Genomic DNA, 57,671 nt, shown 5'->3' with positions numbered 1-57,671 from the left:
AACGACCGTAGCCGGGATGCTGATCGTCATCGCAATTTCGAGGTTAGTCGCGCTCAGCTGCAGGGTATCCTCATAGGCGTCTAGGAGGACGTTTGTTAAGACTGGGAGGGTCGATTTCTTCGCAACAGCCCGACTAACTTGGCTCAATGCTTTTTGCAGTTCAACTTGGTCGCAGGTGAGCTGCACGATCGTCTCCCCTCTCGTGTACGGACACTCTTTGTCAGCATTATAGCATGACGTGCGTGACGCTCCAGTGCCTCGCCATTGGCGTCAATCGGTTGATATGCTACACTTGATCTGGAAATGATGTTCAACTCTGAGAGGAGTTTCTCTCATGGATCGACCTGAACGTCCAGCATTTGATCCTAGTAAGTACCTGACCAAGGTCGGCGGTGGCGACTACCTGGAAGTCAAGTGGCGTCTGCTCTGGTTCCGAACCGAGCATCCGGATGGGGAGATCGACACCGAGCTCGTCGAGCATCGCGATGGTGTTGCGGTCTTTCGCGCTCGCGTGAAGATCCCTGGCGGCGGTTCGGCGACTGGATGGGGCAGTGAAACTGCCGACGATTTCCAGGATTACCTGGAAAAGGCCGAGACGAAAGCGCTCGGCCGTGCACTCGCAGCCCTTGGCTACGGCACACAGTTCTGCCCTGACTTTGAGTTTGGCGCTGCCGAGCGTCGTGTGGTCGATTCCCCTGTCGGCCGGCGTGGCCAGGCCGCAACCGAGCGCCAGATGTCGTACCTGCGCACTATTGCTCGGGCTGCTGGCATCTCTGACGAAGATCTCGATGCGCGGGCACGTGAATTGTACGGCCGCTCTCTGGAAGAACTCGATCGGCGGATGGCTTCGGAATTGATCAACACATTGCAGCGGCAAGATCGCGAACTGCAGCGGCGCCCTGCGTAACGCGTGCGTGTTGACGACAGCACAGCGTTCAGAGCCGCCCAAGGAGTTCTTGGGCGGCTTTCCCATTGTGAAGGTGGCAGCAGTCATTGTGGGTCAGCAACTGAGCCGGTTGCCCAGGCTGCCAGCGAACACACGTGAGCGCACAATTCGCAAAGGGAAAGGCATCGGCTGCCCGAGCCGGGAGTGCAAGAAGGAGACAAAGAAGATAACGAAGTGATCCGCCATGGGCGACGATCAACATGATCTCGTCATTCGGAGCACTTGCGATCGTCTGCTGCAGATCATGCAGAAAGGACTGAAGACGAGCGATCACTGCCTGTTCTGATTCCCCGCCAGGTGGATTCGCTCGGATCGCAGCTGGTACCCGCGTTCGATCAGGCCAGCGGTCTTGACCAACAAGTTCCTGTGCCTCGGCAAATGTTCGCCCCTGTAAAATGCCATAGTGAATCTCGCGCAAGCGGCTATCTTGCTCGACCGGGATACGATGCGGGCGCGTAAGCAACGCAGCCGTTTCGACAGCGCGCGAGAGGTCGCTTGCAATACAGCGGTGAAGGGTAACAGCTGCGAGCCGCTCAGCTAACGCCATGGCCTGTGCCCGGCCAGTGGGGCTGAGCGGCTCATCGAGTTGCCCTTGGATGCGCCGTTCGCTGTTGGCGACCGTCTCACCGTGGCGAACAAGCAGCAGGACGACCATTGTGATTCATGCACCGAGAACAGGGCCCGCTGTGCTAATCTCAGGATCCACGGTCCCCGCAAATTGCCGGAAGTTTTCCTGAAACATGTGGGCAAGAGCTTGGGCTTGTCGGTCATAAGCCTCGGCTGCTTCCCACGTCGCCCGTGGATCGAGGAGGTGGGAAGGTACTCCAGGGCAGTGCTCTGGAACCAGGACACGAAAAACTGGATGTTCATGCTTTGGCACTGTGTCAAGCTCGCCTTGGAGAACGGCGTGGATCATCGCACGTGTATAGGCAATCGGGATGCGCTGCCCGATGCCATAGGGTCCGCCAGTCCATCCCGTATTGACAAGCCAGACTGTTGCACCATGCCGGCGAATGCGTTCGCCGAGTTGCTGCGCATACACCGCCGGGGGGAGGGCTAAGAATGGTGCGCCGAAACAGGTGCTAAACGTTGCCTGAGGAGCAGTTAAGCCAACTTCTGTTCCTGCAACTTTCGCTGTGTATCCAGAAAGGAAATAGTAGAGGGCTTGTTCTTCAGTAAGCTGGCTAATCGGCGGCAGCACCCCAAAGGCATCAGCCGTCAGGAAGAAAATCGTCCGGGGGTGTGGTGCTTGTCCGCCTGGTACATGCGGTTGGACAAACTCAATGGGATAGGCGGCGCGGGTATTCTCGGTAATTGCGTCACTATCGAAATCGACTTGGCGCGAGTCTGGATCAAGGACAACGTTCTCAAGCACTGTTCCAAAGCGTCGGGCGGCAGCATAGATGACTGGCTCGGATTCCTCCCGAATGCGAATCGTTTTCGCGTAGCAGCCACCTTCGAGATTGAAAATCCCGGAATCTGACCATCCGTGTTCGTCATCACCAACCATTGGTCGCTGCGGATCAGTTGAAAGCGAGGTTTTTCCTGTCCCTGAGAGGCCGAAGAAGAGGGCAGTATCGTTGCCGGTAGGCCCGACGTTCGCGGAACAGTGCATGCTGAGCACCCCCTGCTGGGGGAGGTAATAGTTCATGGCCGTAAAGACGGATTTCTTGATTTCGCCTGCGTACGCGGTGCCACCAATCAGAATGATTCCTTCACTGAGGTTGAGGAGGATGAACGCTTCTGAACGGGTACCGTCAATCGTTGGGTTGGCGCGGAAGTTTGGGACACAAATCACGGTAAGGTCTGGTGTGATTGGCTGCCTTCTTCGCCTTGCTGGCCGAATAAATAAGTTGTGGGCAAAAAGGTTATGCCATGCGAACTCTGTTACCACGCGTACGACTCGCCGGTAGTGTGGATCTGCTCCGACGACAAGGTCTTGAACGAACACGTCGCGTCCCTGGAGGTAAGCCGCGACACGCTGCAAAATCGCGTGGAATCGTTCGGGTTCAATCGCTTGGTTGCCGCCCCACCAAACCGTTTCTGCCGTCGTCGTGTCCGCGACGAGGAACTTGTCTTTGGGCGAACGACCTGTTCGTGTGCCTGTCAAGCAGACGAGAGTTCCATCGGTGGAAAGCTGGGCTTCGCCCCGATGGATAGCGTGCTCATAAAGCTGTGCTGGCGAAAGGTTACGGTGGGTTTGGCCAAGGTGGACAAGCGCTGGATGGACTCCTGCGGCATCAAGCACGGTTGACCGTGCCATTGATCTGCTCCTCTCCCTACTCCCTGCCCGACATCACATTCACCCTCAATATGGGGTGGTTGTCGCGTGAAACTTGCGATGCCGCGTCGTCTGCCTGCGCCTGCTCGGTACGATCTTACTCGATGCTGAGGCTTTAGAGAATGAGCATGGCATCGCCAAAGCTATAGAACCGATAACGTTCAGCAACCGCTTCCCGATAAGCTCGAAGGATGAGTTCTCTCCCAGCAAAACTGCTGACAAGCAACATCAACGTGCTGCGTGGCAAGTGGAAATTCGTAATGAGCGCGTCCACAACACGCCACTGATATCCCGGGTAAATATAAAGCGAGGCCCATCCGGCAATGTCTCTGGTTTCGCCGATCCGCTCTGCAATAGATTCGAGTGTTCGTGCCGATGTCGTACCGACAGCAACGACCCGGTGCCCACTCGCTTTCGCAGTGCGAATCGCTGCCAGTGTTTCACTTGGTACCCGATACCATTCTGCGTGCATCTCATGCTGCCGTGCATCTTCGACATGCACCGGCTTGAACGTGCCGAGTGCGACATGTAGCGTCACCCGTGCCAGTCCAACTCCCTGCGCTTGCAGTTGCTCTAGGAGTCGCGGTGTGAAGTGGAGGCCTGCAGTTGGTGCTGCAACGGAACCGGGATGCTGGGCGTACACCGTCTGGTATCGCTCTGGATCGCGGAGCGGTTGATGAATATATGGCGGCAATGGCACATGCCCGTACGCTTCGAGCCGATCAATAAGCGAGCGAGAAAACTCAACGCGAACGCGGCCGCCGCCGAGGTTTTCCAGAATACGGATTGGCTGCGGCTCAGCTGTACTCTCTTCACGTGGGAAGATGGTAATGATTTCGCCAGGGCGCAGACGCCGCGCCGGCCGTGCGAGTGCTTCCCATTCTTCGAGGCGTTCGCCGACATGGAGCAGCAGGATTTCGACTTTGCCACCGGTTGCTCGTTGACCGTAGAGCCGCGCAGGAAGCACTCGCGAATCATTCACGACAAGCAAATCACCAGCATTGAGAAATTGGCCAATTTCCCAAAATCGGCGATGCTGAATTGTTCCGGTTTTGCGCTCAATGACCATTAGTCGAGCTGCATCGCGTGGTTCGATGGGTTCCTGCGCGATGAGTTCAGGGGGAAGTTCGTAATCATAGTCTTCCATGCGAATTGGTTCATCAGCTCGTGGCTCAGTCATTGTTCAGGATCAGCTCCTTCACGCTCATTGTCAAGCGCGAACAACGCAGCTTGAACTGCCTCACGCTCGGCGGGATACGGTATCCCCAGATGGCTATAGGCTCGTCGCGTCGCAATACGCCCTCGCGGGGTACGTTGAATGAACCCAAGTTGCAGGAGATATGGTTCGTAGACATCCATAATCGTGTCAATTTCTTCACTTGTTGCAGCGGCAAGCGTCTGAATGCCAACTGGACCACCATCAAACTTTTCGATGATCGTGCGGAGGATGTGGCGATCGACTTCATCAAGCCCTTGGGCATCAATTGCGAGGAGGCGGAGTGCTTCTTGTGCAACGTGCTGCGTGATTTGTCCGTTTGCCCGGACTTGGGCGTAATCGCGAACCCGGCGAAGCAACCGGAGAGCAATGCGGGGTGTGCCTCGAGAACGCCGGGCAATTTCTCGTGCACCGTCTGGTGTAAGGTCGATATGAAAAATCTGCGCTGCGCGGTCAAGAATCTGAACGAGCGCTTCAACCGGGTAGAAGTCAAGGCGGTAGATAGCTCCAAAGCGATCGCGGAGCGGCGAGGTGAGCAGCGCCAGCCTCGTTGTCGCGCCAACCAGGGTAAAGCGCGGCAGCGTTAAGCGCATGCTGCGCGCACTTGGTCCTTTGCCAATCACGATATCAACAGCAAAATCCTCCATCGCTGGGTACAGGACTTCTTCAACAAGTCGATTGAGACGGTGAATTTCGTCGATAAACAACACGTCACCTGGGCGAAGATTGGTCAAGATTGAGACCAGATCCCCCGGACGTTCAATTGCCGGGCCAGTTGTAATCCGTAAGTTAACGCCCATTTCAGCTGCAATGATACCAGCGAGGGTTGTTTTGCCCAGTCCGGGTGGCCCGTAGAACAGCACATGGTCAAGTGGCTCTCCACGCTCTTGGGCTGCCCGAATAGCGATGCTTAAGCTCTCTTTAATTTGGTCTTGCCCAATGTACTCAGCAAGTCGCCGTGGCCGCACGCTCTGCTCAAGCGATTGCTCTTCATCGCGTTGGCGGCCTGAGACGATACGCGTTTCCATCGGTTCCTTCGCTTCGTGTGACATCACAGTTCGAACGATCACTACAAGGATAGTATTTGTCAACAGAAGTTCACGATGATGGTGCCATCGGCTGTGGCGGAAGCTCTGCCGCATCGATTAACAAAATAGGGATATCATCTTCGATCGGATAGCGCCGTCCACAGCGGGTGCAAACGATGCGGTTGCCTTCCTGGCGAACTGGTGCTTTACACGCAGGACAAGCAAGGATTTCGAGTAATTCAGCCGGAAGTGGTGTGCTTGCTTCTGACCTGTCCATCGCTGCTCCTTCCATACTGCCATGATACCAGCGTTATGGCGCTGGAGTCGGAGTCGCTTGCAAGGCCTTGAGACGTTCTTGGGCTAATCGCGCATAGGGACTCGATGGATCCCGGGCCACAGCCGTTGCATATGCTGCTTTGGCTTGAGCAATATTCGGTTCAGGTTCTTGCTCGGCTAATTGCCCGAGGAAATAGTATGGCGCTGGATCGTGCGGAGCGAGTGCTGCTGCGATTTGTAGCTCTGCTTGCGCGTCAGCGTATCGCCCAGCAAGGAGCAGCATTCGACCGAAGGCGAGGCGAATACGAGGGTCATTCGGTTGGAGTGTGATCGCTTTGGAGTAGAGTTCGGTTGCCTCCTCATAACGGCCACTGTTGGTGAGTACATCAGCGAGGGCAAGGATCGTTGCAAGATCATCCGGCTGAGCCGTCAGCTGGGCACGAAGTCGTGCCTCTTCTGCTCCCGGCGTCACTTCGGGTAGCGCAACTGTCTGATTCGTTTGCTCTCGAGACTGACATTCCAGCAGAAGCGCGCTACTCACGCTGACGAAGAGGAGCGCAAAGCCAATCATGGCACTAACAAGGAGACGAACCGGGCGATGATTCGTCGCCGATTTTCGCTGAGTGGGCCGCCGTGATGTGGACTGGGGTACAGGCGGCATGCGTGCTCCTCTTCGGCGGCTACGATAGTCCGTAAGGAACGAATTGGACGGCTGCTGCAAACACAGCCGTCCAATCGCGAGGGTGCCTCACGGGATTCGAACCCGTAACCACTGGTTCCACAGACCAGCGCTCTGCCGTTGAGCTAGAGGCACCACAACAATGAAAAGGGCGACGCTGAGCGAGTAAGCCGAGTTCTGTTCGTGGTGGTCATCTCTCTCGCCCACAGGGATTCTGCCATGTGGACGGCCGCCTCGTCACCTCAGCGGCTGCTCTCATCCTCGGGCCTCGGCGAGCCACCTCCAAGCGGCCCACTCGGAGATTGCTGCGGGGAGGATTGCCCTTTTCACCCCGGGCACAGCCCGGTCATCGTCTCTGTTGCTCTCACACAGCACAGGTGCTGTGTGCCAATCTGGACTGTCAGCGTCACCGGCCACCGCTGCCCCGGCTTACGCCGGGCACCCTGCTCTGCGCAGCTCGGACTTTCCTCTGGCCAAATCGGCCAGCGACCACCCTGCTCAGCGCCGCCCACGGGTGAAACCCGGGCCGGTGGTGCCGAAGGGGAGATTTGAACTCCCACGGGGTTGCCCCCACTACGCCCTGAACGTAGCGCGTCTGCCAGTTCCGCCACTTCGGCATAATCGCGCACCACGTGCGCTCGCATCAGATAGTATACCGAGCCAGATGCTTTGTGAGCAAGCGGCTATTGATCGGCTTGCGTGCTTTCTTCATAGTAGTCAATTCGCCGGGCTGAAAGTTGGGCTTGAATTTCTTGCATGCTTACCCCAAAGCGCCGAAGCGTATGGCGAACCATCTCGAGTCCAGCTTCGAAGCTTGGGTGGACTACTTCAGTTGCACCAGCTTCGGCAAATCGGCGGACATCGGCCCTCCGGTCGGCGCGAACGATAATGTCAAGAACGGGATTCATGCTGCGAGCTAGCCGAATGGCGCGTTCAGCTGCAAAGGCATCGGGAATCGCAAGCGCAAGCACGCGGGCCTGTTCAATATGAGCTGCGCGAAGAACTTCCGGATTCGCGATATCACCGTAAATAACCGGGAGATTTCGTTGCCGCAGTTGTCGTACAAGGTCGGCATCGCGATCAACAATAATGTAGCGAAAGTGCCGCCGTTCCAGTGCTCGGACAAGCTCGCGTCCAGTTCGACCAAATCCTGCGACAATCGTGTGGCCGCGTAACGGTGGCGCAGGTCGATCAGGAAGAAGCGACGGAGTTGGACGAGCAAGCGGAGCAAGGAGGCGCGAAAGAGAAGGCACCAGATGCGGTGCAAGCGTCGCAAGTGGTGAGGTAAGCAGTGTTGACACGATGACCACAGCAATCACTGTTTTGCCAGCAGTAGACGGCACCACTCCAAGCGCTTCAGCTTGAAGGACTAGCACAAACGAAAACTCACCAATTTGGAGAAGCGGAATCGTTGCTTGTACTGCGACCTCAGGAGGATAGCCCAGACGGGTAAGAAGTCCGCTTGTCACCGCCAATTTGCCGAGGATCGTCATTCCAAGCAAGGTAAGAAATAGTTGCCAGTCAGTGGTGATCGCGTGTGGATCGAAGAGCAGACCAAGCCCGGCGAAGAAGAGTACGCTGAAGACATCCCGTAATGGAGTGATCTCACCGAGCGCGTGAGCCGCAAATTCTGATTCGGAAATGGCAACGCCGGCCAGAAATGCGCCAAGTGCCAGGGACAGGCCTGCGCCTTGAGCCGCGAGCGCGATGGCAAACGCAAGGGCGATGAGAGTAATGAGAAAAAGCTCGCGTGAGCTAAGTCGGGCAACCTGATACAGCATCCTCGGGATGATGCGCGTACCAAGGACGAGCAGAACGACCAGCATAACCAGCGCAATGCTGAGTGAGCGCACAATGCCAAGAAATGCTGCTTGCCACGTTTCTCCGTGACTCAATGCGGAAAGCATGGCAAGGAGGGGAACGACAAGAAGGTCTTGGGCAAGACCAATGCCAAGCACGAGGCGGGCGTATGCCTCGCCAAGAGCCTGACGGTCCTCTAACACGCTTAACGCGACGATGGAACTTGATAACGCGACGACTTCGCCAAAAAAGATTGCCTGCTCAACTGGCCTGCCCAAGGCTATGATCACAAGACTTGTCAGAACAGCGGTGCCGATGACTTGGGGTATGCCCGCCCGGAGGACGATGCGACGAAGTTCGAAGAGTTCTTGCAATGAAAAATGTGCACCGAGCGAGAACATGAGGAATGTGACTCCAAGATCAGCGAAGGCCTGAACCGTTTCCGATTCCGCAACAAGGTGGAAGGTATGTTGTACGATGCCGAGGATGATGCCAGCCACAATATAGCCAGCAAGAACTGGCTGGCGGGCAAGGCGAGCGAGTGTGCCCCCAGCAAGCCCAAGGCTCAGCACAAGCAAGAGGGCAAAAAATGTCTGGGTTGCTTCTCCGCTGGTGTCCATCCCCTCCCATATCTCTTCCTATTGGGCCATTCGTGACCGAGAGCGCGCCCGGCTTCTTCCCCCAACCTTTCCGATCCTACAATCCCCATCCGCTCCGTGACAGCATTGACGTCACGCCAGGCTTCTGTCATACTGTGTACGTACACAAGGTGCTCTGGCTCGATAGCGAACAGCGTTGGCCGCCAGTAGAATTCGATGCTGTTGACAGGCGAGAGAAGAACGTGATCGCCAAGCGTTTTCCGTCCAAGAGCCAGAGCGAGGAGTAGTTGCACCGATGAAGAGCAGTGAGATCCGGAAGCACTTCATTGAATTTTTTGCCGAACGTGGACATGTGCACGTACCAAGCTCATCGCTAATCCCAAGTGACCCAACGGTCCTGCTGACCACAGCTGGCATGCAGCAGATGGTTCCCTATTTCCTAGGCCTTGAAAAGCCTCCCCATACTCGCTTAACGTCGATTCAGAAGTGCTTCCGTACCGTCGATATCGACGAAGTTGGCGATGAAAGTCATCTGACGTTCTTTGAAATGCTCGGTAACTTCTCCGTTGGCGATTACTTCAAGGCTGAGGCGATATCGTGGGCATGGGAATTCCTTACCGAGCGTTTAGGGATACCAGCTGACCGCTGGTATCCTACGGTGCATCCCGATGATGCATTTTCCTATGCCTATTGGCGAGACACGATCAAGGTCCCAGAGGAGCGTATCACCAAACTTGAAGATAACTGGTGGGGGCCCGTTGGGAATACGGGCCCCAATGGGCCAGATTCAGAAATCCATTACGACCGCGGTCCGGCATTTGGCTGTGGACGCCCAGATTGTCGCCCTGGTTGCTCCTGCGGGCGATTTCTCGAGACGTGGAACTTGGTCTTCATGGAGTTTTATAAGGAACCCGATGGATCACAACGCCCTCTGCCGAAAAAGAACATCGACACCGGCATGGGCCTTGAGCGCATTGCCATGATCTTACAAGGTGTGGGTTCCGTTTTTGAGACGGACCTCTTTTTCCCGATTCTTCAAGCAGCAGCTGAAAAAGCGGGCGTCCAGTACAAGCAAAATCCCCGGTATGACCGGTCATTGCGCGTTATTGCTGATCATGCCCGTGGCGTCACGTTTTTGATCGGTGACGGTGTCTTTCCTGGGAACGAGGGCCGCGGGTATGTTCTGCGCCGTGTCTTGCGCCGTGCAATTCGGCATGGCCGTTTGCTTGGACTTGAGGGGCCGTTCCTTGCCGATATTGCTGACGTCGTCATCGCGCACTTCTCTCCCTATTATCCTGAACTCGTTGAGCAACGCGAGCGAATTCATCGTGTCATTAGCCACGAAGAAGCCCTGTTCCAACGGACACTGGCAGCAGGGATTGCCCGCTTTGAAGCCCTTGTCGACCAGCTGCAGCGCTCTGGGGAAACGGTTATTCCCGGTGATGAAGCGTTTCGCCTCTACGATACCTTCGGCTTTCCGTTGGAATTGACTGCCGAACTTGCACGTGAAGCTGGTCTGACCGTTGATCGCGCTGGCTTTGATGCAGCACTTGAGCATCAGCGGGTGCAGAGCCGCGCAAGCGCTGGTCGCTTCGCTGACACTGTCCGTGAACGGGCTGCACTCTATGCACAGTTCAGCGCAGAACCGACCGTCTTCACCGGATATACCGAGCTTGAGAGCGAAGCGACGATTCGCGGCTTGCTATCGCTCAATGAGGCGTTGACAGAAGCCGAGGCAGGGCAAGAAATCGAGGTCATCCTCGATCGTACCCCGTTTTACGGCGAAGCCGGCGGTCAAGTTGGTGATACGGGTCGCATCGAGACGTCAACTGGCATCGCGGAGGTACTGGACACCCAGCGACCGACGCCCGAGCTAATTGTCCATCGTGCTGTGGTCCGCGAAGGATTCTTGCAGGTTGGACAACGGGCACGTGCGATTGTCGATGGTGAACGCCGCGCTGCCATTCGTCGGAACCATACGGCAACGCACTTGCTCCATGCGGCACTCAAGCAGGTGCTTGGTGAGCATGCGCAGCAGGCTGGTTCGCTCGTTGCCCCTGACCGGCTACGGTTCGACTTTACCCATCCGACGGCTCTGACCGAAGAACAACTCTATGCCATTACTCGTAGAGTGAATGAGGAAATTCTGCGCGATCTCCCCGTTGACATTGCCTACAAACCCTATCGCGAGGCCATCGCTGAGGGTGCTATTGCACTCTTTGGTGAGAAGTACGGTGACACAGTACGAGTAGTTTCCATTCCGGGATTTAGCAAAGAGCTTTGTGGCGGTACGCACGTTGCGCGTACCGGTGAAATCGGCCTGTTTTTGATTACCGATGAGTCAAGTGTTGCGAGCGGTGTTCGCCGCATTGAGGCAGTGACGGGGACGCGTAGTGTTGAGCTTGCCTGGCAACTGCGCCACGTTTCTTCGACACTTTCGCAGCAATTGCATGTTCCGGTTGAGCAGTTACCTCAGCACGTCGAAGAAATGCAGTCACGCTTGCGTGAGCTTGAACGGAGTATCCAGCGATTGCAGGCTGAGCTTGCGACTGAACGAGCAAGCCAGGCTCTCACCGATGCGGTCTCGGTCGACGGCATGAAGGTCGTGAGTCTTGAAGTAGAAGCGCCAAGTGTTGAGGTTCTGCGAACAATCGGTGATCGCTTGCGGGAGCGGATTGGCAGCGGGGTCGTGATTCTCGGGAGCGCGATTGAAGGTCGGCCAACGCTCCTTGCCATGGCGACCCGTGATGCGGTGCGGCGTGGAGCGAATGCTGGGGATGTGATTCGTGCGGCGGCTCCGCTCATTGGCGGTCGAGGTGGCGGTCGGCCGGAAATTGCGCAAGGTGGTGGCGTCGACGTCAACCAACTGCGTGCAGCATTGCGCGTCGCCCGTGACGAAGCGGTCCGGCAGCTCCAGCTGACACAAACGGGCTAAGCGAAGTGGAGGCAGGCATGGCGGCATCGGGGGTGCTCCGGCGAACAATTGCCTCTGGCCAGCAACTGCAGGAGTTGCTTGAGCACACAGCCGGTGCTGACAGCCGCCCCATCACCATTGAACTCCGGATTCCGCGAGGAAGCCAAGCGCTTCGCGATGCGACCGACTTCCGTCGACTCGCAGCCCAAGCGCGTGAACGGCAACTTGCCTGTGTGCTCGTTCTTGATCCTGAGGACGTTCGCCGTCGAAGCTTGGCTCAGCTCGTTGGCTTACCTTTTGCCCTTACAACCTACGAGGAAAATGGTGCGCTCGATCTTCCCGATGGTGAACGCGACCAAGAGACTGCATCACTTGCGACGTATCGTCCGGCTCGTCCACCGGAGCCGACAATGTTTGTTTCCCCAACTGGTACCGTTGTCCTTGCACCCGAAAGTCCGCAGCGTACAGCGGTAGCTTCGCCCAAGACTGTTCCTGTCCGGGAAGCAGAGCAAGCGCATACCGCTCGGCCGCGGCAACAACGCCTGGCGCTGCGACGCTGGACGCTGGTGGTTGGGTTGCTCGGGTTCCTGTTGATTGGCGGCGGCATCGCGGCAATGGTCGCCTTGCTCTTTGTCCCGCGTGCCACACTTGTTGTTACCCCGCAAATCATCGATTTAAATGCGACACTAACGTACGGTGTGCAGGGAAGCGCTTCCGGCCTTGATTATGCTGTCCAGCCGCGTCTGATCGAGCAGACATTAACTGCGACCGTGGCCCGGCAAGCGTCAGGAGAGCGTACTGTGCCTGACAAAGCTGCAGAGGGCACAGTCATGTTTGTCAATCCGTATCCGCAAGCGGTTACCATCCCTGCGGGTACTGTCCTGAAAGGACGAAACGGCAAATCTTATCGCCTCGTTGAAGGCGTTTCGATTGCGGCAGCCGATCCGTTTGGCTCGCTCTCCTTTGGCTCAGCACTCGGACACGTCGTGGCGACTACCGCCGGCCCAGATGGGAACGCCGATGCTGGCGTGGTTTCAGGTCAGCTTGACAACGGAATTTTCTACAACAATCAACGTCCAATTACGGGGGGAACGGTGCGAAAAGAGCCGGTTGTCACCCAAGCTGACCTTGATGCCCTGCGCGATCAAGCAACAGCCCAACTGCAAGCGCAAGTCGATGGCGCAATTGCACGAGCGCTCCAGCCGCATGAGCGCTTACTTGATGGCTCCCTGCAGCGCGGTGACGTCCAGCTTTCCTATGACCATAAAGTTGGCGATGTCAGCGATCGCGTGACACTTGTGGCACAAATGACGGTGAAAGCGGCGGCGGTTGACTTTGATGCGCTCCACCAACAAGCGCGCGAGGAGCTTGGAAAACGACTTGTCGCTAATGCGAAAACCGACGTTGTCCTGCTAGGGAGAACGGTCGCGTTTACTGATCCTGAACCGATGCCTGGCACACAGTTGGCTTGGAAGATCTCGGGGCATGCGCAGGCCCGCAAAGTTATTTCCGCCGCTGAGATCAACGAGATACGACAACGCGTACTCGGGAAATCTCTCGCTGAGGCTCAAACAGTTGTGCAAACATTACCAGGTGTTGCTGATGTGTCTGTGGCTGTATCACCGCGATGGGCTCCGCAGCGTATCCCCGATATCGCTTCCCACGTTTCGATTGTGGTCCGTGAAGACCTTGGTGGATCATGAGCGAACGATACCTCGGCCTTGATGTAGGGGAGCGGTATATCGGCGTTGCGATCAGCGATGAGTTGGGACTTGTCGCGAGTCCTTTGATGGTCATCGATGCTCGACGGAATGATCCGTTTGCTGCTCTTGCCCAGCTTGTCGACCAATACCAGGCGGTTGGGCTTGTTGTTGGTTTACCGCGTCAACTGCGGGGCGGCGAAGGAACCCAAGCGAAGACTGTCCGAGCATTCGTCTCCCAGTTACGCGAGCACATTGCTTGTCCAATTGTCTTATGGGATGAATGGCTCACAACTGCCCAGGCTGAGCGTGCACTCATTGCAAGTGGCCAGCGAAGAGAACGGCGACGTCAGGTCATTGACGCGGTTGCTGCCGCGCTCTTACTGCAAAACTATCTCGATGCCCGACGTGCGCAAGGAGATGGGGTGAAGTCCCGTCACCTTGACCAGTAATTGCGTGGCACACTATACTCGCCGGGGCGGGTTGAGCGGAGAAGGAACTGGAGTGGGGATGAAGCTCATTATTGTCGTGGTGCAGAATGAGGATGCTGATGCTGTCCTTGAAGCACTGCTTGCACAGGATTTTCGTGCCACACGGTTAGCAAGTACCGGCGGTTTCCTTCGCCGAGGTAACACGACTTTACTTATTGGAGTTGAGGATTCTCATGTTGACACCGTCATCGACGTTATTCGTCACCATGTTACAACCCCGCCGAAGCAAGAAGGACCGAAGGGAACTGTGCAACCCGCTGCTGCTACGGTCTTTGTCGTCCCGCTTGAAGATTACCAGCGACTGTAATCAATCGATCCAGCGTCCTGATCAGACGCTGGGCTGTGCCAGCGAGGAGGCATCCGTGTGGGATCTCCGCTGCACGCTCTGTGGCGCGCCCGTCTCCTCTCGCTCGTTGGTGCGATTTTCCCACTGTTACTCCTAACGGCAACGTGGGCACAGTGGCAGCATCGGCCAATTGGGCCAGCTGTCATCCTGACAAGTTGGGCCTGGCTTGTCAGTTTGCTTATCCATCGTTATGCACACATCTTGGTTGCTCGCGTTTTGCATATCGTTGCTCTCTCTGCGTGGCGGTGGAGTCCCATCGGGGAGATCGGGCATCTGGTCCGATATGATTACCGGCTTGGCACCATAGCTGAAGTGCTCGCTGGCCCATGCGGTTCACTGCTCGTTGCATCAGTTGCGACAATAACTCTCTGGGCTGGGATCCAGCCACTATCGCAAGGTATGACCTTTCTCGCGCTTGCAAGTGCGCTCGTTGGTCTCCTCAATTTCTTTCCTGCTTTAGGCACAGATGGCGATCGCCTCTTCGCCTTCGTCCTTGCCCTCCTCCGGGGGGAACTTCGTCCTCGGTGTTCGCCTCCATTTCCTGCTCGAGTTCGCACGCTCGCGATTGCGCTACTTTGGTTCACTGGTAGTCTCGTCCTTGTCCAACGGGGAGGAATGCTAGCTCTTGCCGGATGCTGGCTGGCCTGGGCGTCATTTGCACTCTGGCGAACGTTGCCACTGGCTGAACAACAAGCCGCGGTTTCGCTTATTGGCTGGGATACGCCGGCGATTGCAGTTGCTACACGGGCAGTGCAGGTTGCAAGCGACGAGAATCTTGATCAGCTTCTGCCACGCGGTGTGGGCTATGCAGTGATTGGTCAACCAGGGCAGCCCTCATTTCGACTGCTTCGTGTGCCTCCTGCCCTTCGTTCTTTTTATACCGTAACGCTTCGCTTGTGTGAACCGCTTTCGCCTTCCCAATGGATTGACGTATCGGATGAGGCGTCACTTGCTGAAGTTTGCGTTGCGTTATGGGATAGCCGCGCTGTTGCAGTGCTCGTGCGGAGCACCGAAGGCTGGGGAGTCGTTGATCACGACGTGCTTGCTCAGCTTGTCCAGCAGCCCGGCCAGCAGATAACCCAGGACCACGCCAATAACCCTGTCGATCATTCAGCGACGCGGACGCTGCAATGATTGCCAATAGCGGCGGAGACCAATGACAGAGAACGTCGCGAGGACAAAGCTGACGCCGACGATGGGTTCAACGGGCACTGGCTTAACATAACGAACAAGCAACATGGCGAGAAGCGTTGGATAGAAGAGTAAGCCGAAGAGCGCAAACAGCGTTGCCTCAATGATGGCCTGCTGGAATGAAGCGTGGGTCCGCAAGCTTACGAGGAACGGGCCGAGTGTACCAGCCGGCAACCAGAAAGCAAATGCCCGAATCAGTGAAGCAGTAAACTCATCCATCGCTTGTCTCTCTCGCTATTCATGCTGGTTGCTCGTCAGTGCTCCGTGGGCGTCCGGAGTCGCTACGGAATAAACCAGGCAAGACGATCATGCGTCGGCAGCGAACCAGTTCGCTGCCATGCAGCAAGCCGGAAGAAATTGTAAGCGAGCGCTACGGTCGTAAGCGGACCCGTCCCGCCAGGAACAGGGGTGAGAGCAGCTGCTCGTTGTGCAACTGCAGGGTCGACATCACCAACAACGTGACGACCATGTGGATGGATGCCGAAGTCAACGACGACTGCTCCATCTCGGATATGCTCAGGGGTAATCAGCTTAGGGACTCCAGCCGCAACGAGCAAAACGTCAGCTTGCTGCGTAATCTGTGAAAGATTAGATGTTTGTCGGTGGCAGACCGTGACGGTTGCGTCTTGGGTCAGCAGCAGCAAACTGAGTGGTCGTCCAACGGTGGTGCTTCGTCCAACGACAACTGCGTGTCGGCCGCGTAGTGGTATGTCATACGAACGAAGAAGGGCAAGCGCACCAAGAGGAGTGCTTGGGATAATGGTTGGTTCGCCAAGTGCCAGCTGTCCCTGGTGAAAGGGCGTGATCCCATCGACGTCTTTGTGGGGGGAAAGGATCTGCGAGGGTAATGCGCGCGGGAGGCGAGCCGGCAACGGCTGAAGAACGAGTACAGCCGTAATCGCAGGGTCATGGTTCAGTTGCTCAATGCATTGCATAAAGGTATCCGGTGAGCACTGTTCATCAACGGGCGTGCTGACGACAGCGATGGACAAGGCGGTAAAGGTCCGAGTAATTGCGCGGGCATAGGCAAGTGCTGAGGGATCACCAGCATGAACTAAAGCAATTGTCAATCCTTGCTTGATTAATTCAGAAAATTCCTCTCGCATCACTTGGATTATTTTGCGTGCAATTGGTCTCCCATCGAGTTGGCTTGCACTCATGCTTACCCTTTCACATCATGCCAACGCGTTCGCGTTACCTTCCGGTACTGACTGACGATCCCTGATTGCATCCCGCTGTTTGCCGAGTGCCTGCAAGCGCTCGCGTATCGCACCAGCCTCTTCGTCGCTCAAAAGGGCAAGATTTGCTTCAACCATCGCTTTAGCTGCTTCGAAAGCAGCATGGGCTAAAGCCAGAGCGGCCGTCACGTCACTGCGTGTAAACGGTGAGCTGTATTGCCGCAGTGCTTCTCCCAGTGTCAGGATCAGCACACTCGCTTCGGCAACAGCGAGCGGAGCAGCAACCGCTGCATGGGCTGCTTGAGCAATCGCGGGAGGGTGATCAGCCTGCTTACGGAGCACGCCGAGCAATACACGCAAGGACTGAGCATCTTGTTCCGCGTATCGTAATGCCTCAACTCTGATTGATGCGGCGGTACTCGCCAGATGCTCAAGTAATGCGGCGTTCAGTTGATTCCGACGTTGTTCAACATGTGCAACCTTTTCGACTAAGGCTGCTGCCAGACTTGCTGCAATGGCCGCTGCAACGCCTCCGCCGAGTGCTGTTTGGCGCTTTGCTATGTGGGCTGATAACTCGCCAATCGGCCATGCTGTCAGTGGTGGACCTTCAGCCATCTCCAATCCTTCCCGCCGGAGTATAACACTGTTTTCCCTCGCCTCTGCGATCCGGCAGCACAGCCGCACATGCCCGGGTGGAGTGGTGCATGTGATATGAAACATCGCAAATGGGGTAGCGATATCGGTGACCACGACTACTGCCTATTCTGGACTGCTGGCGTTCTTTCAACCTTCTCTGTTGCTTGTGTTTGTGCTTATCCCGTCTACTCCTTCCCGACGTTTTGTCCGCAGTGCTCACACCAGTGTTTCCGCACGTTTCTTCTCAGTCCTGCGCAATAATTCAAATAACACGCTACAACTCACGCGTATTCCCTAGCGTCTGTGAATAACGGACATTTCCTGTGCGTAATCGCGTGCTATTCTGTACTTCGACGCGCTTGTTTTCTTCTCGTGTCGTGCAAAAAGCAAGGTACGCGTGATCATCACTAAACTGCCACGGTGCCAATACCCTTCGCTTGGCGATTGCGCAAGTAATACCCGCAGACACGGAATATTTCGGCAAATTGTGCCTTGAAGGCAATACACTGTGGACAAACAGGACAAGGGTTGACTTATTGGCACGATCGTGCTACGATAGTGGTGTCAGAGGGGCACGGTTCGCTCGTAGCGAAAGGTGAGGTCGATGCAGACGGTGACACGCTCGTTCGCTGCACTGCTGCGTGAGTACCGCGAGGCGGCTCGCGTTTCGCAAAGTCGCCTTGCGCAACTTGCAGGATTTGACCACAGCTACGTCAGCCGGCTCGAGGCTGGTCGACGGGCGCCAACCCGCGAGGCCGTTATTCGCCTCGCCCAAGCGCTGCGTCTCACGCCAGCTGAGCGGGACCAACTGCTCGCTGCTGCAGGATTCCTCCCGCAGCGCGCTGAGCATCTTTTCGAGCATGAACCAGTCTTGCGTGATGTTGTTGACGTGCTCCAGAGTGCCGATGTGCCAGAAGGCGTGCGCGAAGATTTTCGCCAAATGCTGCAGTTACTTGTCCGTCAGGTGCGCCGTGTAGGCTTTCAGGGGCCGATGCTGACCGGAGAATTGACCAGCGCGAATTAGCCTGGCAAGGCGTACACTTGACTGCAAAGAATGTGATTGTGGAAGGGGTCATGCATGGTGGTGCCAGCAGATGCAGGCAAGCGATTTGTCCACCTGCACCTGCACACGGAGTACTCACTGTTAGACGGTCTTGGTCGCATCAACGACTATATGGTGCGGGCCCGCGAGTACGGCATGGAGCATATTGCTATTACCGACCATGGTGTGCTCTACGGCCTGATCGAATGGTACAAAGCGGCCAAAGCCCACGGACTTCATCCTATTCTTGGCATGGAGGCGTATCTCGCTCCTCGTTCCGTGCAGGAAAAGGATAAGTCGTCATATCATTTACTGCTGCTTGCCGAGAACATGCAGGGATATCGCAACCTGCTGAAGCTGGCCACCCGAGCAAGCCTCGAAGGCTTCTACTATAAGCCGCGTATTGACCTTTCAATGCTCGCAGCGCACAGTGATGGCCTCATTGCCACTTCGGCCTGCCTCAGTGGACCCCTCGCCGCGAACTTGCTTGCCGGCAATGATGACGAAGCGTATCGACTTGCCCGCGCCTTGCGCGAGATTTTCGGGCGTGACCGCTTCTACATAGAGTTGCAAGACCATGGCCTCCCTGAACAGCAACGAGTGAACCCCAAACTGGTCACACTCGCTCGCGAGCTTGATTTGCCACTCGTTGTCACGAACGACGTCCACTACTTGAACCAAGAAGATGCTGCCATTCAGGATCTGCTGGTTTGTATCCAAACGAACACGACCGTGTCTGATTCCAAGCGTATGCGCATGGATACCGACCAGCTCTACTTCAAGCCGCCAGCATTAATGTGGCAGCAATTTGGCGCGTTGCCAGAAGCACTCGAGAATACCGTGCGACTTGCTGAGCGCTGTGACGTCACGCTGGAATTCGGCCGTCTCCATTTGCCGAATCCTGGCGTGCCTGAAGGGATGACGCCTGAAGAGTATCTGCGGAAGCTGGCCTGGGAGGGCATTCAGCGACGCTATCCCGAAATCACCGAATCAGTGCGTCAGCGTCTTGAATATGAGCTGCAGGTTATTACCGAAACTGGTTTTGCGAATTACATCCTGCTTGTTCGCGACTTCGCCGAATTTGCTCGGAAGCAACAAATCCCCTTCGGCGTGCGCGGGAGTGCTGCGGCGAGTATCGTCCTCTACGCTCTTGGTATTACTGACATCGATCCGCTGAGCAATCGGTTGGTCTTTGAGCGTTTCCTCAATCCGGAACGGCGGGAGATGCCTGATATTGACATGGATTTTGCGGATAACCGCCGCTCCGAAATGATCGATTACGTCGCAACGAAATATGGCGCTGAACACGTCGCGCAGATCATTACCTTTGGGACCATGGGTGCCAAGGCTGCGATTCGCGACGTTGGACGGGCGATGGGATGGGCCTATAGCGATGTCGACCGGATCGCCCGCCTGATTCCGTCAACCCCCCACATGACGCTTGACCGAGCATTAGCTGAAAGCCCTGAACTCCGCCATTTGTATGAGCACGATCCAGCGTCGCGTGAGCTGATTGATAATGCGCGCAAGCTGGAAGGGATTGCTCGCCATGCCGGAACCCACGCCGCCGGCGTCGTGATTTCGGCTGATCCCCTTGTTGAGCACGTACCCCTCCAGCGGCCGGCCCGGGGTGAAGAAGGATCACTCCCAACAACCCAGTGGCCAATGGAGACGGTTGCCGAGATCGGTCTGCTCAAGATGGATTTTCTCGGTCTCGCTAACCTGACGATTCTTGGCGAGGCGGTCAAAATCATCAAAGAACTCCATGGCCGAGAACTTGACCCCAAACAGTTTCCTGACAACGATCCGAAAACCTATGACCTGCTCGGCAAGGGGGAGACGTTTGGCGTCTTCCAGCTTGAAAGCGCCGGCATGCGCAAGTACATCCGCGAACTCCGCCCCCAGTCAATCGCTGAACTCGCAGCAATGGTTGCACTCTATCGGCCTGGCCCAATGCAGCATATTCCGACGTATCTCCGGGCCAAGCATGGACTTGAGCCGATTAACTATCCGCACGAGGACCTGGCGGAGATTCTTGACGAAACCTATGGCGTCATTGTCTATCAGGATCAAGTCTTGCTTATTGCCCGCAAGTTCGCTGGCTACACGCTCGGTGAAGCCGACATCATGCGCAAGGCGATGGGCAAAAAGATTCCAGAGGTCATGGCCGAGCAACGACAACGCTTCATCTCCGGTGCCCTCGCCAAGGGATATAGCCGTGAAGACGCCGAGCGGATCTTCGAGTTGATCGAGCCGTTTGCTGGCTATGCTTTCAACAAGGCCCACGCGGTTAGCTATGCCCATCTTTCCTATCAGACTGCGTATCTCAAAGCGAATTATCCAGTCGAATACATGACAGCATTGTTGCGTCTGGCCCCGAGCCATCCGGCCGGTACGGTAAAACGCATTGCTGCGGCGATGGCAGAATGTGAAAAACTTGGGATTCCTGTCCTGCCGCCGGACATTAACCGCAGTCAAGCGAATTTCGTCGTCGAAGAGCTGCCCAATGGCCAACGGGGTATTCGTTTTGGATTAGCCATGATCAAAAACGTCGGTGAGGCAGCTGTTGAGGCGATTATTGCCGCGCGCAATGCTCAGCCAGGACAACAGTTCGCCAGTTTTGAAGAGCTTTGTCACTCCGTTGATTGGTCGGTGGTGAATCGACGAACGATTGAGAGCTTGGTGCGCGCAGGCGCCTGCGACTCACTCGGCGACCGTGATCTTTTACTTGCACGGCTGGATAGTGCAATCAGTGCTGCGCAACGCCAGCAGCGTGCCCGGCGACAGGGGCAGATGGGGTTTGACTTGTTGGTCTTACCAGGCGGCCAGGATCCTGTGGTACAGCAGCTTGACGAGCAACGAGCAGATACACGGAAAGTCAACGTTTCCTGGCTATCCTGGGAGCGAGAGTTAATGGGTGTCTATTTCAGTGCGCATCCGTTGGATAGCTTTGCTGAGCAACTCCGCGCCGAAGGTCTCACCCAGATTGCCCAAATTGATGAAGAACTTGCTGGTGAAACTGTTGAACTGATTGCCCTCGTGACGAGCATTCGGCGTCGAGCGACACGGACTGATCGCGTCATGGCAGTTTGTCAGCTCGAAGACCGTTCAGGGTCAATAGAACTCGTCCTCTTCCCTGATCTGTACGATGAAGTCAAAGCCGAGCTGACGGAGGATAAGGTGGTCCGTGTTACCGCTCGGGTTGATATGCGCAATGACCAGCTTCAATTGGTCGGTCTGTCGCTCCGCTTGCTCAATCCCGAAGAGGCGGCAACAACACCACCAGAACCTGAAACAGTCACGATTGTCCATATCCGTTTGCCGGCGACTGGATCACTTGCCCAGGATATCGCTACCATGCATCAAGTGCGGGATGCATGCACCCTCTTCAGCGGTGATGAGACGTTGTATATTCACGTTCCCCTCCGTGGAAGCAAGAATAAAAATAGTGAGGTCGTTCTTGAGGCCGGAGTTCGTGTTGCCTGGACGCCAGAATTTCAGCATTCTCTGCAGCAGCTTCTTGGCCCAGACGAGGTCTGGGTAGAGCAGATCCAGCGTTATCGTGAACCAACGGAGCAAACGACGCGCGTTGCTAAAGGATGATTCATCTTCGACGTTCTCATGCGCGCTCTACGAAGTCCGCTGGCTCATAAGCCAGCGGACTTCTTGACCATTATGGCGATCGGAAAGTCAGGAGGCGATGCTGACCAGTAGCTCATCTGCCAGCGGACTTCACTGCCATTCCGAAGAGCCAGCGCGACGAAGCGGTCGGGCATCGAGCCTGAAGCCGCTCCTTTACTGGCGGCGACTCAGAGCGCGTTGGAGCAACTCCTCAGGCCAGTTCGTAAGCACATCGGCTAAGAGGCTTTCCGGCACACCCGCACCGCGAGCAACGAGACGCTGAAAGTCAGCAGTGAGCAGATCGTCTGGACTATGCCCGTCACTGTTGACGACAAGTTTGACCCCATAGGCCTGGGCGAGTTTGGCAACATGACCGTTCGTGAGCGAGTGACCTCGGCGGGCTGAAAGCTCAAAAAACACATCGTATTCCCGAGCAAGCCGAGCTTCTTCTTCGCCAATGAGTCCGGGGTGGCCAATCAGGTCAACGACGCCGCTCACAATCCCAGCGTGGACGGTCCCCGGCAAGACTGGTTCAACAGGCGTTTCGCCATGCAACACGATCAGTTCAGCGCCCGCCTCGCGAGCCAGATTCGCTGCTTCGAAAATGCTCTCGGGCGGGAGGTGGGTGAGTTCAACACCAATCACGACTTTAATTGGCCAGTATCGCTCAATAATTTCTCGGTCTGCCTGGAGACGCCGGATAAGCTCATGCACGCCGCCAACGCCAGCGTGGTCGGTAATCGCCAAAGCGGTGTAGCCACGCTCGACAGCTCGTCGCACAAGCTCAACTGGTGAAAGCTCTCCATCGCTATAAAACGTGTGCAGGTGAAAATCGTATACCACGGATTGCCCTCCCGCTCCATCCCACATGGTTACTTGCGGCTAAGCCTACCATGGACTGAGTCGTGAGCCGGTAGCCTGCGCCAGGATTTCCCAAGCTTGCGTTGGGTCGTCAGGCAGAATCAGGCAGAGATCGCCTGGCTGAAGCCGTTGCAATGCAGCGCGAATCGCTGCCGACTGATCAGGGTAGGCAAGTAAGAGCGGTGGAATGTCATTCTGCAACAGTCCAGCTTGCAGCCGCGCAAGACGATCAGGGGGAAGGTCATCCTTGGTAAGGAGAACCATGCCACCAAGTCGACCGAGGAGCCGTCCAACTTCTTCGAGTTCATCGTCTGTGACGGCAGCGAAACTATGACTGACGGTGACAGATCGACGATGTGGTTGTTGGCGAATCCCGCGGATGAGTGCGCGAAGTGTCCAGGAGTGTTGTGGCGTATCAAACAGAATCGTCGCCCCATGATACTGAAGTAAATTACACGATCCGAGTAAACGAGCCGGGTCAGGCGTGAACTGCTGGAGTGCTTGCGCGATAACGTCCACTGGAAGATCGAGGCAGCGAGCGAGTGCCGTAGCACAGAGGACGTTTTGTACCTGGAACGTCAGCATACCGCTCAAGGTAAATGGAATCGTTGAAAGGGTAAACAAGGACTGGCAATCCTCTTCGGTACCGCAAATGACAGCTCCGTCATCAACCCATACACCCCAGCCACCGTGCTCCAGATGGCGCCGTAAGGCAGGGTTTTCGGGATGCAGCGCAAAAAGCACAGGCGTCGCAAGCGTTTCTCGAGTAAGGTCAAGGACAGCATAATCGTCTGCGTTCAAAACGAGAAATCCTGCCGGGTGGACTGCTTGCGCTATGATCGGCAAGGCGTGAGCAACCTGTCGTGCTTCTGGGCTGAGCAGACACTCTTCGTTATTGCCGCAGAGTGTTGTGACAGCGGCGAGCATATAGTGCGCGGCTGGAAGGCCAACGCTACTCACCACTGGACCTTCGAGTTCTTGAATTGCGAAATCAAGGTGACCACTTTGCAAGGCTGTCAGAGCCTCGGCCCATGGTTGGAGTTCCCCCGCTTGCCATTGCCCGTGCACGTACACACCGGTTGAGACCCACAGCGCAAGTCGCCAGCCGGCGAGGCTGAGCATTTCAGCCAGTAACCACGCTGTTGTCGATTTGCCGCGGCTACCAGCAATGCCAGCGAGCGGCAAAGGACGAGGTGGGATTGCTGCAAACCGTGGTGGTTGCAGATCCCGCAATGTTTTGCTCATTCCTGTTCCTCCACTGCCGAGCCTGTCGTTGTCTGGCAGTATTGTTGGAGAGCGGCGAGAAGATTCCGGACAGCTTGGGCACGATGGCTCAGCCGATTCTTCTCTTCAGGCGACATTTCGGCTAATGTACGGGTTTCCTGAAGAGGACAAAAAACGGGATCATAGCCAAAGCCGTGCGTCCCTCGCGGAGCTGTCGTGATGTACCCTTCGAGCGTCCCTTCACCAGTAAGAAAGTGGCCGTTAGGAAATGCGACAACAACGACTGCCCGAAAGCGCGCGCGCCGTTGTTCTGGGGGCACATCGCGCAAGACGGCAAGCAACTTCGCGACATTTTCAGTATCAGTTGCTTGCCGGTGCGCAAAGTATGCTGAGAAAACACCCGGTGCTCCACCGAGGGCATCAACTTCGAGGCCAGAGTCGTCAGCTAACGCAGGTAAGCCAGCAGCGTGCGCCACAGCTCGCGCTTTGAGAAGCGCGTTTTCGAGAAACGTTGTCCCAGTCTCTTCCGGAAGCGTAATCCCGAGCGCTGCGGCTGGAATCGTCTTGATCGTGGGTGGTAGCAATGCACGTAACTCTCGCAGTTTGCCAGGATTATGTGTTGCAAGAACGAGCTGGCATTGTGTCGTCATCGACATCCTCCGTCGTCTGTATCCAGGCTCGGGGAAACAGCGCTCGGGCATTTGCCGTTGTCGTTACAGCGATGAGCTCGAGTGACTGGCCGCGTAATGCCGCGACCTGTTCAGCAATAATCCGAACGTAGGCTGGCTCATTACGTTGGCCTCGATGCGGACTCGGAGCAAGAAAGGGCGCATCGGTTTCGAGAACAAGCCGGTCAAGTGGCGCCCATCGTACTACCTCTTGAACTGCTCGGGCAGAACGAAATGTCACGACACCGCCAATGCCGAGAAAGAGACCCAGCTCAAGGCACGCTCGCGCATAGGCAATATCACCCGTAAAACAGTGCATGACGCCATGATGAGGAGGATCAGCTTGACGTAAAACGTCAAGTGTTTCAGCCTCGGCCTGGCGTTGATGGACAATGAACGGGAGGCCGAGCTCGTTGGCGAGCATGATTTGGCGGTAAAAGGCTTCGCGTTGCTGGGCAAGCGGAGTAGTATGGCGGTAGAGGTCAATACCAATCTCCCCAATTGCTGCAACACGTGGATCCTGGGCACGTTGTCGCAGCAAGGCTTCCGTGCCATCGTGATACTTGTCGGCCTCTGTCGGATGGACGCCAAGCGATGCAGCTAGCGTTGCAGGATCGTGGGCAACACAGGTGAGCGTCCGATCCCAGCAATCGGGGTCAAAGCCGATGATCAGCATGGCTGTGACGCCGGCATGTCGTGCGCGTTCGAGGACTGCTGAGCGGTCATCGGCAAATGCTTCAAGATCAAGGTGGCAATGCGTGTCGATCAGTTCGAAAGCCATTGCCCCTCTCGTTTCCCCCACTATTTGACGGTGACGCTTTTCGCCAGGTTCCGCGGCTTGTCTGGGTCAAGGCCGCGTCGAACCGCGAGATAGTAGCCAAGAAGCTGGGCGGGTACGACATTGACAAGTGGAGCCGCGTCACCAACTTCGGCGACCTGGAGGTGAATGTCAAAGGAGTCGTCAGGCTCAGGTGAGATGCCGATGATCCAACCACCTCGGCTCTTCAGTTCCATTGCACCCGAAAGGATGTCATCGCGCGTCTCGTCGAGTGGGGAAAAGACAAGGCAAGGCGTGCCCTGCTCAATCAACGCAATCACCCCATGCTTGAGCTCACCTCCGGCAAACCCTTCAGCATGGAGATAGCTCGCCTCCTTAATCTTTAATGCCGCTTCAAGCGCTGTTGGGTATGACAGGCCGCGGCCGATCACAAAACAGTGGGCGTGCTGCGCCATGTGATCAGCAACACCACGAACACGGTCGTGGAACGTTGGAGTCAGCGCTTGGGCAATGCCGTCAGCAGCCCGCCAGAGGACGTCGAGGCCAACATGCTCACTGCCGTTGAGCACGTGCGCCGTCAGAAGCAAGAGGGCAAGCTTGGCTACATAGGCTTTTGTCGATAGCACGCTCTGTTCAGGCCCAGCCAAGAGCGGGATTGTGTAATCGGCAAGCCGAGCTACGGTTGAACCAGGAACATTGACCAGCGCAGCGACGCGCGCTCCGTGCCGCTTTGCTGCCATGACCGCTTCGATGACGTCAACCGTCTCGCCGCTTTGGGTCAGCGCGATGACCAGTGACCGGTCTGTTAAGAAATGTTCTTGGTACTTAAACTCGGAGGCAACAACAGCATTGACGTGACGTCGAGCAATGCGCGAGAAGAGGTACTGTCCAGCCAGGGCGGCGTAACCGGCTGTACCGCAGCCAACAAGAAAGGTTCCGTGCGATTGGCGGATGAGGCTGGCAAGCTCACGGGCTTGTGGTGGATGCTGGCGGGCAATGCGCTCGACGACGCTGGGTTGCTCGTGAATCTCTTTCAGCAGGTAGTGAGGGAAGCCACCAAGCGCTGTGTCGCTTGCTTGTAGGGTGAGTGGTTGCCAGACGAGATCTCGTGGCCGGCCAGTTGCGCGGTCAATGAGAAGAATCCCGTCAGAGCGCAAGGCAACGATTTCGTCGTCGCGAAGGTAGGCAATATCTTCGACATGGCCGACAAGTGCAACGGCATCAGAAGCAAGGAAGTATCCCGCTGGGCCACGGCCGAGCACGAGCGGTGAGACAGACTTCGTTGCGACAAGTTGATTCGTTAGATGGTCAAGCACAATAAAAGCGTTCAATCCCGTTACCTGTGCAAAGGCAGCGCGCACTGCTGCGACCGTGGCGTCGGGGTCATCCGCGCTGCCAAGGTGTTCTTCTACGAGGTGGGCAAAGAGCTCTGAATCGGTTTGGCTCCGCAGGCAATGCCCCTGTTGTTCAAGCGCAGTGCGCAAGCTGCGATAGTTCTCGATGATGCCGTTGTGGATAATGGCAAGACGTCCACGACAGTCAAGATGGGGATGCGCATTCGCATCGGTTACGCCTCCATGGGTTGCCCACCGCGTATGGCCAAATGCCACGGTTGACGCTGGTAAGCGCTGATCAAGGTGAGCGGGAATACGGCCAGCTCGTTTGACGACATGAATATGGTGGTTAGCAACGACGCCAATCCCCCACGAGTCGTAGCCTCGGTATTCAAGCGTGCGTAACGCTTGGAGCACCAGCGTTGGATCCAATTGCTGGGTGCTCACATACCCAAAAATGCCGCACATGCAAGCAAACCCCTCTCTGGGCTATGTCCAGCACGAGAACGGCCGTCAGCATTCCGCCTCGCTGTGGCATAGCCTATCGCGATCATGAACGCTCGCAATGTCAGTGCGGCGTGCGAGAGGATAGGGCGGGCACCTCGACCAGCCTTTGTCTCGCCGGTCACCCGACGCCTTTGCTCTGGCCGTAACGACCGTGCCAAGCCGGGAGGTCATCCGCCGAAAACTCGATCGACCTCCGCCTCGTCAACTCCCAGCCGAAGCGACTGAGAGTCCAGGCGCTTGCGCGTTCAGCCGATCACAGGAATTTCATCCGTCTTGCCGTTTCCTGTGAACGGACGCCCTACCTCCATACGCAACGCGCACCACTTCCACTATACCTGTTCTGGAGCAGTGTTGCCTACCTCATACCGTAGAAAACGGCGCTGTTAGGGCCGACGCGGTATACTCCGTAGGGAATGCCTCGCGCGTGCAGTATTCACCGAAAACCGTGTGCGCGAGCGAATCCCCAGTCGATGGTAGGGTACACAGCAATCAAAGGATAAGCGCGCGTGATCCCACGGTATACCCGACCGGAAATGGCAGCCATCTGGAGCGAGGCGCATACGGTCGAGCTGTGGCTTCGTGTCGAGCTGGCTGTTGCAGAAGCCTGGGCTGAGCGTGGCGTTATCCCAGCCGATGCATTGGCCCGGTTGCGCGAAGCACGTTGCGACATCGACCGGATGCGTGCGATCGAGCGTGAAGTCGACCACGAAATCATCGCCTTTACACGGGCTGTCGGTGAGACGGTTGGTGACGCTGCCCGGTACTTCCACCTCGGATTGACGAGCTCAGACGTCCTTGACACCGCACTCGCGCTGCAGCTTGTTGAAGCGAGCGACCTCTTGCTTCGTGATCTCGATCACTTGATCGCAGTGGTTGGCGAGCAAGCGGTGCATCACCGCCAGACGGTGATGATCGGTCGAACGCATGGAGTTCATGCTGAGCCGATGACCTTTGGCGCAAAGCTCGCAGGCTGGTATGCCGAACTGCAGCGCGCTCGCCAGCGTCTGGAGCTTGCTCGTGAGGAAGTGCGGGTGGGCAAGATTGCTGGCGCCGTTGGTACCCATGCAACGGTGCCCCCCGATGTCGAAGAGGCAGCATGCAGCCGGTTAGGGCTGCGGGTTGATCCAGCGCCAACCCAGGTCATTTCGCGTGATCGGCACGCGTTCTTCATCAGCGTCCTCGGGATATTGGGATCAACCCTCGATCGCTTCGCAACTGAAGTCCGGCATTTGCAACGGACGGAAGTTCGCGAGGTCGAAGAGCCTTTTGACCCAGGGAACATGGGGTCATCGGCGATGCCACACAAGCGCAATCCGCATGAAAGTGAGCGGGTAAGCGGGTTAGCTCGCCTCCTGCGAAGCTACGTCACCCCAGCATTAGAAAACGTCGTGCTGTGGCATGAGCGCGATATCAGCCATAGCTCGGTTGAACGCGTCATCTTGCCAGACACGTGCATCCTTGCTGACTATCTCCTTGCGGCAATGACAGAAATCGTCCAGCACTGGACCGTTTACCCTGAGCGAATGCGCCAAAACCTCGATCTCACTGCCGGTGCAATCTTCTCGCAACGTGTACTGCTGGCATTGGTCAATGCCGGACTCGCCCGTCACGAGGCCTATCGGATCGTGCAGGAACTCGCCTGGCGCGCTTGGGAAACTGGCACGCATTTGCGCGAACTCTTGAAAGCTGACGAGCGGGTGACATCTCGCCTGAGTCCAGAGCACATTGACGCCCTCTTCACGCTTGACGATGCGCTGCGCTATGTCGACGTGCCGCTGATCCGCCTGGGCTTGCTTGCTCCCGCCACAGCTTCTGCGGAGGCCGAGGCATGAACGCACTCGTCGAAATCCAGTTACCCGGCGTTGAGCGGCTACGGCGTGGGAAAGTCCGCGAGGTCTTTGACCTGGGCGACGGTCGGTTACTGATTGTCGCGACCGACCGTATCTCAATCTATGATGTGGTGCTGCCTACACCGATTCCGGGCAAAGGGATTTTGCTCACTCAATTGACCCGATTCTGGTTTGAGTGGTTTGGTGATCGGCTGCGCTCGCACTATATCACAACGGATCTGGCGGCATTGCCACCATCGCTCGCGCCCTATCGCTCTGCGCTCGAGGGGCGTTCGATGCTCGTATGGAAAGCTGAGCGGATTCCGGTTGAATGCGTTGCTCGCGGCTATCTCGCTGGCTCAGCGTGGGAAGAGTACCGTGTCTCGGGCACGGTGGCTGGTGAACCGCTGCCACCGGGACTGGTTGAAAGTGCCCGATTGCCGGAACCGCGATTCACGCCAGCCACAAAAGCAGAGCACGGGCACGATGAGAATCTCAGTGTCGCCGAACTTGCTGCACTGGTTGGTTCAACGGTCGCAGCCGAACTCCAGGCACAGACGCTGTGTGTCTATCGTGAAGCGGAAGCCTATGCGCGAGCGCGCGGCATCATTATTGCTGACACCAAGCTCGAGTTTGGCTGGATTAACGGCGAACTTGCGGTTATTGATGAGCTCTTGACCCCTGACAGCTCACGGTTCTGGGATGCTGCACAGTATGTCCCAGGTGGACCGCAGCCATCGTTCGACAAGCAATATGTCCGCGATTGGGCCCGGGCCCAGGGGTGGAACCGGCAGCCTCCGGGTCCAGCGTTACCGCCGGATGTCGTTGAAGCCACGCTGGCACGGTATCGTGAGGCGTATACGCGACTGACTGGCCAGCCAGCGCCGGTATGATGGATGAAGTGAGGATACGATGCAGTGGCGAGCTGATGTTGCAGTGATGCTGAAGCCAGGGGTGAACGACCCGCAGGGACTTGCAGTGCGTGACGGCCTGCATCGCCTTGGGTATGCACACGTGCAGGATGTTCGTGTCGGGCGATACATCCAGCTCTGGCTTGAGGCGGATTCAGAAACTGAGGCGACCGCGCAGGTTGAAGCGATGTGCCAGCAACTCTTAGCCAATCCGGTCATTGAACAGTTCTGGTTTTCCTTGACCGCGCAGCCTGTGCCGGCACCAAATGGAACACCACGAAGCGGAGGCGCCTAGCTCATGCGGGTTGCAGTTGTGACGTTCCCAGGTAGCAATGGCGATTATGATGCCCTCTGTGCCGTGCGTGATGGCCTTGGCGTGCATGCTGAACTGGTCTGGCATACTACGACCGATTTGTCGGATTATGATGCGGTTATCCTGCCGGGCGGATTCTCCTACGGCGATTACTTGCGTGCTGGAGCAATTGCACGCTTTGCTCCGGTGATGGACGCTGTTCGGGCTGCAGCGGCGGCCGGGAAGCCAGTACTTGGTATCTGCAACGGTTTTCAGATTCTGACCGAAGCTGGGTTGTTACCAGGGGCCCTCTTGCGCAATGCCAACCGCGCGTTTGTCTGTGACTGGGTCTGGGTACGCGTTGAAACCAGCCGGACACCGTGGACGTCGACCATTCCGGAGGGAACGGTACTGCGTCTGCCAATTGCTCACGGCGAAGGGCGCTACTACGCTGATCCCGCAACTCTCGCTGCGCTCGAACGTGATCGCTGCGTCGTCTTTCGCTACGTCGATGCGCTGGGGAACGTGACAGAGGCGGCGAACCCGAATGGCTCGCTTGGGAACATTGCCGGCGTGTGCAATGCTGCTGGCAATGTCGTTGGATTGATGCCTCATCCTGAGCGGGCCTATGACGCCTTACTCGGCAGCGCAAGCGGCTTATTGATCCTCGCTGCTGGGCTCAATGTGGCAAGTGCGCGCCCTGTCGTTGTTTCGGGGCTGGAGGCAGGGCAATGACCGTGACGCCCGAGCAGTTGCGTGCGGTGGCCTTAACCCAAGATGAATATGAGCGCATTGTGACATTGCTGGGGCGTGAGCCGAATCAACTTGAACTCGGAATGTTTGGCGCGCTCTGGAGTGAGCACTGTGGCTATAAGCACACACGGCCGCTCCTCAAGCGCTTGCCAACCACCGGCCCCGGCGTGGTCCAAGGACCAGGCGAGAACGCTGGCGCGGTTGAGTTGGGCGAAGGGCTCGTTGTCGTGTTGAAAATCGAGTCCCACAATCACCCGAGTGCTGTTGAGCCGTTTCAAGGGGCGGCGACTGGTGTCGGCGGCATTGTCCGCGACATCTTCACGATGGGGGCACGGCCAGTTGCGCTCGCTGATTCGCTGCGCTTCGGTCCGCTCACGGATCAACGGAGCCGGGCACTGTTCCATGGTGTCGTCAGTGGCATCAGCTGGTATGGCAACTGCCTCGGCATCCCGACCGTTGCTGGCGAGACGACGTTCTTACCCGAGTATCGCGATAATCCGCTCGTCAATGTCATGTGTGTCGGGATCGCCCAGCGTCAGGCGCTCGTGCGTGCGCGAGCAACTGGCGAGGGCAACCTGGTTGTGCTCGTAGGGGCAGATACCGGCCGTGATGGGTTGCACGGGGCAACATTCGCTTCCGTGGAAGACCCAGCAGCGTCGCATCGCGGCGTCGTGCAAGTTGGGAACCCGTTTCTCGAGAAGCTCCTGCTGGAGGCGTGCCTCGAAGCGCAGGAGCGCGGCCTGGTTGTCGCGATGCAGGATCTTGGGGCGGCCGGCCTGACGAGCGCGTGTGCCGAGACTGCAGCGCGAGGTGGCACGGGCATTGAAATCGACGTTCTGGCTGTGCCGAGGCGCGAGACGGGCATGACGCCATATGAGGTGATGCTCTCGGAAAGCCAAGAGCGCATGCTCGCCATTGTCCGGCCAGAGCACCTTGAGGAGGCCCTTGCTGTCTTTCGACGGTGGGAACTGCATGCGGCAGTCATTGGCCGGGTGACAGGTGATGGGCGGCTGCGCGTGCGTGAAGGTGATCGCGTTGTTGCTGACGTACCCGTCGAACTCCTCACTGACGCATGCCCAACGTACGTGCGGCCAGCAGCAGAGGCGCCGGAAATCATTGCCCGCCGCGCTTTTGACCTTGATGCCTTGCCTGATCTGGCACGCTCACCTGCTGCTGATGAGGTGTGGCTCACCCCCAACGATGCACTGCTCCGCTTGCTTGGCTCGGCAAACCTCGGTAGTCGGCGACCAATCTACCGGACATACGACCATACGATTCTGACCAACACAGTGGTGCCACCAGGGGCGGGCGATGCCGCCGTGTTGCGGATCAAAGGGACCTCGTTCGGGATTGCACTCACCACCGATTGCAATCCACTCTACTGTCAGCTCGATCCCTTTCTTGGCGCGCAGCATGCGGTAGCGGAGGCTGCTCGCAACCTGTCCTGTGTTGGGGCTGAACCGTTGGCGGTAACGGATTGCCTCAACTTCGGCAATCCTGAGCGCCCCGATGTCGCTTACCAGCTCGAGCGAGCGATCGAGGGCATGGCTTCAGCTTGCCGGGCACTGGGGGTGCCAGTCGTCAGCGGGAATGCGAGCTTATACAACGAGACCGCTGGGCGAGCGATTCCGCCAACCCCAACCATTGGCATGGTCGGGCGCGTAGCGAATATCTGGCGCCATGCACGGCTTGCCTTCCGACAGGGTGGCGTTGTGCTGTTGCTCGGCCCGTGGACGGCGACGCTGGGTGCGAGCGCGTTTTTGGCTACGTGCCACACGATAACCGCTGGAGCGCCGCCAGAACTTGACCTGGAACTCGAGCGTCGGGTGCAAGCGGCAACCCGGGCAGCAATCGCGGACGGCTTGGTTTGGGCTGCGCATGACTGCAGTGACGGTGGCATTGCCGTCGCGCTGGCTGAGGCGTGCATCGCTGGCGAGGTTGGCGGCGACTTCGATCTCGCGCCGTTGCACGAGGCGAACGGAGAGCGTGTCGACCGTACGCTCTTCGGAGAAGCAGGATCGCGCGTCCTGCTCCAGGTAGCACCAGACAATGAAGCAACGGTGACTGCGCGATTGGATGCAGCCGGTGTGCCGTGGCTACGGCTTGGTATTGCCACTGGCGAGCGCGTTGTGCTCCGGTTTGGCGCAACCATCGTCGTTGATCTGCCGCTCTCCTCGCTGCGGCAAACATGGGAGCAGGCGCTGATCCCGGACGAGCAGGATGCAGCACGGTAGGTGCAGCACAAGGAGCCTGACGCTGTGCTAGACTCAGGCACGATACAGTGGGACGAGGTTCCAGCACAAGCTGTACACAATGACCGCGCGGTGCTGGGCGAAAGTGAGGGTGTCGTGCGTGACGATCGGCCGCGCGAGGCATGTGGCGTCTTCGGTGTCTATGCGCCAGGACGCGATGTCGCGCGTTTGACGTTCTTTGGATTGTTTGCGTTGCAGCACCGCGGGCAGGAGAGTGCAGGGATCGCCACGAGCGACGGCCAGCAGCTGTTCCTGCGCACGAGCATGGGCCTCGTCGCCAGCGCTTTCACCGAAGATGACTTGCGAGCGTTGCCGGGATTCATTGCCATTGGCCATACGCGTTACTCGACAACCGGCAGTAGTGTGCCGGTCAATGCAGGACCGTTTTTGGTTCGACAAGGCAACGATGTCATTGCGGTCTCGCATAACGGCAATCTTGTGAACAGCGATGCCGTGCGCGCTGCGGTGACTGCTCGTGGTGCCACGCTCCAGAGCACAACCGATACCGAAGCGCTGGCCTGGATGATCGTGCAGACACCCGGTCCTGATTGGCCAACACGAATCCGCCGAGCAATGACTGACTTTGTCGGTGCCTATAGTCTCGCGATTCTCACGCCCCAGGCCTTGATCGCTGTCCGTGATCCCTTGGGGATTCGCCCGCTCTGCCTTGGTCGACTTGCCGGTGAACCGAACGGTTGGGTGATTGCCTCGGAAAGCTGTGCCTTCGGGCCGATCGGCGCAGAGATGGTGCGCGAAATTGAGCCGGGCGAAATCGTGGTCATTGATCACGAGGGTGTCCGCAGTTACCGTGATCCTGACTGGGCAGGTCAGCAAGCAACCTGCGTCTTCGAGCTCATCTATTTTGCTCGTCCTGACAGCATCCTCTTGAATCGCCGGCTGGCGATTGTTCGCCAGCGGATGGGCGTTGAGCTCTGGCGTGAGCATCCGGCTGAAGCCGATGTCGTGGTGCCGCTGCCCGACTCAGCGACGCCAGCCGCGATTGGCTATGCCATGGCATCCGGTATTCCCTATGCCGAGGCCTTGGTCAAGAACCGCTACATCGGGCGAACCTTTATCCAGCCGGACCAGCGCCTCCGTGAGCAGGGGGTAAAGCTCAAATTCAACGTTGTTCCCGAAGTCATCGAGGGAAAGCGTGTTGTGCTCGTCGATGACACGATTGTGCGCGGGACGACAAGCCGGCCAATCGTCGAGTTGCTGCGCGAGCATGGCGCGCGCGAAGTCCATATGCGGGTGCATGCTCCGCCGATCCGTTTCCCATGCTATCTCGGCGTTGACATGGCAACGCGGGCAGAACTCATTGCGGCGCAGCTGTCGGTCGCACAGATTCGTGAGGCGATTGGAGCGGACTCGCTCGGCTATTTGAGCCTCGAAGGGCTCATGCGTGCAATCGGACTGCCGCGTGAACGTTTCTGCACGGCATGCCTGACCGGGCAGTATCCCGTGCCGGTGCCCGAGGCTGATCGTGCGCGGCGCGAGCCAGCCGTTGCCTCACCATCGCGTTGAGCTGGGAACAGGGGGAGAGCGTGGAGCCATCAGCGTTGAAGCGGACGCCGCTTGAGCACCGTCACCTTGCCCTTGGCGCCCGGATGACGGCCTTTGCTGGATGGTGGATGCCGGTACAGTATCAGGGTATTCTCGCTGAGCATCTGGCCACGCGCACGCGTGCCGGCCTGTTTGATCTCTGTCACATGGGGCAAGTGCTGGTCACCGGTGCCGATGCGCTGCCGTTTCTCCAGTGGGTTACCCCAAATGACGTGGCTGCCCTTGCCCCAGGGCAGGCGCACTACTCGATGCTGCTGTATCCACACGGCGGCGTTGTTGACGACATTCTGGTCTATCGGCTGCCCGCTGGTCTCGCGTTTCTTGACGCTGACCACGCACCCCCTGGCGAGCGCTACCTGGTAGTGGTGAACGCGGCGAACACCGAGCAGGATGTCGTCTGGCTCCAGGAACGACGGGCTGAGCGCTCAGACTTGGCAGACGTGACGGTGCGCGATATTTCAGCGTCGATTGGCATGCTCGCAGTGCAGGGGCCACGGGCAGTGGCCATCCTGCAGCGGTTGACTCCGGCCGATCTTGCAACCGTCCCGTCGTTCAGCGCCGTGGCAACAACCGTTGCCGACGTCCCCGTGCTGGCAGCGCGGACAGGCTATACCGGCGAGGACGGCTTTGAACTCTATTGTCCAATCGAGCAGGTTGGGGTGCTCTGGGATGCGGTGCTCGCTGCTGGAGAACCAGACGGGCTGGTGCCAGTTGGGCTGGGGGCGCGGGATACCTTGCGACTGGAAGCCTGCCTGCCACTCTATGGCAATGAATTGTCGCCGGAGATCACGCCCCTGGAAGCTGGCCTTGGCTGGGTCGTGAAGTTCCACAAGGGCGATTTCATCGGCCGGTCGGCGCTGCTGGCTCAGAAAGAACAGGGCATACCACGAAAGCTGGTCGGTTTCCGGTTAGTCGAACGTGGTGGTGTTCCCCGCAGCCATTGTCCAGTGGTCGCTGATGGACGCGAGATTGGCATGGTCACCAGTGGGACGACCTCACCAACGTTGCGCCAGCAGATTGGGCTCGCGCTGATCGCACGCGAATACGCTGGCGTCGGGCGATCATTTGCTGTCGTGATCCGCGGCACGCCCGTTGCCGCTGAACAGGTGAAGACGCCGTTCTATAAGCGATCGACGGCATAAGCCAGCTATACTGTGGCCAGCAACCGGTGCGACGCGATGGCCGCTGCACGAATCTGACAGGACAGTGATCGGCAGGAAGGGAGGCGTCGAATGGCAAAGGTTGAGCCCGGACTGCGTTACACACGCAGTCATGAGTGGGTCAAGGTCGAAGGGGATATTGCCATCGTTGGCGTCACCGATTACGCCCAATCGGAACTCGGCGATATTACCTACCTGGAATTGCCGGCTCCGGGAACGCAGGTCACCCAAGGGCAACCGCTGGGGGTGATCGAGTCGGTCAAGGCGGCATCGGATATTTATGCGCCGGTGAGCGGTGAGGTGATCGAGGCCAATACGGCGCTCACCGATGCACCCGACGTGGTCAACCGCTCACCGTATGGTGAGGCCTGGTTGGTCAAGATTCGCCTGCGCGATCCCAGCGAGCTTGAGCAGCTCATGGACGAAAAAGCCTACGAGCAGTTTTTGAAGGAGCTGGCTGCCGCCTAAGTGCTTGCAGGTGCCTGCCGAACAGGGAACCCAGCTCGCTTGGCGAGGGTATGGTCAGAGTACGAGAATCCGCCAGGCAGCGAGTGGACGAAAGGATGACGGACCATGACGTTCAGCCCGCACACGCCCGAAGACCGGCGGGCAATGTTGGAAGCGATCGGCGTTGAGCAGGTTGCTGACCTCTTCGCGCCGATCCCCGAGCGCTATCGCTTTCCTGAACTGCATCTCCCGCCGCGGCTCTCGGAGCCAGAAGCTGCTGCGGAACTCGCGGAGCTGGCAGGCCGCAATCTCCATGCTGACCAGGCGCCGATCTTCCTTGGCGCTGGCAGCTACCACCACTATGTCCCGGCCGTTGTCCAGCAGATTCTGTGGCGCGGTGAGTTTTACACCGCCTATACGCCCTACCAGCCCGAAGTCGCGCAAGGAACCCTCCAGGCAATCTATGAATTCCAGTCATTGGTCTGTCTGCTGACTGGCATGGAGGTTGCCAACGCCTCGCTGTATGATGGCGCAACGGCCTTTGCTGAGGGTTGCCTGCATGCTGTCTCGCTGCCGCGAAACCGGGTCAAGCTGCTCGTGGCCGGAACGGTGCACCCTCACTATCGGTCCGTGCTCCGCACCTATACGCGGGGCTTGCCGGTACAGGTGGTCGACGTGCCGGCGCCGCCAACGCTGCGCATGACGCCCGAGGTGCTGGCCGAATACGTTGATGAGCAGACAGCCTGTATCGCAGTGCAATATCCCAACGTGTTCGGGCGCATTGAGGACATTGCCGCGATTGCTGAGCTGGCACACCGCCATGGCGCGCGGCTGCATGTTTCGGTCTATCCGATCGCCCTGGGGTTGCTCAAACCGCCTGGAGAGCTTGGCGCTGACATTGTGACGGGCGAAGGGCAGTCGCTGGGGATCCCAATGAGTTTCGGCGGCCCCGCGCTGGGCTTGTTTGCGACGCGGCGCGAGCTCGTGCGCCAGGTTCCGGGTCGGCTGATCGGGATGACGCAAGACAGCGAGGGCAAACGTGGCTTTGTCATGGTGCTGCAGACCCGCGAGCAGCACATCCGGCGCGAGAAGGCGACGAGCAACATCTGCACCAACCAGGGGCTGATGGCACTGGCGGCGACTGTGTACCTCTCAGCGTTGGGGGCTCATGGGCTTCGCCAGGTGGCGACGCTCTGTTACCAGAAAGCGCATTATTTGGCTGATCGGATCGCTGCCCTCGACGGCTGGGAGCTCGTTGGCGAAGGGCCATTCTTCAACGAATTCGCTGTTCGCCCGCCACTGCCGCCGGAGGAGGTGAACGCGCGCTTGCTCGACCATGGCATCATCGGCGGCTGCGCGCTTGGGCAACTCGATGAGCGCTATCGAGACCTGTGGCTGCTCTGTGCGACTGAGCTTACCACGCGCGCGCAGATCGACCGGCTGGTGGAGGTGCTGGCGACGCTCGCGTAGTGTCGCCAGCCCACTCCCGCTTGTTAGATTCTTGAGACGGTGGGTTCCGTAACCCCCTGCATGATTGCCGCAATCAACCATAACCAGATGATGAGCCCGATGAGCAGCAGCAGCCATTGCCCCAGCCCGACGCGATAGGCTGCCCGGCTGCCGGTGAGTGCGTCCCAATAGGCGTTCAGCCCGTGCTGGCCGTACAGGGCGCTGAAGAGTTGTGTTGAGAACAGGTATGCTGCGATCAGCAGTATGCTCATGAGGGCACTAATGCTACTGGATGGGGCAACGGTTATGACAATGCTCAGCAGTAATGCTCCAACCAGCAAGACAGCAAAGGGGCCAAAGAGCGTAAATCCGACCGGGAGCCACGGCTGGACGCGAACAAGGCTGCTTGTTCGGGCGAGCAACTGGTTGATCACCCGGTAGTGAGCAAACAGGCGAAACAGGTTATAGATCGGCACAAACATCGCTAACACATGCCCCAGCGGGTCCATCCCGGGGTCGTCAACCTCCGCTTTCATTTCGCTCCAGCTCTTGCCGAGCCAGTAGTACCAGTAGAAGCCAAAGGTCGCGAGGGTTAAGCCAGCGACAAGCCAGAGGGGACGGCGCGCTGCCTGCGCTCGCGTGTTCGCTGCCCCGGAAACTGACGGGGCGAGCGAGCTGCGGAAGGGGATGATCACGGGATTGTCAGCACGGTGGTAGCCCGCACCGCCTGGCCCGATGGCAACGGTGCTGGATGCTTCAGTCTCCTCAGGGCGACCACCGGCGGGGGCATGGAGCGGCCGCCCGCACTGCTGGCAGTAGCGTGCGTTGGCATAGGGTACACGTGTTCCGCACGATGGGCAGTAGTATATCACGCGGTTGCTCCTTTCTTGCGCCGCAGTCGCTCGTGTGTGCTTCGTCGTGGATGGAATGTCCCGGTCGGCGTGTGGTTCGGCCCCCAGTCTGCGCTCCCATTAGAAAACTATCGCCTGAAGCGGGAAGCATGGGGTTCCCGCTGTCCGCGGGTATGCCTCGTTGTGGGTGATCGTCTCACGAGCAGCGCTCTGGCATACGCAGTGGGCGGGTTTTGGCGTGTTCTCCCTGGCAGGTGCGGCGTAGTATGGCCAGCGATGTCGCCCCTGATCCGGCGTTCGTGCACCCGTCCCGGGCACCGCCGTGCCGCCGCGGCAGCCAGTGCGCTGCGTTGGCAGCGTTCGGCGAACACGCTGCGCGGAGGCTGGGTTGTGCGGCTGAGCACTGCGCGAGCTCTTTCGTGCGGGGGCGCAGTGAGAGCCGGGCGACCAGCTTGACAGCGCGCTGTGCGGCATGGCATACTCTCGGCGTGACAACTGGAGGCGTGGTGTAGAGGCCTAACACGCGGCCCTGTCAAGGCCGAGATCGCGGGTTCGAATCCCGTCGCTTCCGCAGCATGACGCAGGCCGGTCATAACCGGCCGTTTTTGTTCGCGGCTTTGTTCGCCGGCGCGGCTCCCACGCCCCATGCCGGCGTGTTCTCAGGCTGCCGGTCAGGTAGGGCTGACGGCACGTGCTGGAACACGCGTATGCTCCTGCGTGGGTGTTGCCTCGTCGCAGACTACGCGGGGGGCCAGCGCAGGTGGGGCGCGTTGAGGGTGCGCCCGAGCTGACGGGACAGGGGGCGTTGGCGCTTGCGTGGCGCGCTGCGGTGTGCGCCCCGCCTAGGTGGGGTGTGTCAGCGGGGGGCTGCCGCGTCTTGCTCTGCCCTCGCGCCCCGGAGCCTCCTGTGCAGCGGACATGCCTGGCAGGAGGCAGGAGGCGACGGAGCGGAGTGGGTGCCAGCCGTGAGGGTGTGTCGCGTCTGTCGCGTTGCCTCGCGGCTGCTGATCCTGGGGACGTCGGCCTGGTCGCTCCGGCGGCCAATTCCTGGATTCCCGTTCTCGCGGGGATGCCACACGCAACGGCGCATGGCGACGCGGCGAGGCCGTTCCCGATTCCTTCCCGCCGGGGATGGCCGGGAGGAACGGCAGGAGACCCGCACGTGCTATTCCTGATTCCTCCCGTTCCCATTCCTTAGGGAACGGGAACGGGAGGAATGGACTGATGCTTGCCGTGACCGTCTTCCCGAGATTCCTCCCGGGCATTCCCGCCGGGAACCGGTCCGGGAATCCCTCACTGGTTCCCTTACGGTGCTTCCTGCTTCCTGATTCCCGATTCCCGTTCCCTTATAGGGAACGGGAATCGGGAATCAGGAAGGGGCCAGGTTCCTGTTCCCGTTCCTTAGGGATCGGGAACGGGAGGAAAGCCAGTATGACACGCGGAGCCTATCCTGCTTCCCGAATCCCGTTCCCTTGGGATGAGGGAACGGGATTCCGGGAAATCACCCGTCTTCCCATCACCCTGGGGCTCCATCATGGAGCTGGGGCAGCACCCTGCCTTGGGGATTCAGCCTCCCAGGTAGAGCGCCATCAGCTGGCGTTCGTCGGCGACGTCGGCCGGCGTCCCGGTGAAGCGTGTGCGACCGCCAACAAGAATGGCCAGCCGGTTGGTGATGCGCATTGCCTCGCGAATGTTCTGTTCGACCATCAGGATGCCGACACCCCGGGCTGTGAGCGCTGCGATGCGCTCGAACGTTTCAGCGACCCGGCGCGGCGAGAGCCCGGCCGACGGCTCGTCGAGCAACAAAAACCGCGGCTCAGCGACCAACGCCCGGGCCAGGGCGAGCAGCATCTGCTCGCCGCCGCTCAGCCTCCCAGCTTGAACGCCGCGGCGCCGGGCGAGTTCTGGGTACGCGTCGAGCAACGCAGTAACGCGCTCCTCCACCACGCGTGGTGGGAGGAGGTAGCCACCAAGCCGCAGGTTCTCCAGGACGGTGAGCTGGGGAAAGACGCCACCCCCTTGCGGCACCAGACAGACGCCGTGCCGCGGGATGTGGTGTGCCGGCAGCGTGTCAAGCCGCACCTCGCCCAGCCGCACCGTTCCTGCCCACACGCGGTTGAGCCCGGCAATCGCCTTAATGAGCGTGCTCTTGCCGCTGCCGTTCGGCCCAAAGACACAGGTTACCTCTCCCGCGGCAGCGTCGAGGGACACGCCATGGAGGATTTCGACCTTGCCGTAGCCAGTCACCAGGTCGCGCACCTGCAGCCCTGTCATGAAACACGCCTCCCGAGATATGCCTCGATGACATCAGGGTGCGCGGCGATCTCGGCGAACGTGCCACTGGCAATCACCTCGCCGAAGTCCATCACCAGGATGCGGTCGCACAGGGTACGCACGAGTTCCATGTCGTGCTCGATCACCAGGAACGTGGTGCCGCTGCGGCGCAGTTCGCGCACGACATCCAGCATCACTGTGCGCAAAGTGGGGTGGACGCCGGCCGTAACCTCGTCGAGCAGAATGAGCGTAGGGTTCCGCATCAGCACCCGGCCAAGCTCCAGCAGCTTCTGCTGGCCGCCCGAGAGGCTGTCGGCGCGCACGTCGCGCACCGCGTCCAAGGTGAGCAAAGCCAGCAGTTGCTCAGCGCGTTGTGGTGCGTGAGCCCAGTCGGCCTCGACGGCAGCCGTGAGCAGATTGTCCCACGCCGTCATGGTCGTAAAGACGGCTGGAATCTGGAAAGTGCGCCCGATGCCGAGCCGGGCAATCTGATAGGGCTTCCATCCAGTAATGTCCTGGCCACGGAAGATGATGCGGCCAGCGTCAGGGCGCAAGACGCCGCTGATCAGGTTGAAGAGCGTGCTCTTGCCGCTGCCGTTCGGCCCGATGATGCCGACGATTTCCTGCGGCGCGACCTGGAAGCGTACTCCGTTTACGGCCACAATCCCGCCGAATGTCTTGCGGAGGCCCTCGACGGCAAGCAAGGGAGTGCTCATCGCTGCTCCTCCGCGACTGTGGGCCGTTCCTGTTGCGGGTGCGGGCCCAGAGCGCGCAGCACCTGGAGCCGCCGTGTCCGCGGCCAGAGGCTTACCAGGCCGTCGGGCAGGAACAAGACGACCAGCGCGATGACGACCCCAAGCACGACAATGTAAGCCGTGGTATTCCCCCACAGGCTCCAGAACAGGCGATTCACCAGGTACATGCTTGCTGCTCCGATCGCTGGGCCCCACAGGTGCCCCAAGCCGCCGAGCAAGGCCATGACGACCATCTGGTCGGTAATGTCCCCGGCGAGCACGCTGGTTGGGTTGATAAAGGTGATCCAGTAGGCATAGATGGCGCCAAAAGCTGCGGTGATTGCTGCGCTGAGCACAAACGCCTGGAGTTTCACCCGGGTGGTGTCGATACCCAACGTCTCGGCTGCAATTTCGTTGTCGCGGATAGCCTTCAGGCGGTAGCCAAAGCGCGAGCGTTCGAGCAGCACGAAGCAGAGGCCATAGGTTAGCACTGCACCGCCGAGCATGAGGAAGTAAAACAACCGCTCGTCGAGGAGCGGGGGCAGTGTCAGCCCGGCTGTGCCGCCGGTAATGCGCAGCACATTGGCAAGTTGCAGCACCATCTCGGCAAAGGCCCAGGTCGCGATCGCAAAGTAAGCTCCCCGCAACCGCAGGGTCGGCCACCCGATCAACGCGGCGACGACTCCGGCCGCGGCGACGCCAACCACGAGGGCGCCCGCGAAGGGCAGGCCAAACCGTTCACCCATCAGGATGCCAGCCGCATAGGCGCCGATGCCGAAGAACGCGGAATGCCCGAAGCTGATGTAGCCCGCGTACCCCCCGACGATGTTCCAGGCGCAGGCGAGCCCAGCCCAGAGAAAAATGCCGGTTGCGATACGGAGGATGTAGGCGTTGCCCCAGAACGGCAGACTGAGCAACACCAGCAGCCCTGCGAGGGCCAGTCCACGTCGCACATGTGCCCACGTCACTGCTGCCTCCTGCTGTCACGAACGCCCACGACGCGCCAGCCCCTGGGGGAACAGGATCAGGGATAGATAGAGCACCGCGAATACAACAAGAAACGTAAGTGTGCCGCTGACATAGACTGCTGTGAGCGCTTCAAGGACGCCGAGGACGAAGCCAGCGATGAGCACTCCAGCGATTGATCCCATGCCGGCCAGCACCACGACGAAGAAGGCGAAGAGCGTATACCGGACGCCCACTTCAGGGGTTACCGAATAGATTGCCGCCATCAGCACCCCGACCATGCCGGTCAGCCCGGCGTAGAGGGCGTAGACCAGGGCACTCACGCGTTCGACATCGATCCCCATCAGGCGCGCGCTCTGCTTATTCTGGGCCACAGCCCGTACGGCAAGCCCGAACCGGGTACGGTAGAGTAGCAGGAAAAAGAGCCCGACAGCCGCGAGAGCAAAGCCGAACGCTGCCACGCGCAGTCCTGGCAAGGCGATACCACCACCCTGGAGTGTCATTCCCCCGAGTCCAGTCGAGATCGAGCGTGTGTTGAAGCCCCAAGCTGTCAGTGCTCCGCCCCGCATGATTAAGGCGATGCCAAAGGTAAACGCGAGTACCATCAGCTCGGGGCGGGCGTATCTGCTGGTTCGCACGCGCATGATCAGCGGCGCAAGCAGGTAGCCCGCTCCCCCGAACAGGACGAAGACAGCTGGCAGCAGGAGGAACGGGTCGATCCCCGTCCATTTCCACAGGAAGTAGCCAATGAACCCGCCGAGCATGACCCATTGCCCCACGGCGAAGTCGACAACGTCGAGCACGCCAAAGGCAAGCGCAAAACCGATGGCCAGCGCCACGTAGAGCCCACCAAGCAGCAGGCCATTGGCTATGGTCTGGATGAAGAGCGTCATACTGGATCCCTTACGCGTTCACCGCTGGCTACGATCGGGCATTCCAGGCCGGCAGTGGGTAGATCATCTCCGCTTTCTTCGCCTCCGCCGGGCCGACTGCGACGACCGCGCCCTTCTGGATCTGCACCAGCACCGGCGTTGGCTTTGTGTTGTCATGGTAATGGTCGCCGCTCGTCTCAAAGGCGATTGGCCCGTAGAACGTGGTGATCGATGTCTGCTCGATGAGGTCGCGCAACTTGGCTCGATCACTTTCCGAGAGTGGCGGCTTCTTCCCGAGCTTGGCAACGGCTGCGGCGAATACCTCGCCTGAGGCTGAACATGCTGCCTCAGTGTAATCAGGATGGCTGCCCCAGCGATTATAGGAATTGGTGTCGTAATCCTTGGCCGAGCCGAACAGGTCGTCGCGATAGGACACGTCAGGCGTCCAAACCGCCAGACCGAAGACACCCTCGGCATCGGGCCCGAGATTACGGGCAAAATCAGGCTCGGTGACGCCGTAGTGCATAATAATCGCCTTGGGCAAGAAGTTGAGCGACTTTGCGGCTTTGATGAAATTAATCAGCACTTCTTCGTGCCCACCGACTGCAACAATATCGGGTTTCGTAGCGGCAAAGCTGCTCACGATGGGCGTGAGGTCAGCGTTGGGCGGAACAAACTCCTGCTTGGTGATAGTCAGGCCGAGTTGCTGCGCCTGGGCCAGGAAGCCCTGGGCAGCCTCCTTGGAGAACGGCTCGTCAGCACCGAGGATCGCTGCACTGGTTGGTTTCGGGTTCGCCTGGCTGACCAGGACCGCGAGAGCCTTGCCGGCCGTGAGGTCGACCGAGGGGATGATCCCAAACGTGTATGCGGGCTTGGCCTTCCAGACGTTTGGCGACTCGGCTGAGCCGGCCAGCATTGGCACCTTGTACTTGTCGCAGATCGGCGCGACCGCGAGTGTCACGCCGCTGGTGTAGGGGCCGAAAATCGCGTCGACTTTCTCCTGGGTGATCAGCCGCTCCGCTGCGTCGGCTCCGGTGGCTGGTTTACTCTGGTCGTCGGCGTAAACCATCGTCACCTTGTATTTTGTGCCTCCAACCTCGATGCCGCCCCGCTGGTTGACTGTCTCGGCCCAGAAGTCATAGCCGCGGCGTGTCAGGTTTCCGCCGAAGACGTCATCTCCTGAAAGTGACGTAACAACACCGAGCTTGAAGGTTGGCCCACTTGCGCCACTGCTTGCCGACGGTGTCGCTTGTCCTTTGCATGCCGCAAGGGCAGCATTGATCACCGGAATCGAGAGCCCGAGCGCCAGGCCCCGCTGGATGAGCTGCCGGCGGGTGGACAGCCCGGCGAACGCGTCACGGTGGAGTGTCTCGCGTCGCATGTCCTCTGGTTTCATGGCGTTGATTCCCCTCCTCACCGATTGCCGAAATCCGCAACTCTGCGCAGGATACGTGCGTGCTTGCGCGCCGTCAAGGGCAAGTCGTGGCTGTTTTCTCCATGGTTGTTCCATATCACGGTATGAGTTGAGCGGTGCTTGTTCCTGTTTTGACTGGTCATGCGATGGGCTGCCTCCTGCATGCTCTGTTCTCACGTGCCCCTCACGCTGATCGAAAGCGCGTTACCCTAGCGGGGCGTTGAGCAGAGGACGGTGAGCAACCGGAGTACCCGGTACGCGTCGGGCATCGTGGGCCGGGTGAAGGTGATGGTACGCCCGTCCAGCCGATTCACCCCGTCGATGAGCATGGCGAGGTCAGCGAAGAAGGGCGAGGTGAAAGCAACCTGGACCGTCACTGGCGGTGTCACCTGGAAGGGCCGCAGCTGGCCCAGTTGCCAACGCCGGAGGGCTTCAGTGGCTCCGGCTCGTAGCTGAGCACAGGCCTGGGCTGGAGCCACCGTCTCTGCCGCTTGATAGCTGACAGCGCGCTTCAGCACGACTCCGACGATCGAGTCGCCGAGCAGAGCTGTTGCCTCGCGCACGGCAGCGTCGTCGCCAGCGACCAGGCCAACCGGTACAGCAAATGCACCAGCTAGCGCCGCATTCAGTCCGATTTCGCCCATCGCGATGCCGTTAACGAGCACAGTGAGGAAGCAACTGGTAAATGTGTGGCTCAGTACGGCTGGCCAGGCGCCAGCTTGCGCGTGTGCACCAAGAAACAAGGCCAGATGGTATCCACGGTCGATCCCGTCCAGCATCCCGTATTGGCGCGGCTTCCCCCGCAACAAGGTCACTCGTGAGTCGAGCATGTCAGGCACGAGATTGCGATACGGGCCGTGGACGTCAGCAACGGTAACTTCCGCGTCGGGAACGACCTCGAAGATACCGGCAATAGCAGCATTAGCCTCCTGAGTCATGAGCTGACGCGCCCAGCTATACTCGCGTGCGTCTGGGGTTGTCTCTTCAGAGTGCACGATGCCGGCAATGCCTTCCAGGTCGACTGCAACGAAGACTCGCATAGGTGTCTACCCTCTCCGTAACCGTGGGTCGAGTGCGTCGCGGAGGCCATCGCCGAGCAGGTTCAGTGCGAGCACCGTCAGCAGGATGGCGAGGCCGGGGAAGATTGCCACATGCGGCGCGACCTGCAGGAACTGACGGGCATCGCTGAGCATTGCTCCCCACTCTGAGGCCGGCGGCCGGATACCGAGTCCTAAGAAGCTCAAGCTCGCTGCCGTTAAGATCGCTGTTCCCAGCCGAAGCGTGGCGAGCACAAGTACCGGCTGAATTGCATTCGGTAGCAGGTGGACGAGGATGATACGCCAACCGGAGGCGCCAAGCGCTTGTGCTGCCGTCACGAAGTCCTGCTGTTTGAGCTGAAGCAGCGTCCCACGCAAGACGCGGGCAAACTGCGGGACGGAGAAGATTCCAATGGCGATGATCACGTTCTGTAGCCCAACGCCAAGGATCGCCACAATCGTGATTGCCAGCAGCAGGTCCGGGAACGCAAGCTGAATGTCCAGCAGACGCATCAATAGTCCGTCGACCCAGTGGCCGAAGTAGCCAGCCAACACGCCGATCAGGCAGCCAAACAGGAGGCCGACTAGTGTACCAAGAAAGCCGACACTCAGCGAAAGCCGTGCGCCCCAGATTACCCGGCTCAGGACATCACGGCCGAAGTTGTCAGTACCAAAGGGATGCGCCAGTGAAGGGCCTTCGAGGAGGTGATCGTAGTCCTGTGCATTCGGTCGATAGGGAGCCACCAGCGGGGCTGCCACCGCTACAAGCACGAGGATGAGGAGGAAGCAGCCGCTTGCTAGCGCCAGTCGGTTGCGGGCCAGACGCATCAACGCATCAGCCCAGAGCGTGCGCGCTGGACGCGCGGTCTCAAGCATCACTGAGCCAGTTGCCTGTACTCCCGATGCGCGCACCACAGTAACCACCTTACTGATAGGTTATTCGTGGATCGACTCGAGCATAGAGCAAGTCGACCAGCAGGTTGACCAGCACAAATTGCAGCGTGAATAACAAGAGCGCCGCTTGCACAATCGGAAAGTCACGATTGTTGATCGCGTTGATCAGCAAGAGACCGATGCCCGGGTAGGCGAAAATGGTCTCGGTGATCGTTGCGCCGGCCAGCAGCCCGCCGAACTGGAGCCCAACAATTGTGATAATCGGGATAAGCGCGTTGGGGAGAGCGTGACGAATCAGGACAGGCCAGGGAGCGAGCCCCTTGGCTCGAGCTGTCCGCACGTAGTCCTCGTTTAACACTTCAAGCATGCTCGTGCGCGTTACTCGAGCAATCACCGCGGCAGCCCCTGCGCCAAGCGTCAGCCCGGGCAGGATAAGATGCGTAATGCCTCCCTTGCCGAACGGCGGCAACCACTGGAGCTTGACAGAAAAGATGAGGAGCAGCATGAGACCAAGCCAGAAGGATGGCGTGCATACTCCCAACAGCGCGAGCACTGTACTGAAGCGGTCGAGAGCCGTGTTATGCCGCACTGCCCCGAGTACTCCTAGTCCAATTCCCAGAATGATTGCAAATACCATGCTTACAAGCGTCAGTTCGAGTGTCGCCGGCAGGCGGGTTGCAATCTCTTGAGTGACAGGTACGCGCGAGATTGTTGAGCGGCCAAGATCGCCCTGGAGCATCCGCTTCACCCAGTAGATGTACTGCACAGGCAATGGTTCATCGAGCTTCCACTGTTTGCGGAGCAGGGCTACCTGCTCGGCCGTAGCCTCTGGGCCCAGTGCCTGGCGAGCTGGGTCGCCGGGCACCAGCCGCAGCAGGAGAAAGACGACAATCGAGACTCCAATCAGCGTTGGTATTAACGCTGCCAGTCGCCGCAGGACATACGCAAGCATGAGTCTGCCCGCTTTCTTGCGGTCAGCTTAGGACTTCCAGAAAGCTGTCCGCATGAAGACGATACCATCCGGCTGGACAACCACGCCGCCAGCATTATTGTTGATTGCTGCGAAATAGGTTGGTGCGTAGAGAAAGATGTGCGGAGCGTCATCCCAGATCAGTTCCTGGGCTTTGGCATAGGCTGCCAGCCGTTGGTCGGGATCGACGTCGCGCAGACCCTCTTGGATCAAGTCGTCAACCTGCTGGTTGAAGTAGAACGCGTAATTGGCACCAGCCGGTGGCCACGAAGCCTTGGCATAGATTGGCCGCAGTCCCCAGTCGGCATCGCCTGTTGATGGCGACCAGTTGGAAATGACCATCTGTGTCTTTGATTGATCGACGGGTTTGGCCAGTTCGGCGTTCAGCGCAGCCGATTCCATTTGCACGACCTCAACGGTAACGCCGATCTTTGCGAGCTGTCCCTGGATTGCCACTGCTCGGTCTTTGTTCGGGGCCGTACACCACAACGTGGCTGAGAAGCCATTGGCATAGCCAGCCTCAGCGAGCAATTGCTTGGCCTTCTCAGGGTTGTACTCGTACGTGCCGACTTTGTGGTAGCCGTAGACCAAGTCGCCAATCGGCGAATCCATAATCCGCCCGTAGCCAAGATCAGCGGCCTTGAGAACTTCTTCTTTGTTAACGGCGTAGTTGAGTGCCTGACGCACTCGCTTGTCATCAAACGGCTTGCGGGCATTGTTGAGTGTGACCCAATAGACCGAGATGCTTGGATTCTGCTGCACGGTGATTCCTTGGGCCTTTTGCAACTGAACAGCTTGAGGCGCGTTCAGCGGTCCAGCGAATTGGGCCTCGCCGGATTGGGCCGCAATGCCCAACGAACTTGGCTCAGAAATCCCTTTGATTGTCAGCTTGGGCACGGAGGGGCCAGTTGGCTTGTTCCAGTAGTTCGGGTTGGCTTCAAGGGTAATATGATCGCCGCGCACCCATTCGACGAAGCGGAACGGCCCAGTACCGACTGGATGGATGCCAAAGTCCTTGCCGTACTTTTGGACTGCTGCTGGGCTAACAATCCCTCCGGCTGGATGGGCAATGGTTGCAACCATCGCCGCAAATGGTGACTTGGCTACCAGTTTGACGGTGCCGTCATCGATCACTTCAACATGGTCAAGCCAGGCTGCGAAGTACTGGTGGCGCTTCAGCCCGGTCTCGTTCAGAACCCGATCGAAGTTGGCTTTCACTGCCTGGGCGTTGAACGGCGTGCCGTCATGGAAAGTCACTCCTTTGCGCAGCCGGAAGGTGAATTCTTTCCCGTCGGCCGAAGGTTCCCACGATTCAGCCAACTGGTTGACGATACGCATCTTGTCATCGAGTCCAACTAAGCCCTCATAGATGCACTTGTCAACGCCGAGTGAGGCGTTGAAGAACGAGTCATGGACGTCGAGTGAGTCAGGCTCGACGTTGAGGGCGATGAGGAATGGCTTATTGACAAACGGCGCCGAGGTCGGCATTGGATTTGGCGTCATCGCTGCCTTGCCAATTGTCTGAGCGATTGGCGTGGGTGTGCCAGCTGGTGTCGGTGAACTGGCTGGGCGGGTTGGCTGGCCTGGCGTGCTGACCGAGCCGGTCTTCGAGCCGCCACAGGCGGCTAGTATCAGGGCCAGCGACGTTGCGCTCGCACCCATGGCGACTAGCCGGAGAAACTGCCGACGATCGAGCCCTTTGCTTAACCATTCCTCCAACAGCGCCCCGTAAATCTCTTCCCGTGTCCGCATGTACTTCACCTACTTCCCGGCAGATTACACAACGCCTACCCGAGGCGATTCTATCGTTCCTTGCCCATCCTGGCAACCGTAAACAGATAGTGTGCCGCCTGCGTGATCATATTGAAACTGCTCTGCCTCTTCATGCGGAGAAAGAAGAAATTTTGCCGTTTCGGCTGCAATGACACATCGAGGATTTTTCCTATATAGTGGTATATGTTCAGCCTAGTTCGTTGGCATGACGTTCGTGTTTGACTGTCTTCACTCTGAATTCACCAGAGAGGTGTGATGAAGTAATCACTGTACACTGTGCTGCTACACTGATCGTAGGCTCAACGAAGTGGAGAAGGCCGTGTCTGTCATCGACTTTGAGTGCTAGGAGTTGCCTCTGGCTGAAGGGACGTAAAGCTACCCCGGTCTACTCTGGTGAGCTGACCGACAGTGCAATCTTGTCTACAGGGAAATTCTGCCATGTCTATGCCCAGCTCTGCTTGCTTGACTCAACGAGGAAACGAGTTTTCCGGCGTGTTCTGGCACAGGTTCGGACTGGTGCCCGTTGCTGTTGAGATTGCCTCTTGGCTGTTTTGTGTGCCCCAGCATCTTTGGAAAAGACAGCGACCAGAAAGCAGCGGAACAAATCCGCGTGATGCCAGGGGTGAGACGCTGGCGAGGGCGGATGGGAGTCGAACCCACCAGCGCCGGGACGACCGACGCCCAGCGATTTTGAAGTTTGCCGACCAACGTGTTGGTGCGTGCTAGTGTATCCGTTCTGTGCGTTCGTATGCGCCTGTGGTATCGTTGGAGTGCTGCGCTGTCCGGCCAGTGCTGGCGTGGTTGCTAACTGGATTGCTGACTGACTCGACGGAAGGAGTGTGTGCGATGGGTATAGGACACTGGTTCCTTTTCGACTGGCGTATCGTCGGTTGGTGCGCGACCCCACACACAGAGAACCTCGTGGCGCAGATCGAAGAAGTGTTGCAGGAGGCGGGACTCGTCTGCGACATGGCACGGGAAGAGTGCGGTCTCGGCGCGGCTGCGTATCGGGGACAACTCTACCGGGATGCGGACGATACCACAGTGGTCCAGCTTCAGGCGGTCTGGGAAGGCGACGGACGCTGGGCGCTCCACGCGCTGCAGTTCTTCCGCTCCCCGTGGTCCAGTACCTCCAAGAGTCTCGCGCTCGCCACCGCCCTGCAACCCCTTCCAGCCCAGCCCCCCACCCCACAGGCGCTAACGTTTATCAACCATCTGGCCGCAGGCGGCTTTCTCCCCCGAGCCTGGTCAGTGATTGTTGATGCGCCGAGCGCCGCGGTCGAGTCCTGGCTCCGTGCCACGGTCTTCCCGCGGAAACGGTCTAGAGGGTATGGTGTTTCCCTGACCGATGCCTGGGGAGTACGCGTCGGCGACGGTGATTTGCCGTACGTGGTCACCATCGACAAGGCCGACTACTGGGTCTGGGATCTTCTGGCTTCACCGCGCTGGGTCTCTTTACCCACCGGCAACTGGTGGGTTGTCCCGACCATGGCAGCCGTCACCCGACCCGAGGTCGCACCGATCACGCATATCCCACAACCCGTTCAGAGTGGTCTCGCTCTCCGGATCGCGGAATATCACGGGCGCACGACAATCGACTGCTACACGTTTCTCCCCGTCCATTGTCTCCTCGACCGGCTGGTTCGGCTCTTCCGGGAAGGGGATGCGCGGGTCCTTTTCCCCGTGCGCATCGAGCATGACGACCGCGCAGCAGAAGCGTGGCTACTCGCGCTCTATCTCCGCTCCCCGCGGGACGAGGTCACAGAGCACCTCCAAAAACTCTCCGGCGCCAAACATATGGTTGCCGAGCTCTTCTTGAAGGGGTTGACGCTGAAGGACGTCATCCGCCAGCTCGACGGAACAGTCGCCGAGTCGTCGGTGCGGCGGTATTTCTGGGAGTTCCACACCGATCCGAAGTACGCCTGGCTCAAACCATTTCTCCCCGCCCCCGACCCCGTGCTCTCCGAAGCCGGACGCCGCGCCTGGCAGCGCTGAGCAGCGCGGAGGCTTGATGGTGCTCGCGCGAGCATCAAGCCTCTATCAAGCCGAAATCACGCCAAAATCAAGCCTTGACGTAAAGCTAGGTGCGTCCGTACGCTGATCGATGGAGAGGATCGATCAGCGAAAGGAGGACGCACCGTGGCAACACCATACACCACAACACCCCGACCAGCAACAGTCAGCGTGACCCAGGCTGCCCGGTTGTTAGGCGTCGGCCGCACGTTAGCCTACGAGCTTGCTCGGTGGCAAAACGAACTTGCCCCCGGCGTTCCGATCGTCCGCGTCGGCGGCCGTCGCTACCGGGTACCAACGAAAGCACTCGCGGCAGCCTTGGGGCTGACGGAAGAGGAAATCTGGGCGCGGCTGGAGGTCGAACGATGAACCCGCCCCGGCCGGTTCCCGGGGCGGCGGTGCAGCGGGTTGTCGCTGGTGGTTATGAAAAGGATACCACCGCCACGCTCGCGCAGGCTGCCGCCTGGTATGTCGTGCAACGCGGCTGGCCGCTCATCCCGCTCCACTGGGTGGACGATGCTGGCCACTGCTCCTGTGGTCATCCGTCATGCCGCTCCGCGGGGAAACATCCGATTCTCGCCGACTGGCCACGACGAGCGACGCGCGACCCCGCCACGATCGCGGCCTGGTGGCAGCGGTGGCCACTGGCCAACGTCGGCGTTGCGCTCGGCGGTGGCCATGTTGTGCTCGACGTCGATCCGCGCCATGGCGGTGACGAGGCACTCGCCGATCTCGAGGCCACGCACGAGCCGCTGCCGCCAACGCCAACCGGCCTAACTGGCGGTGGGGGAGCCCACTACCACTTTATTGCGCCACCAGATGTGCCCACCGTGACGCTTGCGCCAGGACTCGAACTCAAAGCGGCTGGTGCGCAGGTTGTTCTCCCGCCGAGCCGGAGCGCGGCCGGGCGCTACTTCTGGGACACGGGCGCCCATATTGCCGACCTGCCGCTCGCACCGTTGCCGGACTGGCTGCTGCCGCTGGCCCACCAGGCGCGCCGGCATCCTGGCCAGAGCAGCAAGGAACTCCCACCGACGATCGGCGAAGGGGAACGCAACCGCTGGCTCACCTCGCTTGCCGGCACGCTCCGCCGGCGCGGCTGCACCGAGCCAGAAATCCTGGCGTGCCTGCGGATTCTGAACGCCTCACGCTGCCGGCCGCCACTTGACGAGCGCGAGCTCGCTAAGATCGCGCGTTCCGTCGCGCGCTACGCACCCGCACGTCCGCCGGACGCACCAGTCCCTCGCAGCCGCCGGCGCATCATCCGCCTGGAGGTGGCCGATGCGCGGTGATGCCTTCGAAATCATCGTCCATGGTGTGCGTTACCTGGTTGAAGAGCCCGTCCTGCGCGATGGCCTGCGGGCCACCGTCTCCGCACTTGTCGACAACCAGCTGCTCGCCACCGATCGGCTTAACCTCGATCGTGAACGGGATCGCCGCCGCTTCGCCGAACGCGCCGGCAACCCCGCACTGGCCGACGACTTGCTCATCGTGCGCGAACGCTTGCTGGAGTACCTCGCCGGGCCACCACCCGGCGCGAGCGAGGCAGATGAGACACTTGACGGCGAAGCGCTCGCCGCGGCCCTGGCGCTTTTGGATGATCCCCGGCTGCTCACCCGGGTCACGGAGACCGTCGCCGCGCTCGGCTGGATGCCACCACCCGGCGGCGAGCACCTACCGGCGCTGGTGTACCTCGTGCTGACGAGCCGCCTGCTTGAGCGGCCGGTGAACCTGCTTGTCGAGGGCCCCAGTGGTGCGGGCAAGACGCTGCTCATCTCGACGGTTGCCCAGCTCTTCCCGGCCGACGCGATCGTTGCCCTCACCGGCATGTCCGAGCGGGGCCTGCTCTACCTGGGTGGCAATCTCAGCCACCGGATGCTGCTCGTCACCGAGGCGGCTGGCCTGCACCGCGACGGCATTGGCGCGGCGATCATGCGCTCGGTGACCTGGGAAGGCCGCGTGCGCTATCCGACTGTCGAGAAAGACGACAGCGGCCGGCTCGTGAGCCGCACGATCGAGCTTGCGGGGCCGACGGGACTCGTCACGACGACAACGAAAGGCGTCGAAGATGAGCTGGCCACGCGGTTGCTCGCCGTGAGCGTGCCGGAAGATCCCGCGGCCACCCGCGCCGTGCTCCTCGCCATTGGCCGGGCTGCCAACGGAAGCGCTCCCGAACCGCCGGATCTCGCGCCGTGGCATGCGTTGCAACGTTGGCTTGAGCGCGAGGGAGCGCGCAGCGTCACGATCCCCTATGCCGAACGGCTCGCCGAACGCGTGTCGGCGGATCTCGTGCGGATGCGGCGCGACTTTCCCCAACTCTTGAACCTGATCTGCGCCCATGCGCTCCTCCACCAGCGGCAACGCGAGCGCGATACCCACGGCCGGATCATCGCCACGCTGGAAGACTACCGCGCCGTCTATCAGCTCGTGGCGCCGCTCTATGGTGTCATCGTTTCCGGCGGGATCACGCCGGGGGTGCGCGAGGTTGTCACGGCCGTGGCCGAGCTGTGTCAGGATCCAGAAGAGACGGTGTCGCTTGCGCAGCTTGCGCGCCTGCTCGGCCGCGATAAATCGCGCATCAGCCGGCATGTCCGGCGCGCGGTCGAACTTGGCCACCTCGTCAACCTGGAAACGGGGCGAGGCCGGCCAGCCAAACTGCGGCCGGGGGAGCCATTGCCCCCGCCGGTGACGGCGTTGCCCGAGCCAGAAACGTTGCTGCTCACTTCTGAGCGCAACGGCGCAACGCTCGCCGGAGATTGCGATCACGACGCGGAAAACACCGTTGCGCCCGGGGGAGCAACACCCCCGCAACACCCGCAACGCCCATCGCCCCCGGACGAGGGAAGCGTTGCGAGCGTTGCGCCACCGTTGCGCCCCGGGGAGCAACGGTGTTTTGGCGATGCTGACGCGGAAATCGCCGACCGTTGCGGTGTTGCTCCCCAAATGCACACAATGATGTTCGATGCCGCCATTGCTGAGCAGGTATGCATACGACTCCGCCGGCTAGGCGGTGTTTATGCGTATCGCCTGGCTGAAGTCGTTGGGGTGCCGTTTGCGACGCTGCAGCCTGTACTGGAGTGGCTGGCCAGACAGGGTCAGCTGGTGGTTTGGCCATCGGGCACGATGACGCCTGAAAGCGTCATCGCCTCACCGGACGAGGCGCGCCGACGCGGATGGTTGAGCGAACAGAAAGGAGGCTGACGGATGATGACAACCCGGACAAGAACACCGAGCGAGTGGTGCTACGCTCCCGGCGTCGAGCGGCTCAATCCCCAGCAGGCCGGCTTCTGGCGTTCGATCCTGCGGCCATCGTATGCCGGCCGTGTCTGGGACAAGGTGAGCGCGGCCGTGCGTGCCGGTGACCTTGGCCCAGCTGCCCGCCTGAAGCCGATCGCCGGCGGCCGGCGCTACGAACTCAGGATCTACGTTGCGGATGTCGGTGATCGTGATGCCGTCTTGCGCATCCGCCGGGTGCTCCGCTTCCGGCTCGGCTTCGTTCGGCCCATCAGTTGTTATGACTGGCACGGCCGGCGGCGCTGGCTCGACCCGGGTGCCCGGGAGACGACGCCGCGGGAGCTGTGGCGGCGGCACACCCCACCCAGAAGCGTCGAGGTTTCGTCGAGGTTTTGATGAGGTTCCCTCATGCGTCGGTTGCTCGGCTGGCAGGTCTATCATACCTGGATTTCGGTGCGCTCGCCAGCGGGCTTCCCAGATTTGGTGCTCGCCAAGCCAGGCCGGCCGTTGATCCTGACCGAACTCAAGACTGAACGTGGCAAGCTTTCGCCGGCGCAAGAGGCCTGGCTTGCCGTGCTCCAACAAGTACCTGGCATCATCGTTCGTGTCTGGCGGCCGTCGGATTGGGATGAAATCGTTGCGGCCTTGCAGGGAGCGGGGCGTCTGAGGCCCATGCGCACCCTTGGTGCATGGACCTGCGGCTTTTCAGTTGCAGGTGCATGCTATTTTTCCGGCTTTAAAAAAAGCGCTGCTCATTGCGCGCCGTGCACGGCACCACCGAGCGGTATCGTTCATGTTTTTTCCAACGAAGAAAAAAGAAAAAGCACGCTGCCCCCCACGGTGACCACTGTTGGTCCTGGGGAAGGGGGAATGATGCCATACAACGTGAGGGGTACTGCGCGTGTTCAACGAGTGGGAAAGACTGCGGGCCAACCCGTCATCATGGGCACGCGCTTCCCGTGACCCTGACCGTGATGACGGCCCTGGAAAAGGGAACGGTTCCCATGCACGATGGGGGGATGAAATCGTCGCGGTGGGCAGCCTGAGACCCGCCGCCCCACCCCAGAATGGTTCTGTTCAAAAATCGGGAAATGTTTCCCGCAAGCCGGGTTGTGCTGCCAGGAACCGCTCGCGACGGACTCGAGCCGCTTGCATGGCCAGGAAACGCGGTCGGTGGGGTGGTGCACGCTCCGATGTCGTGGGCGTATCGCCGTTCGCGGGGCGCGGCTGCAGCGGCATTGGCTGGCGAACGCGCGTGATCCCCATGGACACTCGCGCTCTCACGTGCGCTACTGGTTGTGTCGTGCCTCGTTCCGTGCAAGCACCTCGCTCCAGTCAAAGCGCTGGGGAGCGACGCTGAGCCCATCGATCAGAAACCGGACGACTGCTTCAAGCGAGACGTATCCCGTGGGGATGTGGAGTTCACGGACACGTTCCGCTACTTGCTCCACCGCCGGCCCGATATGCACGTGCGGCGTCGTTCTCTTCCCTTGACCATGGGGATGCCAGTGGAATGCAAGGAGTTCTCGTCCGTCGTCGTAGGAGATCTGGTAGAGGTAGGCGGCCGTTGCCACGGTGTACGGGCCGCGCAATCTTTCCGTCTCGACGACGCGGAACAGTTGCCTGACCTCAAACCACAGGCGCGACCCGTCTTGCCGGCGCAGCGGCACCGGCTCAAGGCGATGCACAACGAGCACGGAGAGACCGGCTGGATCAGGCCCGTGATAGGCAACGTGCCGGTAGCGCTGGGGGCAAACACACGCCAGGGTTTCCTTGAGCGGCTCGAGGTAGGCAGCGATCGCTTCACGGCGGGTCTTGCCGGCCATCGTGTGCTAGTGCGCGAGCGGCAGCACCAGCGCGACCATCCGGACATTGGGGTCTTCCGGGTCAAGTTCACCGGCTTGCCAGCGCCGCTTGAACTCATCACCACTCATGTGCAGGCGCCGTTGCGCCTCGCGTTCGAAGAGTTCCCGGGCCTCCTCAGGGGTCAACTCGTGGATCTCGTTTTCGTGCGTCAGCCGTGCTGTCATGTGTTCCCCCTTTGTCGTCACGAGTAAGTATCGGGGATAGCGGGACGAAGCTCAACTCCCATCGATTTGGTTGCACTCAGCTGTACGTGTCCTCCAACCGGTTAATGCTACTGCCGCTTCAGAGGGTAGGGCACGGGTGCTAACCTGTTCCCGACTGCTTGTCCATCGATCCACCAATTCCGGTTCGAGTTCAGTGAGAGCTATTGGCAGATCGAGCGTGCGACACGCTGATCAAACGCGCGTGGCTTGCGCTAACGAGATGTTGATGACGGTGCACCGACGTGATCTCCATGCAGAATCGCGCGGTAGACAGCCTGGTCTCTTGCGTTTAGCGAGGCACGAAAGCGGGGGAATCCGTCAAGGGTTTCCTTATAGATACCAGTGCTTACGCGTGGTGCTCGCCATGCGCAACTGATCGAGGATAACGGCGATTACCTTTGCCGTGTTGCGTGCTTGCGCTAGACACTCCCATGTCGCAGGTAGTTCGCTGACCGGCAGATGCTCGACCACGAGAGGAGACCTCACGCAGGGGAACTCTTTGACCAGAAAATGCCGCCTCCTTTGTTAGCGTGCTATCAACAGGACACCGCCATGTTATCTTTACTTCCATCCTTGCCGCAGAAACTCCAGCTGACTT

The 57,671-nt window shown here is 59.3% G+C and carries 52 protein-coding genes and 3 tRNA genes (1 of these 55 running past the window's edge); 24 read left to right on the top strand and 31 right to left on the bottom strand.

Annotated elements, in window-relative coordinates; genetic code table 11:
- Positions 1–186: the beginning of a DNA polymerase III subunit beta gene (dnaN, locus tag N675_RS10165; RefSeq protein WP_038039817.1), read on the bottom strand. It extends 951 nt beyond the left edge of the window; 186 of the gene's 1,137 nt are visible here — the first part of the coding sequence; its start codon is at positions 184–186; its stop codon lies beyond the left edge, outside the window.
- Positions 187–334: 148 nt separating this feature from the next.
- On the opposite strand from dnaN, the gene N675_RS10160 reads away from it, so the two are divergent.
- The gene (locus N675_RS10160; RefSeq protein WP_038039816.1) at positions 335–907 is read left to right on the top strand and encodes a hypothetical protein; all 573 of its coding nucleotides are present in this window, start codon (positions 335–337) and stop codon (positions 905–907) included.
- Between the two features lie 28 nt (positions 908–935).
- Here N675_RS10160 and N675_RS10155 read toward each other — a convergent pair whose 3' ends face one another.
- The 9 genes from N675_RS10155 to N675_RS10115 form a co-directional block, all read right to left on the bottom strand.
- Positions 936–1,601 (bottom strand): histidine phosphatase family protein, encoded by a 666-nt coding sequence (locus N675_RS10155; protein ID WP_051914621.1) that lies wholly within the window; start codon positions 1,599–1,601, stop codon positions 936–938.
- 6 nt (positions 1,602–1,607) lie between these two features.
- On the bottom strand, positions 1,608–3,209 hold the full coding sequence (gene pckA / locus N675_RS10150) for a phosphoenolpyruvate carboxykinase (ATP) (RefSeq protein WP_038039815.1): 1,602 nt from the start codon (positions 3,207–3,209) through the stop codon (positions 1,608–1,610).
- Between the two features lie 133 nt (positions 3,210–3,342).
- Positions 3,343–4,407: a tRNA preQ1(34) S-adenosylmethionine ribosyltransferase-isomerase QueA gene (queA, locus tag N675_RS10145; protein ID WP_231578013.1), complete on the bottom strand. Its 1,065-nt coding sequence runs from the start codon at positions 4,405–4,407 to the stop codon at positions 3,343–3,345.
- Positions 4,404–5,471, bottom strand: a complete 1,068-nt coding sequence (gene ruvB, locus N675_RS10140) for a Holliday junction branch migration DNA helicase RuvB (RefSeq protein WP_051914620.1) — start codon at positions 5,469–5,471, stop codon at positions 4,404–4,406. Before ruvB ends, queA begins: the two co-directional genes overlap by 4 nt.
- A 70-nt stretch (positions 5,472–5,541) precedes the next feature.
- Entirely contained in the window at positions 5,542–5,748 is a 207-nt protein-coding gene (locus N675_RS10135) for a Trm112 family protein (protein ID WP_038039813.1), read from the bottom strand.
- Between the two features lie 33 nt (positions 5,749–5,781).
- Positions 5,782–6,408 (bottom strand): tetratricopeptide repeat protein, encoded by a 627-nt coding sequence (locus N675_RS10130; RefSeq protein WP_038039812.1) that lies wholly within the window; start codon positions 6,406–6,408, stop codon positions 5,782–5,784.
- A gap of 81 nt (positions 6,409–6,489) precedes the next feature.
- Positions 6,490–6,561 (bottom strand) — tRNA-His (locus N675_RS10125).
- 395 nt (positions 6,562–6,956) lie between these two features.
- Positions 6,957–7,043: transfer RNA gene (locus tag N675_RS10120), tRNA-Leu, on the bottom strand.
- Between the two features lie 66 nt (positions 7,044–7,109).
- A complete protein-coding gene (locus N675_RS10115; protein ID WP_038039811.1) occupies positions 7,110–8,846 on the bottom strand; it encodes a cation:proton antiporter in 1,737 nt (578 codons plus the stop codon).
- A gap of 274 nt (positions 8,847–9,120) precedes the next feature.
- Here N675_RS10115 and alaS point away from each other — a divergent pair, with 274 nt between their 5' ends.
- From alaS to N675_RS10090, 5 genes are read left to right on the top strand one after another with little or no spacing between them, the layout of a single operon-like run.
- Positions 9,121–11,760 (top strand): alanine--tRNA ligase, encoded by a 2,640-nt coding sequence (gene alaS, locus N675_RS10110; RefSeq protein ID WP_038039810.1) that lies wholly within the window; start codon positions 9,121–9,123, stop codon positions 11,758–11,760.
- Positions 11,761–11,777: 17 nt separating this feature from the next.
- Entirely contained in the window at positions 11,778–13,442 is a 1,665-nt protein-coding gene (locus tag N675_RS10105) for a baseplate J/gp47 family protein (RefSeq protein WP_038039809.1), read from the top strand.
- Positions 13,439–13,891: a Holliday junction resolvase RuvX gene (gene ruvX, locus N675_RS10100; protein WP_038039808.1), complete on the top strand. Its 453-nt coding sequence runs from the start codon at positions 13,439–13,441 to the stop codon at positions 13,889–13,891. Before N675_RS10105 ends, ruvX begins: the two co-directional genes overlap by 4 nt.
- A 58-nt stretch (positions 13,892–13,949) precedes the next feature.
- The gene (locus tag N675_RS10095) at positions 13,950–14,237 is read left to right on the top strand and encodes a cyclic-di-AMP receptor (RefSeq protein WP_038039807.1); all 288 of its coding nucleotides are present in this window, start codon (positions 13,950–13,952) and stop codon (positions 14,235–14,237) included.
- 57 nt (positions 14,238–14,294) lie between these two features.
- Complete coding sequence (locus tag N675_RS10090) at positions 14,295–15,410, top strand: M50 family metallopeptidase (RefSeq protein ID WP_038039806.1); 1,116 nt, start codon at positions 14,295–14,297, stop codon at positions 15,408–15,410.
- On the opposite strand, the gene N675_RS10085 is transcribed toward N675_RS10090, so the two are convergent.
- The 3 genes from N675_RS10085 to N675_RS10075 form a co-directional block, all read right to left on the bottom strand.
- On the bottom strand, positions 15,387–15,686 hold the full coding sequence (locus tag N675_RS10085; RefSeq protein ID WP_038039805.1) for a hypothetical protein: 300 nt from the start codon (positions 15,684–15,686) through the stop codon (positions 15,387–15,389). The genes N675_RS10090 and N675_RS10085 overlap by 24 nt on opposite strands.
- 62 nt (positions 15,687–15,748) lie before the next feature.
- A complete protein-coding gene (locus N675_RS10080; RefSeq protein WP_051914619.1) occupies positions 15,749–16,627 on the bottom strand; it encodes a bifunctional 5,10-methylenetetrahydrofolate dehydrogenase/5,10-methenyltetrahydrofolate cyclohydrolase in 879 nt (292 codons plus the stop codon).
- 15 nt (positions 16,628–16,642) lie between these two features.
- Complete coding sequence (locus tag N675_RS10075; RefSeq protein ID WP_038039804.1) at positions 16,643–17,260, bottom strand: cyclodeaminase/cyclohydrolase family protein; 618 nt, start codon at positions 17,258–17,260, stop codon at positions 16,643–16,645.
- A 625-nt stretch (positions 17,261–17,885) separates the two neighbouring features.
- Between N675_RS10075 and N675_RS10070 the strand changes: the two genes are divergently transcribed.
- Both N675_RS10070 and N675_RS10065 read left to right on the top strand, forming a co-directional pair.
- Complete coding sequence (locus tag N675_RS10070; RefSeq protein ID WP_038039803.1) at positions 17,886–18,305, top strand: helix-turn-helix domain-containing protein; 420 nt, start codon at positions 17,886–17,888, stop codon at positions 18,303–18,305.
- Positions 18,306–18,359: 54 nt separating this feature from the next.
- A complete protein-coding gene (locus N675_RS10065; RefSeq protein WP_051914618.1) occupies positions 18,360–21,926 on the top strand; it encodes a DNA polymerase III subunit alpha in 3,567 nt (1,188 codons plus the stop codon).
- 44 nt (positions 21,927–21,970) lie between these two features.
- Here the strand turns inward: N675_RS10065 and N675_RS14750 are convergent, their stop codons facing one another.
- The 6 genes from N675_RS14750 to glmS are packed head-to-tail and all read right to left on the bottom strand — an operon-like array spanning position 21,971 to position 27,277.
- On the bottom strand, positions 21,971–22,099 hold the full coding sequence (locus tag N675_RS14750; protein ID WP_277870646.1) for a hypothetical protein: 129 nt from the start codon (positions 22,097–22,099) through the stop codon (positions 21,971–21,973).
- Between the two features lie 19 nt (positions 22,100–22,118).
- A complete protein-coding gene (locus N675_RS10060; RefSeq protein ID WP_038039802.1) occupies positions 22,119–22,787 on the bottom strand; it encodes a histidinol phosphate phosphatase domain-containing protein in 669 nt (222 codons plus the stop codon).
- Positions 22,788–22,832: 45 nt separating this feature from the next.
- A complete protein-coding gene (locus tag N675_RS10055) occupies positions 22,833–24,050 on the bottom strand; it encodes a Mur ligase family protein (RefSeq protein WP_038039801.1) in 1,218 nt (405 codons plus the stop codon).
- Complete coding sequence (gene rdgB / locus N675_RS10050; protein WP_081887048.1) at positions 24,047–24,679, bottom strand: RdgB/HAM1 family non-canonical purine NTP pyrophosphatase; 633 nt, start codon at positions 24,677–24,679, stop codon at positions 24,047–24,049. The genes N675_RS10055 and rdgB overlap by 4 nt, the downstream gene beginning before the upstream one ends.
- On the bottom strand, positions 24,642–25,478 hold the full coding sequence (locus tag N675_RS10045) for a TatD family hydrolase (RefSeq protein WP_081887047.1): 837 nt from the start codon (positions 25,476–25,478) through the stop codon (positions 24,642–24,644). Before N675_RS10045 ends, rdgB begins: the two co-directional genes overlap by 38 nt.
- A gap of 20 nt (positions 25,479–25,498) precedes the next feature.
- The gene (glmS, locus tag N675_RS10040; protein WP_038039800.1) at positions 25,499–27,277 is read right to left on the bottom strand and encodes a glutamine--fructose-6-phosphate transaminase (isomerizing); all 1,779 of its coding nucleotides are present in this window, start codon (positions 27,275–27,277) and stop codon (positions 25,499–25,501) included.
- Between the two features lie 545 nt (positions 27,278–27,822).
- On the opposite strand from glmS, the gene purB reads away from it, so the two are divergent.
- The 9 genes from purB to gcvPA all read left to right on the top strand — a co-directional run bounded on the left by purB (position 27,823) and on the right by gcvPA (position 37,993).
- A complete protein-coding gene (gene purB, locus N675_RS10035; protein ID WP_038039799.1) occupies positions 27,823–29,148 on the top strand; it encodes an adenylosuccinate lyase in 1,326 nt (441 codons plus the stop codon).
- On the top strand, positions 29,145–30,038 hold the full coding sequence (locus N675_RS10030) for a phosphoribosylaminoimidazolesuccinocarboxamide synthase (protein WP_051914616.1): 894 nt from the start codon (positions 29,145–29,147) through the stop codon (positions 30,036–30,038). Before purB ends, N675_RS10030 begins: the two co-directional genes overlap by 4 nt.
- 19 nt (positions 30,039–30,057) lie before the next feature.
- Positions 30,058–30,351: a phosphoribosylformylglycinamidine synthase subunit PurS gene (gene purS, locus N675_RS10025; RefSeq protein ID WP_051914615.1), complete on the top strand. Its 294-nt coding sequence runs from the start codon at positions 30,058–30,060 to the stop codon at positions 30,349–30,351.
- A 3-nt stretch (positions 30,352–30,354) separates the two neighbouring features.
- Positions 30,355–31,083, top strand: coding sequence for a phosphoribosylformylglycinamidine synthase subunit PurQ (gene purQ, locus N675_RS10020; RefSeq protein ID WP_051914614.1), 729 nt, complete (start codon positions 30,355–30,357; stop codon positions 31,081–31,083).
- Positions 31,080–33,335 carry a phosphoribosylformylglycinamidine synthase subunit PurL gene (gene purL, locus N675_RS10015; protein ID WP_038039798.1) on the top strand — a complete coding sequence of 752 codons (2,256 nt, stop codon included), beginning with the start codon at positions 31,080–31,082 and terminating at the stop codon, positions 33,333–33,335. The genes purQ and purL overlap by 4 nt, the downstream gene beginning before the upstream one ends.
- Positions 33,336–33,449: 114 nt before the next feature.
- Positions 33,450–34,877: an amidophosphoribosyltransferase gene (gene purF, locus N675_RS10010; protein ID WP_038040589.1), complete on the top strand. Its 1,428-nt coding sequence runs from the start codon at positions 33,450–33,452 to the stop codon at positions 34,875–34,877.
- Between the two features lie 20 nt (positions 34,878–34,897).
- Complete coding sequence (gene gcvT, locus N675_RS10005) at positions 34,898–36,058, top strand: glycine cleavage system aminomethyltransferase GcvT (protein WP_038039797.1); 1,161 nt, start codon at positions 34,898–34,900, stop codon at positions 36,056–36,058.
- A 90-nt stretch (positions 36,059–36,148) separates the two neighbouring features.
- The gene (gcvH, locus tag N675_RS10000; protein WP_038039796.1) at positions 36,149–36,544 is read left to right on the top strand and encodes a glycine cleavage system protein GcvH; all 396 of its coding nucleotides are present in this window, start codon (positions 36,149–36,151) and stop codon (positions 36,542–36,544) included.
- A gap of 105 nt (positions 36,545–36,649) precedes the next feature.
- Positions 36,650–37,993, top strand: coding sequence for an aminomethyl-transferring glycine dehydrogenase subunit GcvPA (gcvPA, locus tag N675_RS09995; RefSeq protein ID WP_038039794.1), 1,344 nt, complete (start codon positions 36,650–36,652; stop codon positions 37,991–37,993).
- Between the two features lie 23 nt (positions 37,994–38,016).
- Here gcvPA and N675_RS09990 read toward each other — a convergent pair whose 3' ends face one another.
- Positions 38,017–38,844 carry a zinc ribbon domain-containing protein gene (locus tag N675_RS09990; RefSeq protein ID WP_038039793.1) on the bottom strand — a complete coding sequence of 276 codons (828 nt, stop codon included), beginning with the start codon at positions 38,842–38,844 and terminating at the stop codon, positions 38,017–38,019.
- Positions 38,845–39,320: 476 nt separating this feature from the next.
- On the opposite strand from N675_RS09990, the gene N675_RS09985 reads away from it, so the two are divergent.
- Positions 39,321–39,394, top strand: a tRNA-Asp gene (locus N675_RS09985).
- A 995-nt stretch (positions 39,395–40,389) separates the two neighbouring features.
- Here N675_RS09985 and N675_RS09980 read toward each other — a convergent pair.
- From N675_RS09980 to N675_RS09940, 9 genes are all read right to left on the bottom strand, one after another.
- A complete protein-coding gene (locus tag N675_RS09980; RefSeq protein ID WP_038039791.1) occupies positions 40,390–41,097 on the bottom strand; it encodes an ABC transporter ATP-binding protein in 708 nt (235 codons plus the stop codon).
- Entirely contained in the window at positions 41,094–41,813 is a 720-nt protein-coding gene (locus N675_RS09975) for an ABC transporter ATP-binding protein (protein WP_038039790.1), read from the bottom strand. The genes N675_RS09980 and N675_RS09975 overlap by 4 nt, the downstream gene beginning before the upstream one ends.
- Positions 41,810–42,799, bottom strand: coding sequence for a branched-chain amino acid ABC transporter permease (locus tag N675_RS09970; RefSeq protein WP_051914613.1), 990 nt, complete (start codon positions 42,797–42,799; stop codon positions 41,810–41,812). Before N675_RS09970 ends, N675_RS09975 begins: the two co-directional genes overlap by 4 nt.
- Before the next feature lie 15 nt (positions 42,800–42,814).
- The gene (locus N675_RS09965) at positions 42,815–43,690 is read right to left on the bottom strand and encodes a branched-chain amino acid ABC transporter permease (protein ID WP_038039789.1); all 876 of its coding nucleotides are present in this window, start codon (positions 43,688–43,690) and stop codon (positions 42,815–42,817) included.
- Between the two features lie 28 nt (positions 43,691–43,718).
- Complete coding sequence (locus tag N675_RS09960) at positions 43,719–45,065, bottom strand: amino acid ABC transporter substrate-binding protein (RefSeq protein ID WP_081887046.1); 1,347 nt, start codon at positions 45,063–45,065, stop codon at positions 43,719–43,721.
- Positions 45,066–45,292: 227 nt separating this feature from the next.
- On the bottom strand, positions 45,293–46,123 hold the full coding sequence (locus N675_RS09955) for a M55 family metallopeptidase (RefSeq protein WP_038039788.1): 831 nt from the start codon (positions 46,121–46,123) through the stop codon (positions 45,293–45,295).
- Positions 46,124–46,129: 6 nt separating this feature from the next.
- A complete protein-coding gene (locus tag N675_RS09950; RefSeq protein WP_038040584.1) occupies positions 46,130–46,996 on the bottom strand; it encodes an ABC transporter permease in 867 nt (288 codons plus the stop codon).
- Positions 46,997–47,045: 49 nt separating this feature from the next.
- A complete protein-coding gene (gene nikB, locus N675_RS09945; protein WP_038039787.1) occupies positions 47,046–47,966 on the bottom strand; it encodes a nickel ABC transporter permease in 921 nt (306 codons plus the stop codon).
- Between the two features lie 27 nt (positions 47,967–47,993).
- Positions 47,994–49,736 (bottom strand): glutathione ABC transporter substrate-binding protein, encoded by a 1,743-nt coding sequence (locus N675_RS09940; RefSeq protein WP_051914612.1) that lies wholly within the window; start codon positions 49,734–49,736, stop codon positions 47,994–47,996.
- An 867-nt stretch (positions 49,737–50,603) separates the two neighbouring features.
- On the opposite strand from N675_RS09940, the gene N675_RS09935 reads away from it, so the two are divergent.
- The 6 genes from N675_RS09935 (at position 50,604) to N675_RS13745 (ending at position 55,967) form a co-directional block, all read left to right on the top strand.
- Entirely contained in the window at positions 50,604–51,752 is a 1,149-nt protein-coding gene (locus tag N675_RS09935) for a hypothetical protein (RefSeq protein WP_038038054.1), read from the top strand.
- A gap of 144 nt (positions 51,753–51,896) precedes the next feature.
- Positions 51,897–52,139 carry a helix-turn-helix domain-containing protein gene (locus N675_RS09930; protein WP_038038050.1) on the top strand — a complete coding sequence of 81 codons (243 nt, stop codon included), beginning with the start codon at positions 51,897–51,899 and terminating at the stop codon, positions 52,137–52,139.
- The gene (locus N675_RS09925; RefSeq protein WP_051914611.1) at positions 52,136–53,062 is read left to right on the top strand and encodes a bifunctional DNA primase/polymerase; all 927 of its coding nucleotides are present in this window, start codon (positions 52,136–52,138) and stop codon (positions 53,060–53,062) included. The genes N675_RS09930 and N675_RS09925 overlap by 4 nt, the downstream gene beginning before the upstream one ends.
- Complete coding sequence (locus N675_RS09920) at positions 53,052–54,971, top strand: helix-turn-helix domain-containing protein (RefSeq protein WP_038039786.1); 1,920 nt, start codon at positions 53,052–53,054, stop codon at positions 54,969–54,971. Before N675_RS09925 ends, N675_RS09920 begins: the two co-directional genes overlap by 11 nt.
- Positions 54,972–54,974: 3 nt before the next feature.
- Positions 54,975–55,400 (top strand): putative phosphothreonine lyase domain-containing protein, encoded by a 426-nt coding sequence (locus N675_RS09915; protein WP_038039785.1) that lies wholly within the window; start codon positions 54,975–54,977, stop codon positions 55,398–55,400.
- A 12-nt stretch (positions 55,401–55,412) separates the two neighbouring features.
- Entirely contained in the window at positions 55,413–55,967 is a 555-nt protein-coding gene (locus N675_RS13745) for a VRR-NUC domain-containing protein (protein WP_051914610.1), read from the top strand.
- Between the two features lie 326 nt (positions 55,968–56,293).
- On the opposite strand, the gene N675_RS09905 is transcribed toward N675_RS13745, so the two are convergent.
- Positions 56,294–56,830 carry a hypothetical protein gene (locus N675_RS09905; protein WP_038039191.1) on the bottom strand — a complete coding sequence of 179 codons (537 nt, stop codon included), beginning with the start codon at positions 56,828–56,830 and terminating at the stop codon, positions 56,294–56,296.
- Between the two features lie 6 nt (positions 56,831–56,836).
- Positions 56,837–57,034 carry a hypothetical protein gene (locus N675_RS09900; RefSeq protein ID WP_038038046.1) on the bottom strand — a complete coding sequence of 66 codons (198 nt, stop codon included), beginning with the start codon at positions 57,032–57,034 and terminating at the stop codon, positions 56,837–56,839.
- Positions 57,035–57,671: the final 637 nt, after the last annotated feature.

Origin of the sequence: Thermorudis peleae (genome assembly GCF_000744775.1) — a bacterium.
Classification (GTDB): Bacteria; Chloroflexota; Chloroflexia; order Thermomicrobiales; family Thermomicrobiaceae; genus Thermorudis; species Thermorudis peleae.
The sequence above is the reverse complement of the archived record's forward strand: the minus strand, read 5'-3'. Positions and strand labels throughout refer to the sequence as shown.

Excerpts from the sequence above, each read along its gene's own strand:
- N675_RS10045 (WP_081887047.1), bottom strand. The coding sequence starts at position 25,478 with ATGGCTTTCGAACTGATCGACACGCATTGCCACCTTGATCTTGAAGCA.
- N675_RS09900 (WP_038038046.1), bottom strand. The coding sequence starts at position 57,034 with ATGACAGCACGGCTGACGCACGAAAACGAGATCCACGAGTTGACCCCT.
- nikB (WP_038039787.1), bottom strand. The coding sequence starts at position 47,966 with ATGCTTGCGTATGTCCTGCGGCGACTGGCAGCGTTAATACCAACGCTG.
- purS (WP_051914615.1), top strand. The coding sequence starts at position 30,058 with ATGCAGTGGCGAGCTGATGTTGCAGTGATGCTGAAGCCAGGGGTGAAC.
- purQ (WP_051914614.1), top strand. The coding sequence starts at position 30,355 with ATGCGGGTTGCAGTTGTGACGTTCCCAGGTAGCAATGGCGATTATGAT.
- gcvH (WP_038039796.1), top strand. The coding sequence starts at position 36,149 with ATGGCAAAGGTTGAGCCCGGACTGCGTTACACACGCAGTCATGAGTGG.
- ruvX (WP_038039808.1), top strand. The coding sequence starts at position 13,439 with ATGAGCGAACGATACCTCGGCCTTGATGTAGGGGAGCGGTATATCGGC.
- N675_RS10135 (WP_038039813.1), bottom strand. The coding sequence starts at position 5,748 with ATGGACAGGTCAGAAGCAAGCACACCACTTCCGGCTGAATTACTCGAA.
- purL (WP_038039798.1), top strand. The coding sequence starts at position 31,080 with ATGACCGTGACGCCCGAGCAGTTGCGTGCGGTGGCCTTAACCCAAGAT.
- N675_RS10155 (WP_051914621.1), bottom strand. The coding sequence starts at position 1,601 with ATGGTCGTCCTGCTGCTTGTTCGCCACGGTGAGACGGTCGCCAACAGC.
- N675_RS09955 (WP_038039788.1), bottom strand. The coding sequence starts at position 46,123 with ATGCGAGTCTTCGTTGCAGTCGACCTGGAAGGCATTGCCGGCATCGTG.
- N675_RS10080 (WP_051914619.1), bottom strand. The coding sequence starts at position 16,627 with ATGAGTGCAAGCCAACTCGATGGGAGACCAATTGCACGCAAAATAATC.
- N675_RS10030 (WP_051914616.1), top strand. The coding sequence starts at position 29,145 with ATGAACGCACTCGTCGAAATCCAGTTACCCGGCGTTGAGCGGCTACGG.
- N675_RS09960 (WP_081887046.1), bottom strand. The coding sequence starts at position 45,065 with ATGAAACCAGAGGACATGCGACGCGAGACACTCCACCGTGACGCGTTC.
- pckA (WP_038039815.1), bottom strand. The coding sequence starts at position 3,209 with ATGGCACGGTCAACCGTGCTTGATGCCGCAGGAGTCCATCCAGCGCTT.
- ruvB (WP_051914620.1), bottom strand. The coding sequence starts at position 5,471 with ATGGAAACGCGTATCGTCTCAGGCCGCCAACGCGATGAAGAGCAATCG.
- N675_RS10070 (WP_038039803.1), top strand. The coding sequence starts at position 17,886 with ATGCAGACGGTGACACGCTCGTTCGCTGCACTGCTGCGTGAGTACCGC.
- N675_RS09950 (WP_038040584.1), bottom strand. The coding sequence starts at position 46,996 with ATGCTTGAGACCGCGCGTCCAGCGCGCACGCTCTGGGCTGATGCGTTG.
- N675_RS10130 (WP_038039812.1), bottom strand. The coding sequence starts at position 6,408 with ATGCCGCCTGTACCCCAGTCCACATCACGGCGGCCCACTCAGCGAAAA.
- N675_RS10075 (WP_038039804.1), bottom strand. The coding sequence starts at position 17,260 with ATGGCTGAAGGTCCACCACTGACAGCATGGCCGATTGGCGAGTTATCA.
- gcvPA (WP_038039794.1), top strand. The coding sequence starts at position 36,650 with ATGACGTTCAGCCCGCACACGCCCGAAGACCGGCGGGCAATGTTGGAA.
- N675_RS14750 (WP_277870646.1), bottom strand. The coding sequence starts at position 22,099 with ATGCCCGACCGCTTCGTCGCGCTGGCTCTTCGGAATGGCAGTGAAGTC.
- N675_RS09975 (WP_038039790.1), bottom strand. The coding sequence starts at position 41,813 with ATGAGCACTCCCTTGCTTGCCGTCGAGGGCCTCCGCAAGACATTCGGC.
- N675_RS09940 (WP_051914612.1), bottom strand. The coding sequence starts at position 49,736 with ATGCGGACACGGGAAGAGATTTACGGGGCGCTGTTGGAGGAATGGTTA.
- queA (WP_231578013.1), bottom strand. The coding sequence starts at position 4,407 with ATGACTGAGCCACGAGCTGATGAACCAATTCGCATGGAAGACTATGAT.
- glmS (WP_038039800.1), bottom strand. The coding sequence starts at position 27,277 with ATGTGCGGCATTTTTGGGTATGTGAGCACCCAGCAATTGGATCCAACG.
- N675_RS09980 (WP_038039791.1), bottom strand. The coding sequence starts at position 41,097 with ATGACAGGGCTGCAGGTGCGCGACCTGGTGACTGGCTACGGCAAGGTC.
- N675_RS09925 (WP_051914611.1), top strand. The coding sequence starts at position 52,136 with ATGAACCCGCCCCGGCCGGTTCCCGGGGCGGCGGTGCAGCGGGTTGTC.
- N675_RS09935 (WP_038038054.1), top strand. The coding sequence starts at position 50,604 with ATGGGTATAGGACACTGGTTCCTTTTCGACTGGCGTATCGTCGGTTGG.
- N675_RS09915 (WP_038039785.1), top strand. The coding sequence starts at position 54,975 with ATGATGACAACCCGGACAAGAACACCGAGCGAGTGGTGCTACGCTCCC.
- N675_RS10105 (WP_038039809.1), top strand. The coding sequence starts at position 11,778 with ATGGCGGCATCGGGGGTGCTCCGGCGAACAATTGCCTCTGGCCAGCAA.
- N675_RS09965 (WP_038039789.1), bottom strand. The coding sequence starts at position 43,690 with ATGACGCTCTTCATCCAGACCATAGCCAATGGCCTGCTGCTTGGTGGG.
- N675_RS10095 (WP_038039807.1), top strand. The coding sequence starts at position 13,950 with ATGAAGCTCATTATTGTCGTGGTGCAGAATGAGGATGCTGATGCTGTC.
- N675_RS10115 (WP_038039811.1), bottom strand. The coding sequence starts at position 8,846 with ATGGACACCAGCGGAGAAGCAACCCAGACATTTTTTGCCCTCTTGCTT.
- N675_RS09920 (WP_038039786.1), top strand. The coding sequence starts at position 53,052 with ATGCGCGGTGATGCCTTCGAAATCATCGTCCATGGTGTGCGTTACCTG.
- N675_RS10160 (WP_038039816.1), top strand. The coding sequence starts at position 335 with ATGGATCGACCTGAACGTCCAGCATTTGATCCTAGTAAGTACCTGACC.
- N675_RS10085 (WP_038039805.1), bottom strand. The coding sequence starts at position 15,686 with ATGGATGAGTTTACTGCTTCACTGATTCGGGCATTTGCTTTCTGGTTG.
- N675_RS10055 (WP_038039801.1), bottom strand. The coding sequence starts at position 24,050 with ATGAGCAAAACATTGCGGGATCTGCAACCACCACGGTTTGCAGCAATC.
- N675_RS09905 (WP_038039191.1), bottom strand. The coding sequence starts at position 56,830 with ATGGCCGGCAAGACCCGCCGTGAAGCGATCGCTGCCTACCTCGAGCCG.
- rdgB (WP_081887048.1), bottom strand. The coding sequence starts at position 24,679 with ATGACGACACAATGCCAGCTCGTTCTTGCAACACATAATCCTGGCAAA.
- N675_RS13745 (WP_051914610.1), top strand. The coding sequence starts at position 55,413 with ATGCGTCGGTTGCTCGGCTGGCAGGTCTATCATACCTGGATTTCGGTG.
- N675_RS10065 (WP_051914618.1), top strand. The coding sequence starts at position 18,360 with ATGGTGGTGCCAGCAGATGCAGGCAAGCGATTTGTCCACCTGCACCTG.
- alaS (WP_038039810.1), top strand. The coding sequence starts at position 9,121 with ATGAAGAGCAGTGAGATCCGGAAGCACTTCATTGAATTTTTTGCCGAA.